58 protein-coding genes, 1 tRNA gene and 1 pseudogene (1 of these 60 running past the window's edge) are annotated in these 57,671 nt (G+C 41.1%); 32 read left to right on the forward strand and 28 right to left on the reverse strand.

All coding sequences use genetic code 11. The features are described 5' to 3' along the window. The first annotated feature begins 142 nt into the window (after positions 1-142). Both UYI_RS0106065 and UYI_RS0106070 read left to right on the forward strand, forming a co-directional pair. Positions 143-225: transfer RNA gene (locus UYI_RS0106065), tRNA-Leu, on the forward strand. A gap of 69 nt (positions 226-294) precedes the next feature. After that, positions 295-1,074, forward strand: coding sequence for a TrmH family RNA methyltransferase (locus tag UYI_RS0106070; RefSeq protein WP_016865780.1), 780 nt, complete (start codon positions 295-297; stop codon positions 1,072-1,074). A 210-nt stretch (positions 1,075-1,284) separates the two neighbouring features. On the opposite strand, the gene UYI_RS0106075 is transcribed toward UYI_RS0106070, so the two are convergent. Together UYI_RS0106075 and UYI_RS0106080 are read right to left on the reverse strand one after the other, a co-directional pair. After that, the gene (locus UYI_RS0106075) at positions 1,285-1,524 is read right to left on the reverse strand and encodes a hypothetical protein (protein ID WP_016865781.1); all 240 of its coding nucleotides are present in this window, start codon (positions 1,522-1,524) and stop codon (positions 1,285-1,287) included. A 26-nt stretch (positions 1,525-1,550) separates the two neighbouring features. Beyond that, positions 1,551-2,192: a ThiF family adenylyltransferase gene (locus UYI_RS0106080; protein WP_016865782.1), complete on the reverse strand. Its 642-nt coding sequence runs from the start codon at positions 2,190-2,192 to the stop codon at positions 1,551-1,553. A 285-nt stretch (positions 2,193-2,477) separates the two neighbouring features. Between UYI_RS0106080 and UYI_RS0106085 the strand changes: the two genes are divergently transcribed. Next, positions 2,478-3,824: a Mur ligase family protein gene (locus UYI_RS0106085; protein WP_016865783.1), complete on the forward strand. Its 1,347-nt coding sequence runs from the start codon at positions 2,478-2,480 to the stop codon at positions 3,822-3,824. Between the two features lie 72 nt (positions 3,825-3,896). On the opposite strand, the gene UYI_RS0106090 is transcribed toward UYI_RS0106085, so the two are convergent. Further along, a complete protein-coding gene (locus UYI_RS0106090; RefSeq protein WP_016865785.1) occupies positions 3,897-4,298 on the reverse strand; it encodes a hypothetical protein in 402 nt (133 codons plus the stop codon). A gap of 13 nt (positions 4,299-4,311) precedes the next feature. Here UYI_RS0106090 and UYI_RS39550 point away from each other — a divergent pair, with 13 nt between their 5' ends. After that, positions 4,312-4,443 carry a hypothetical protein gene (locus UYI_RS39550; protein WP_258003479.1) on the forward strand — a complete coding sequence of 44 codons (132 nt, stop codon included), beginning with the start codon at positions 4,312-4,314 and terminating at the stop codon, positions 4,441-4,443. Between the two features lie 278 nt (positions 4,444-4,721). On the opposite strand, the gene cysE is transcribed toward UYI_RS39550, so the two are convergent. The 7 genes from cysE to glcD all read right to left on the reverse strand — a co-directional run bounded on the left by cysE (position 4,722) and on the right by glcD (position 14,425). Next, positions 4,722-5,435: a serine O-acetyltransferase gene (gene cysE, locus UYI_RS0106100; protein ID WP_016865787.1), complete on the reverse strand. Its 714-nt coding sequence runs from the start codon at positions 5,433-5,435 to the stop codon at positions 4,722-4,724. Between the two features lie 404 nt (positions 5,436-5,839). Continuing rightward, positions 5,840-7,054, reverse strand: coding sequence for a DUF790 family protein (locus UYI_RS0106105; protein ID WP_016865788.1), 1,215 nt, complete (start codon positions 7,052-7,054; stop codon positions 5,840-5,842). Between the two features lie 204 nt (positions 7,055-7,258). After that, entirely contained in the window at positions 7,259-8,131 is an 873-nt protein-coding gene (locus tag UYI_RS0106110; protein WP_016865789.1) for an S-methyl-5'-thioadenosine phosphorylase, read from the reverse strand. A 271-nt stretch (positions 8,132-8,402) separates the two neighbouring features. After that, positions 8,403-8,972, reverse strand: a complete 570-nt coding sequence (locus UYI_RS0106115; RefSeq protein WP_016865790.1) for a DUF1349 domain-containing protein — start codon at positions 8,970-8,972, stop codon at positions 8,403-8,405. Positions 8,973-9,111: 139 nt separating this feature from the next. Beyond that, a complete protein-coding gene (locus UYI_RS0106120) occupies positions 9,112-10,392 on the reverse strand; it encodes a peptidoglycan-binding domain-containing protein (RefSeq protein ID WP_051035547.1) in 1,281 nt (426 codons plus the stop codon). 262 nt (positions 10,393-10,654) lie between these two features. Next, positions 10,655-12,484: a sensor histidine kinase gene (locus UYI_RS0106125; protein ID WP_016865792.1), complete on the reverse strand. Its 1,830-nt coding sequence runs from the start codon at positions 12,482-12,484 to the stop codon at positions 10,655-10,657. Between the two features lie 453 nt (positions 12,485-12,937). Then, the gene (gene glcD / locus UYI_RS0106130; protein ID WP_016865793.1) at positions 12,938-14,425 is read right to left on the reverse strand and encodes a glycolate oxidase subunit GlcD; all 1,488 of its coding nucleotides are present in this window, start codon (positions 14,423-14,425) and stop codon (positions 12,938-12,940) included. A gap of 119 nt (positions 14,426-14,544) precedes the next feature. Here glcD and UYI_RS0106135 point away from each other — a divergent pair, with 119 nt between their 5' ends. From UYI_RS0106135 to UYI_RS0106170, 8 genes are all read left to right on the forward strand, one after another. Then, positions 14,545-15,252: a Uma2 family endonuclease gene (locus UYI_RS0106135; protein WP_016865794.1), complete on the forward strand. Its 708-nt coding sequence runs from the start codon at positions 14,545-14,547 to the stop codon at positions 15,250-15,252. Between the two features lie 93 nt (positions 15,253-15,345). Then, the gene (locus tag UYI_RS0106140; protein ID WP_016865795.1) at positions 15,346-15,924 is read left to right on the forward strand and encodes a TetR/AcrR family transcriptional regulator; all 579 of its coding nucleotides are present in this window, start codon (positions 15,346-15,348) and stop codon (positions 15,922-15,924) included. Positions 15,925-15,958: 34 nt separating this feature from the next. Further along, positions 15,959-17,245, forward strand: coding sequence for an ABC exporter membrane fusion protein (locus UYI_RS0106145; RefSeq protein WP_016865796.1), 1,287 nt, complete (start codon positions 15,959-15,961; stop codon positions 17,243-17,245). Positions 17,246-17,313: 68 nt separating this feature from the next. Continuing rightward, the gene (locus UYI_RS0106150) at positions 17,314-17,661 is read left to right on the forward strand and encodes a DUF2834 domain-containing protein (protein WP_016865797.1); all 348 of its coding nucleotides are present in this window, start codon (positions 17,314-17,316) and stop codon (positions 17,659-17,661) included. A 34-nt stretch (positions 17,662-17,695) separates the two neighbouring features. Then, complete coding sequence (locus UYI_RS0106155) at positions 17,696-18,109, forward strand: DUF6463 family protein (RefSeq protein WP_016865798.1); 414 nt, start codon at positions 17,696-17,698, stop codon at positions 18,107-18,109. 194 nt (positions 18,110-18,303) lie between these two features. Beyond that, positions 18,304-18,477, forward strand: coding sequence for a hypothetical protein (locus UYI_RS37550; protein ID WP_162140385.1), 174 nt, complete (start codon positions 18,304-18,306; stop codon positions 18,475-18,477). 108 nt (positions 18,478-18,585) lie between these two features. Further along, positions 18,586-19,749, forward strand: a complete 1,164-nt coding sequence (gene devC, locus UYI_RS0106165; protein WP_016865800.1) for an ABC transporter permease DevC — start codon at positions 18,586-18,588, stop codon at positions 19,747-19,749. A gap of 64 nt (positions 19,750-19,813) precedes the next feature. Then, positions 19,814-20,515 (forward strand): DevA family ABC transporter ATP-binding protein, encoded by a 702-nt coding sequence (locus UYI_RS0106170; RefSeq protein WP_016865801.1) that lies wholly within the window; start codon positions 19,814-19,816, stop codon positions 20,513-20,515. Positions 20,516-20,550: 35 nt separating this feature from the next. Here the strand turns inward: UYI_RS0106170 and UYI_RS32035 are convergent, their stop codons facing one another. Both UYI_RS32035 and miaA read right to left on the reverse strand, forming a co-directional pair. Beyond that, positions 20,551-21,156 (reverse strand): GDSL-type esterase/lipase family protein, encoded by a 606-nt coding sequence (locus UYI_RS32035; protein WP_016865802.1) that lies wholly within the window; start codon positions 21,154-21,156, stop codon positions 20,551-20,553. Between the two features lie 148 nt (positions 21,157-21,304). Further along, positions 21,305-22,297 carry a tRNA (adenosine(37)-N6)-dimethylallyltransferase MiaA gene (miaA, locus tag UYI_RS0106180; RefSeq protein ID WP_016865803.1) on the reverse strand — a complete coding sequence of 331 codons (993 nt, stop codon included), beginning with the start codon at positions 22,295-22,297 and terminating at the stop codon, positions 21,305-21,307. Between the two features lie 321 nt (positions 22,298-22,618). Here miaA and gyrB point away from each other — a divergent pair, with 321 nt between their 5' ends. From gyrB to rpoD, 3 genes are all read left to right on the forward strand, one after another. Beyond that, positions 22,619-24,556, forward strand: coding sequence for a DNA topoisomerase (ATP-hydrolyzing) subunit B (gene gyrB / locus UYI_RS0106185; protein ID WP_016865804.1), 1,938 nt, complete (start codon positions 22,619-22,621; stop codon positions 24,554-24,556). 274 nt (positions 24,557-24,830) lie between these two features. Then, positions 24,831-25,073 carry a hypothetical protein gene (locus UYI_RS0106190; protein ID WP_157226299.1) on the forward strand — a complete coding sequence of 81 codons (243 nt, stop codon included), beginning with the start codon at positions 24,831-24,833 and terminating at the stop codon, positions 25,071-25,073. A gap of 1,715 nt (positions 25,074-26,788) precedes the next feature. Beyond that, on the forward strand, positions 26,789-27,967 hold the full coding sequence (rpoD, locus tag UYI_RS0106200) for an RNA polymerase sigma factor RpoD (RefSeq protein WP_016865807.1): 1,179 nt from the start codon (positions 26,789-26,791) through the stop codon (positions 27,965-27,967). Positions 27,968-28,106: 139 nt separating this feature from the next. Here the strand turns inward: rpoD and UYI_RS0106205 are convergent, their stop codons facing one another. Continuing rightward, positions 28,107-28,286: a chlorophyll a/b-binding protein gene (locus tag UYI_RS0106205; RefSeq protein ID WP_016865808.1), complete on the reverse strand. Its 180-nt coding sequence runs from the start codon at positions 28,284-28,286 to the stop codon at positions 28,107-28,109. 892 nt (positions 28,287-29,178) lie between these two features. Continuing rightward, positions 29,179-31,698 carry a DNA gyrase subunit A gene (gene gyrA, locus UYI_RS0106215; protein ID WP_016865810.1) on the reverse strand — a complete coding sequence of 840 codons (2,520 nt, stop codon included), beginning with the start codon at positions 31,696-31,698 and terminating at the stop codon, positions 29,179-29,181. A 223-nt stretch (positions 31,699-31,921) separates the two neighbouring features. Here gyrA and UYI_RS0106220 point away from each other — a divergent pair, with 223 nt between their 5' ends. Further along, entirely contained in the window at positions 31,922-32,323 is a 402-nt protein-coding gene (locus tag UYI_RS0106220; RefSeq protein ID WP_016871553.1) for a response regulator, read from the forward strand. Between the two features lie 201 nt (positions 32,324-32,524). Here UYI_RS0106220 and UYI_RS0106225 read toward each other — a convergent pair whose 3' ends face one another. After that, a complete protein-coding gene (locus UYI_RS0106225) occupies positions 32,525-33,412 on the reverse strand; it encodes a tetratricopeptide repeat protein (protein ID WP_016865812.1) in 888 nt (295 codons plus the stop codon). 258 nt (positions 33,413-33,670) lie between these two features. Continuing rightward, a complete protein-coding gene (locus tag UYI_RS37555; RefSeq protein WP_016865813.1) occupies positions 33,671-33,820 on the reverse strand; it encodes a hypothetical protein in 150 nt (49 codons plus the stop codon). Positions 33,821-34,069: 249 nt separating this feature from the next. Here UYI_RS37555 and UYI_RS0106235 point away from each other — a divergent pair, with 249 nt between their 5' ends. Beyond that, positions 34,070-35,605, forward strand: a complete 1,536-nt coding sequence (locus tag UYI_RS0106235) for an efflux RND transporter periplasmic adaptor subunit (RefSeq protein ID WP_016865814.1) — start codon at positions 34,070-34,072, stop codon at positions 35,603-35,605. Between the two features lie 236 nt (positions 35,606-35,841). Beyond that, positions 35,842-37,050: an ABC transporter permease gene (locus UYI_RS0106240; RefSeq protein WP_016865815.1), complete on the forward strand. Its 1,209-nt coding sequence runs from the start codon at positions 35,842-35,844 to the stop codon at positions 37,048-37,050. Positions 37,051-37,147: 97 nt separating this feature from the next. On the opposite strand, the gene UYI_RS36530 is transcribed toward UYI_RS0106240, so the two are convergent. Then, a complete protein-coding gene (locus UYI_RS36530) occupies positions 37,148-37,492 on the reverse strand; it encodes a hypothetical protein (RefSeq protein WP_016865816.1) in 345 nt (114 codons plus the stop codon). 133 nt (positions 37,493-37,625) lie between these two features. On the opposite strand from UYI_RS36530, the pseudogene UYI_RS32040 reads away from it, so the two are divergent. The 4 genes and pseudogenes from UYI_RS32040 to UYI_RS0106275 form a co-directional block, all read left to right on the forward strand. Continuing rightward, a pseudogene (locus tag UYI_RS32040) lies at positions 37,626-38,051 on the forward strand (ABC transporter ATP-binding protein); the annotation flags it as partial. Positions 38,052-38,468: 417 nt separating this feature from the next. Further along, entirely contained in the window at positions 38,469-39,938 is a 1,470-nt protein-coding gene (locus tag UYI_RS0106265) for an efflux RND transporter periplasmic adaptor subunit (protein ID WP_016865820.1), read from the forward strand. Further along, complete coding sequence (locus UYI_RS0106270; protein ID WP_016865821.1) at positions 39,935-41,152, forward strand: ABC transporter permease; 1,218 nt, start codon at positions 39,935-39,937, stop codon at positions 41,150-41,152. Before UYI_RS0106265 ends, UYI_RS0106270 begins: the two co-directional genes overlap by 4 nt. Before the next feature lie 336 nt (positions 41,153-41,488). After that, positions 41,489-41,788 (forward strand): hypothetical protein, encoded by a 300-nt coding sequence (locus tag UYI_RS0106275; protein ID WP_016865822.1) that lies wholly within the window; start codon positions 41,489-41,491, stop codon positions 41,786-41,788. 497 nt (positions 41,789-42,285) lie between these two features. On the opposite strand, the gene UYI_RS34545 is transcribed toward UYI_RS0106275, so the two are convergent. After that, a complete protein-coding gene (locus UYI_RS34545; protein ID WP_146007549.1) occupies positions 42,286-42,402 on the reverse strand; it encodes a tetratricopeptide repeat protein in 117 nt (38 codons plus the stop codon). Next, positions 42,384-42,452, reverse strand: coding sequence for a hypothetical protein (locus UYI_RS40130; RefSeq protein ID WP_373278962.1), 69 nt, complete (start codon positions 42,450-42,452; stop codon positions 42,384-42,386). Before UYI_RS40130 ends, UYI_RS34545 begins: the two co-directional genes overlap by 19 nt. 416 nt (positions 42,453-42,868) lie before the next feature. Here UYI_RS40130 and UYI_RS0106285 point away from each other — a divergent pair, with 416 nt between their 5' ends. After that, the gene (locus tag UYI_RS0106285) at positions 42,869-43,603 is read left to right on the forward strand and encodes an ABC transporter ATP-binding protein (protein ID WP_016865825.1); all 735 of its coding nucleotides are present in this window, start codon (positions 42,869-42,871) and stop codon (positions 43,601-43,603) included. An 86-nt stretch (positions 43,604-43,689) separates the two neighbouring features. On the opposite strand, the gene UYI_RS0106290 is transcribed toward UYI_RS0106285, so the two are convergent. Continuing rightward, on the reverse strand, positions 43,690-44,220 hold the full coding sequence (locus UYI_RS0106290; RefSeq protein WP_016865826.1) for an orange carotenoid protein N-terminal domain-containing protein: 531 nt from the start codon (positions 44,218-44,220) through the stop codon (positions 43,690-43,692). 216 nt (positions 44,221-44,436) lie between these two features. Here UYI_RS0106290 and UYI_RS0106295 point away from each other — a divergent pair, with 216 nt between their 5' ends. Beyond that, positions 44,437-44,805 carry a hypothetical protein gene (locus tag UYI_RS0106295; RefSeq protein WP_016865827.1) on the forward strand — a complete coding sequence of 123 codons (369 nt, stop codon included), beginning with the start codon at positions 44,437-44,439 and terminating at the stop codon, positions 44,803-44,805. Between the two features lie 69 nt (positions 44,806-44,874). Here the strand turns inward: UYI_RS0106295 and UYI_RS0106300 are convergent, their stop codons facing one another. Further along, on the reverse strand, positions 44,875-45,510 hold the full coding sequence (locus UYI_RS0106300; protein WP_016865828.1) for an HAD-IA family hydrolase: 636 nt from the start codon (positions 45,508-45,510) through the stop codon (positions 44,875-44,877). After that, positions 45,507-46,460 (reverse strand): tRNA epoxyqueuosine(34) reductase QueG, encoded by a 954-nt coding sequence (queG, locus tag UYI_RS0106305; RefSeq protein WP_016865829.1) that lies wholly within the window; start codon positions 46,458-46,460, stop codon positions 45,507-45,509. Before queG ends, UYI_RS0106300 begins: the two co-directional genes overlap by 4 nt. Before the next feature lie 200 nt (positions 46,461-46,660). Here queG and UYI_RS0106310 point away from each other — a divergent pair, with 200 nt between their 5' ends. Both UYI_RS0106310 and UYI_RS0106315 read left to right on the forward strand, forming a co-directional pair. Then, positions 46,661-47,182: an orange carotenoid protein N-terminal domain-containing protein gene (locus UYI_RS0106310; RefSeq protein ID WP_026085775.1), complete on the forward strand. Its 522-nt coding sequence runs from the start codon at positions 46,661-46,663 to the stop codon at positions 47,180-47,182. Positions 47,183-47,664: 482 nt separating this feature from the next. Then, entirely contained in the window at positions 47,665-48,087 is a 423-nt protein-coding gene (locus tag UYI_RS0106315) for a nuclear transport factor 2 family protein (protein ID WP_016865831.1), read from the forward strand. Between the two features lie 76 nt (positions 48,088-48,163). Here UYI_RS0106315 and UYI_RS0106320 read toward each other — a convergent pair whose 3' ends face one another. Continuing rightward, complete coding sequence (locus tag UYI_RS0106320) at positions 48,164-48,604, reverse strand: hypothetical protein (protein WP_016865832.1); 441 nt, start codon at positions 48,602-48,604, stop codon at positions 48,164-48,166. A 10-nt stretch (positions 48,605-48,614) separates the two neighbouring features. On the opposite strand from UYI_RS0106320, the gene UYI_RS37565 reads away from it, so the two are divergent. Then, positions 48,615-48,827, forward strand: a complete 213-nt coding sequence (locus UYI_RS37565; protein ID WP_162140386.1) for a hypothetical protein — start codon at positions 48,615-48,617, stop codon at positions 48,825-48,827. Positions 48,828-48,992: 165 nt separating this feature from the next. Here the strand turns inward: UYI_RS37565 and UYI_RS0106325 are convergent, their stop codons facing one another. From UYI_RS0106325 to UYI_RS0106335, 3 genes are all read right to left on the reverse strand, one after another. Beyond that, the gene (locus UYI_RS0106325; RefSeq protein WP_016865833.1) at positions 48,993-49,415 is read right to left on the reverse strand and encodes an ATP-binding protein; all 423 of its coding nucleotides are present in this window, start codon (positions 49,413-49,415) and stop codon (positions 48,993-48,995) included. Positions 49,416-49,418: 3 nt separating this feature from the next. Further along, the gene (locus tag UYI_RS0106330) at positions 49,419-51,089 is read right to left on the reverse strand and encodes a SpoIIE family protein phosphatase (protein ID WP_016865834.1); all 1,671 of its coding nucleotides are present in this window, start codon (positions 51,087-51,089) and stop codon (positions 49,419-49,421) included. A 201-nt stretch (positions 51,090-51,290) separates the two neighbouring features. After that, positions 51,291-52,007, reverse strand: coding sequence for a response regulator transcription factor (locus UYI_RS0106335; RefSeq protein WP_016865835.1), 717 nt, complete (start codon positions 52,005-52,007; stop codon positions 51,291-51,293). Between the two features lie 494 nt (positions 52,008-52,501). On the opposite strand from UYI_RS0106335, the gene UYI_RS0106340 reads away from it, so the two are divergent. After that, positions 52,502-53,260 (forward strand): WecB/TagA/CpsF family glycosyltransferase, encoded by a 759-nt coding sequence (locus UYI_RS0106340; RefSeq protein ID WP_026085776.1) that lies wholly within the window; start codon positions 52,502-52,504, stop codon positions 53,258-53,260. Between the two features lie 415 nt (positions 53,261-53,675). Continuing rightward, a complete protein-coding gene (gene ftsE / locus UYI_RS0106350; RefSeq protein ID WP_026085777.1) occupies positions 53,676-54,425 on the forward strand; it encodes a cell division ATP-binding protein FtsE in 750 nt (249 codons plus the stop codon). Positions 54,426-54,463: 38 nt separating this feature from the next. Here the strand turns inward: ftsE and UYI_RS0106355 are convergent, their stop codons facing one another. Both UYI_RS0106355 and UYI_RS0106360 read right to left on the reverse strand, forming a co-directional pair. Next, on the reverse strand, positions 54,464-55,231 hold the full coding sequence (locus tag UYI_RS0106355; protein ID WP_016865839.1) for a hypothetical protein: 768 nt from the start codon (positions 55,229-55,231) through the stop codon (positions 54,464-54,466). Positions 55,232-55,410: 179 nt separating this feature from the next. Next, positions 55,411-56,028 (reverse strand): hypothetical protein, encoded by a 618-nt coding sequence (locus tag UYI_RS0106360; RefSeq protein ID WP_016865840.1) that lies wholly within the window; start codon positions 56,026-56,028, stop codon positions 55,411-55,413. 381 nt (positions 56,029-56,409) lie between these two features. Here UYI_RS0106360 and UYI_RS37570 point away from each other — a divergent pair, with 381 nt between their 5' ends. From UYI_RS37570 to UYI_RS0106370, 3 genes are all read left to right on the forward strand, one after another. Beyond that, positions 56,410-56,577 carry a hypothetical protein gene (locus tag UYI_RS37570; protein ID WP_016865841.1) on the forward strand — a complete coding sequence of 56 codons (168 nt, stop codon included), beginning with the start codon at positions 56,410-56,412 and terminating at the stop codon, positions 56,575-56,577. 38 nt (positions 56,578-56,615) lie between these two features. Next, a complete protein-coding gene (locus UYI_RS37575) occupies positions 56,616-56,810 on the forward strand; it encodes a hypothetical protein (RefSeq protein WP_162140387.1) in 195 nt (64 codons plus the stop codon). A 156-nt stretch (positions 56,811-56,966) separates the two neighbouring features. Next, on the forward strand, positions 56,967-57,671 hold the 5' portion of the coding sequence (locus UYI_RS0106370; protein ID WP_016865842.1) for an alpha/beta fold hydrolase. 216 nt of this gene lie beyond the right edge of the window; only the first 705 of its 921 coding nucleotides appear in the window; the start codon lies at positions 56,967-56,969; its stop codon lies off the right edge, out of view.

The raw sequence follows: 57,671 nt of genomic DNA on the forward strand, positions 1-57,671 counted from the left end.
TCAACCACTAACCAATGTACCAGACGTGCCATGGCACGTCTGGTACAACCATTAACCACCAACAACCAACCACTCAAATTCTTAGTTGACACCTATGAAAAATGTAGTAATAATAGAAAACGGTCATTAAACAACTTCGCAAGCGGAACTGGCGGAATTGGCAGACGCGCTAGATTCAGGTTCTAGTGCCCACAAGGCTTCCGGGTTCAAGTCCCGGGTTCCGCATCTGAAATTTTAGATTTTAGATTTGCGATTTTGGATTAATCTAAAATCTAAAATCCCAAATCTAAAATTGTGTTGACGAGTTTACAGAATTCTTTAGTTAAACAAATTAGAAAACTCCATGCTGCCAAGGAACGGCACAAGCAGCAATTGTTCCTACTGGAGGGAACACACTTGTTGGAGGAAGCTTGTGCAGTAAATTATCCGCTTGCAGTGGTGTGTTGTACCCAACAGTGGCAAATATCCCATCCAATGTTGTGGGAAGAGGCTTGTCAAAAGAGCGATCGCACAGAAATTGTCAGTGAAGAAGTGATGGCGGCGATCGCTACTACGGTACAACCAGATGGAGTTGTGGCGCTGGCGAAACGGGATGTTTCTCCAACTCCCATACCATTTACTGGTGTGGTACTAGCTTTGGAAACAGTACAAGATCCTGGTAACTTGGGTACAATTATTCGCACTGCGGCAGCAGCTGGGGCGAGTGGATTGTGGCTGAGTGGAGATAGTGTAGATTTAGATAATCCCAAGGTATTACGAGCCACCGCCGGACAATGGTTTCGTCTGCCTATGACAGTGAGTCCAGATTTAAAAGCGACAGTCATGCAAGCTAAACAGGCGGGAATGCAAGTGATCGCAACCCTGCCGAGTGCAACTTTAACTTACTGGCAAGTAGACTGGCGTCAGCCAAGTTTAATTTTATTGGGTAACGAAGGTGCTGGTTTGTCGCCAGAATTAGCAGCAATGGCAGATACAAGCGTAAAAATTCCTCTCAATCCTGGGGTAGAGTCACTGAATGTGGCGATCGCAGCTGCGTTGATGTTATACGAAGCGCGAAGACAGAGAAGGGGGTAGGGAGATGGGGAGGTGGGGAGGTGGGGAGGAGTGGGGGAGTGTGTAGACGCGCTCATAGGCTTCCCGTAGGGTGGAGTGTGAGGAGTATTAAGGAATAACCAACTACTAACCACTAACCACTAACCACTAACTACTAACTACTAACTACTAACTACTAACTACTAACTACTAACCACTAACCACTAACTACTAACCAATGACAATTGACAATCAACTTTTTCCTTTTTGCTGCAAATATTGCTCGATATCAGCAACTGCGTCTTCCCACACATCTAAATCAATGATTGAGGAAGTTTCGGCTATTTGGCGATCGCCTTCATAATCACTGGGGGATTGGGGTGTCTCTTCTGTTTGTGTAGAATCATCTTGTAAAATTTGTTGCAGTTGGTCTAGGGATTTTTGAAACTCCTGATCAGCGGCGCGGCGCTGTTCATGCTGATTTTGCTCCATAATTTAATTCCCAATCTGTACTAACTTTATACGTTAAAAGGCTGAACGGCAAAATCAGCTAAGGTAACAGTAAAACTCTCCTGCTTCCCTGTAGCTACAAAATTAACGATAACTTCACAAGCAACTGCAACTGCGAGGATAACCAAGTTGCGTGCTAGGGGGTAGTCGCAGATATCATCATTAGCAGGTGAAGGTACACGATAAATTTGGTTCCAGATAATTTCTGCATAATCTGAAGCTAAACCTACGTGTAGACAAGGTATTTGAGAATTAGTAGAGTAATCAAACACAGCTTGTCGGCTGCTGCTGTTATCAAAGGTGTCAATAATCAAAGCACTATCTGCTAACAATTGTCCTGCATTGGCTGATGTTAATTCTTTGGGACGTCCATCGACTGTGACACCCAAAGCACGGTAAAGATTATTGGTGAGGATTTTGGCTTTGTATGCACCAACATCGGAACGGTAGTAAGGTTGAGTAGAAAGGTTACGTTCCTCAACTCTGTCTCTGTCTATTACCCGTAACTTGCCAAAACCGGAACGAGCTAGATTTTCAGTGATATTTGCACCCAAAGCCCCAGCACCACAAATGATAATGGAAAAGTCCCGCAGTTTATGCATTAGTGCTGGTGTGCGTTGCAATTGTTCGTGAAAAAAGGCATTAGTCATTTGCTAACAGGATTTTAGATTTTGGGTATAACTCACCACCATCTACTATAAGGGCGCAAAGCTTTACATCCCTACTAAATTCTCAATTGATATCATGTCCGGCTAATTGCTTACAATATAAAGCTTGGGCATTGGGTATTGGAAAATCATCAGTATCTTAATTACCCATTACCCATTACCGACAAGGACGGATAATATAAGTGTTCCAGCGGACATGATATGAATTGTCTGGTATTTTTACCAAGGATTCGCTAAACTCACGCATATTAAATTGCCGATTAGGATATGGTTGTGGGAAACAAAATTCAATTCATAGATAAACTGCGGCTGGGTTTGGCTGTCTCCATAGCTAAAAGCGTAACTTTTATGGTGCGATCGCTACGTTTAGGTGCGGCGTCTGTTTTACCTGGTGCGATCGCACGTCGTATTGAACCCCGTTTGTTACCATTGTTGAGTCAGCAGGTGAAAAATGGGGTGATTCTTGTTGCTGGTACGAATGGCAAAACTACCACATCGCTGTTTTTACGGGAGATTCTGGAACGTCAAGGTTTTCGTGTTGCTCACAATTCCACGGGTGCAAATTTAGAAAATGGCTTGATGACAGCGTTAATGGAAAGCACCAATTTGGTAGGTTCGTTGGATGTAGATTACGCCATTTTAGAAGTGGATGAAAATATCCTACCCAGGGTTTTAGCTCCAATTCAACCAAAACTGATTCTCTGTTTAAACTTGTTCCGCGATCAACTGGATAGATACGGAGAAGTAGACACAATTAGTAAACGCTGGGGAAGTGCGATCACCACTTTACCCCCTGAAACTATTATTGTTGCCAATGCTGACGACCCGACAATTTGCTATCTTGGTCAGCAGTTATCTCAACAACGAGTTGCATTTTTTGGTTTAAACGAACCAGAAAATTATTTAGAAGCTATTCCCCATGCTGTTGATTCTATCTATTGTCCTAGTTGCGGACACGCTTTAGACTATAAAGGCGTTTATTTGTCTCATATGGGCGAATATACTTGTCCCAGTTGTGGTTTTACTAGAAGCAAACCAACTATTGATAGTAGCCAATGGCCCCAAATTCTCATTGGTTTGTACAACAAATACAATACTTTAGCAGCTGCTACCACCGCCATTGAATTGGGGATTGATGAAGCTACTATTCGCGATGCTATACCTAACTTCCAACCTGCTTTTGGTCGTGCAGAAGAATTAAATATTAATGGGAAACAAGTACGAATTTTATTATCAAAAAATCCTGTAGGGACGAATGAAACTATTCGAGTTGTGACTCAAAGTCATCACAAAACCACACTATTAGTATTGAACGATCGCATTCAAGATGGCGAGGATGTATCCTGGATTTGGGATGTAGATACAGAAAAACTAGTCCAACGGGGAGGAACTCTAATAGTGAGTGGCGATCGCGCCTACGATATGGCTCTCCGTCTCCGCTACAGCGATCCCGAACCTCAAAATACTTGTAAGTTGATTGTCGAAGAAAATTTGCAACAAGCTATCAACACAGCTTTGGAACATACCCCAGATCACGAAACATTGAACATCTTACCTACCTACACAGCCATGCTTGATGTGCGGGAAGTACTAACTGGTAGGAAAATTCGCTAAATTTCGTTCTTTGTTGCTGGTTGATGGTTCGTTGTTCCAAACAACAACCAACCAACAACCAACAACTAACATTTATTGTAACTTCACTGCTGCCCGCTGTAGAGGTAAAACTTCTTCTAAAGTTAATTCATGGTCAGAAGTAAGATGACTGTTACAACAAATAGTACTAAAAAATACTGGCTGACCAACTACTTCTGAAAAATGTTTTTCTAGCAGTAATCTTGAGGTAATATCTCCTAATAAATCAGAAAGGTCTTTTGTGAGTTGGTCTCTGTCGTCACGGTGAACCATTCTAAATTGGAAAGGTGTTTCGCCAACTATTTCTTTGACAGCTGCATCGAATTTATCTGGCTTTTTCTGAACGTAGGCAAAAGATACTTCTTCTAAAAAATTCCAAGCTTCTGGAAAAATTTCCTGGATTTTTTCGAGATGATTTTCACTTTGGTAAACTAAAGTTGCAGTTTTGCAATCCATAGGTCAAACAATTTTGGATTTTAGATTTTGCAAAAAGTTTGATCGCCGCAAGCCGGCGCTCAAAGCTTTTCAAGACGGATTTTGGATTGACCCCACAGATTTTGTGGGGGCTTGTACCATCACAGATAAATCAGTTTACTGCTAAACTAAGTGTCTTATTTATATTGACATTTTTTAGCTAAGTACAATCTCTAATATTATGAATTCTTTATTTTTAACAAAGTAGGGGCGTACAGTTGTACGCCCCTACTCATTCTTTTATTGAGTCATCTTTAGATGAGTTCTGCTATCAACCAAAGATTTCAATCCTTTGCTTTAAGTAGGTGAGTGGAAATAAACCTAACTATGTTAAGAAAAGTAGATAGGTCTGAAACCCTTACCAATGACCAATGACAAATGACAAATGACAACTCTAACTAAACTTTAAATTCCAGATCCGTCTAGAAAATCTTCAATCACAGAATCCCGACTACATCTAATTTCCTGATTTACTTGAGTAACAGACATGTGTAAATTCACTTCCAACTGTTCGACTTGTTGTTCTAGTTCCTTCACACGTTCAAATAAAGCTCGAATTGCTTCAGCTTCTACATCCCGCAGTTGATTGTGAGCCAAAACATCTACTTTTGTGTTTTCGCAACGAGTGATGCGTCCAGGAATACCAACTACAGTTGTATTGCTGGGTACATCGCGCAGTACTACTGAACCTGCACCAATACGGACATTATCTCCTATTTGGATATTGCCTAATACCTTCGCACCTGCACCCACAACAACGTTGTTACCTAAAGTAGGATGGCGCTTACCAGTTTCTTTACCAGTACCGCCAAGGGTAACACCTTGATAAATCAGGGCATAATCACCTACAATAGCCGTCTCGCCAATCACCACTCCCATTCCGTGATCAATAAATACACCCCGGCCAATTTTTGCTCCTGGGTGAATTTCAATCCCAGTGATAAACCTACTGATTTGAGAGATGAAGCGGGGAATAAATGGAATATTTTTCTTGTACAGCCAGTGGGCGATGCGATGGAACAGCAAAGCTTGCAGTCCAGGATAGCAAAATAATACTTCTAGCCAGTTACGGGCTGCGGGATCACGTTCATAAATTGTTCGTAAATCTGTTAGTAGCATACTTATATTTTGATGATGATTGCTTGGCTACGAACAGGATTCCCCACTGTTAAAGGCGGTAATTGAGATTATGGAAAGACTCGTTATATTCGCCTTAAAAATATTATTTTAGCAAATATTACTAAAACATTTTCTTTTATTGGAGTTCATCGCAAACCGCTAGATATTTTAAAAACGAACACAGTGCAAGGCGATGCACACAGATGGATTATTGGTATCGCTTCTCTAGAAATAATGATTAATTCACACCAGACGTCAAATTATAAAATACACACCAATAATCTATCGGTGTTCATCGGTGTCCATCGGTGTTCGATTATCAAAAAACGATTTTGGACATTGCTTTAATTTACATCAGTTAATGTTTTCGCAAGCACTAAAGTGCTTACTACGAACTGTGGATTTTACTCAATAACAGCTAATATGGATTTTGGCAACAATTTATCTTTAAACCAAACTATTATAGCCGGAACATCGTTTAATTTGACACCGACTTTATCCAAATTCAAACGTTCAGAAATTGCCAAAATTAAATTATCACATTGAGCGCGTCGGACTTGGGCAAACTTTTTTTGTAAATATTCTGGTCGCCAATAACCGATAATTTCTAAGAGAAAACTGCGTCCATCGGGATGCACTAACCGAAAATCGGGAATCATCACACTACCAGGAATAGGAATTAAATCAACTTCTCGCTCTAATGCCCAACAACTTTTCAGTGCATCCCATTTATCAGCAAAGGATGCTTCAATCATACTATCGTAAGGTTTCCCAGGTGGGTAATGAGTCACTAACCCACACTCAGAATTAAGGGTGAAACGTCCGGTTTTCCAGGTTTCTGTATAAAAATCGCGGACTTGGAGTGTCGCAGAAAGACTCCATTTGGTGACATGCAATAAAGCTGGAATAAGTTTAGCGATCGCTAAACCATATCTCGTACTAGGATTAAATAAACTCGTCGGCCCATCAATCGTGATTGTAAATCCGTAGTCGGCATCACCTTCGATATATGCCATCAATTGAAATAATTTTAAATAGCGAAATAAAAGCTTGTATTCACCAGGAACATTCCGATGAGCATTTAATACTAATTGACTGGCTTTATAAAATACACCCTGCACTTGCGATAAATTATATCTGTGCAATAATTCTTCTGGTTTTGGTGCATCAAAAGTAGTGAGAATTTTATTCTCTGACAAGTCAGCATACAATCCATCACGGACTTGTTCTGGTAAAACTTCTCGTTCGAGTTCTTGAGTTAAATTATCAGCTATATTTTTTAATGTCACTTGTGTTAATTCTGGACTAGGAACAGATTTAGCTGCTAAAGCAAATACCCTTTCTCTTAACATTTGTGGTTCTAGGGGACTGATGACTTCAAATGTACAAAATCCACTTTTGAGTAGATAAGCCAAACCCCGCTTCACTTTATAGTCGGTTGTGTCACCTTCTAATTCTAATAATTGACGTTCTAGCGTACCTTGAGTCTTTCCTACTGCTTCTTGAAAAGAATTAATTAATTCGTTGGCTAACTCTATATGTTTAGCATCAAGTTTTAATCTTTTGGGAATAATTTCTTCCCCATTTTGGTGATGATGGAGTAAATCTGTTGGTAACATTTAGGCTTTTAAACTAACTTGAATTCGATTAATATTATCAGACTAAGTAATTGACCCGCCCGCAAGTAAACTGCGGGCTAATAGCCCAAGTCTACTAAAAGCAGACTGAATAAGGTCAAGCTGTTCACTAAAAACCATTTCAACCCACTTGAGTGGGTTTTAGTTGTTAGCCCATACTTCAGTTATGGGCAGTATTAGGGCGAATTAAATATACTTTTTCAACAACAATCCTAATTTTTCTTTTGTTGCCGTTGACACTTTATCCAATGGTGTCAAAATTGCATATTTTAATGCTGAATGAGCAACACTAGCTGGTGGATTATCACTCAAGCGTCGCACTGTTTCTTGAATTACTTTTTGTGCATTGACAGCATTGCGTTGTAAATTATTCACTACCATTTCTACTGTGACGCTATCATGGTCTGGATGCCAACAGTCATAATCAGTTACTAGTGCTAAAGTTGCATAGGCAATTTCAGCTTCCCGTGCTAACTTCGCCTCTGGTAAATTTGTCATTCCAATTACTGTTGCACCCCAACTGCGGTAGAGATTTGATTCTGCTTTGGTAGAAAATGCTGGCCCTTCCATACATACGTAAGTACCACCACGATGCAGGGTAACATCTGGTAGGTTCAAAGAAGCGATCGCATCTGCTAATACTCCAGCTAAATTATGACAAACTGGATCACCAAAGGCAATGTGAGCAACAATTCCTTCTCCGAAAAACGTAGAAACCCGATTTTTAGTTCTATCAATAAATTGATCGGGAACTACCATATCTAATGGCTTTGCTTCTTCTTTCAAAGAACCCACAGCACTTGCTGAAATTAAATACTCCACACCCAACTGCTTCATCGCATAGATGTTCGCGCGGAATGGCAACTCTGAAGGTAGAAACGTGTGATTACGACCATGACGAGCTAAAAATGCTACGCGTGTACCATCTAAAGTTCCTAAGATTACAGCATCAGAAGGTGAGCCAAAGGGCGTATCAACTTTCACTTCTTCTACATCTTTGAGGGCATCCATTTTGTATAAACCGCTGCCACCAATAATTCCAATTCGAGCTTCTGTCATTATTCTTAGCCTCTAGCTTTTTGCTGTGCCAAGTTATTTTAATGGCAAATGTGTCTATGGGAATCTGGTTTGATTTATGAGCTTAATAAAAATAATTTTTTATTAGTCGAACACCGATGGACACCGATGGACACAGATAGATTTTCCGTTGGTGGCTGGGTGGTTATTGATAATTTTTGTTTTTTTCCCACTACTTATTACTCACATTCAAAGTGAGTTCTCAGTTACAAGTTGATGGTAGAACACTCTGATTAGAGATCATTCCCTATTCTTAATTTAGGAATCCGATTTCCGAGTTGGGTTGACTACTGTGAGTGTGAATTTGAAAATCCTCAAATGTTACCTGAAAACCATCGCTTTGGGGACAGGCACATACTAATCCTACTTGTACTGTTGGTTGCTGAGTTAGGTATGCTACCTCAAGTGGAATGTAATCTTTACCATCAAGCGAATACAGTACTTCTACGGTGTCACCTCGGCGCTGCAAACGTAACCATAAGCAATCAGGATTCTGTGCTAGTGGTACAATTGACCATTTGGAGTCGTTGTGAGTGACAATGGCACTGACGTAGTGTAAATCGTTGACAAATTCAATGCTGGATTTGAGCCAGGTTTTTTCATCTATGCGAATCATTAATCCTGCGTGATCGCATGAGTTTTGATAATTGCCGATAATTTTGACTTGAGCAGTGAAGTCGCCTGTAACTTCTTGATAATAAAAATTGCCGTTGTCACGGATACAATACTGAGTTCTACGCCAAAAATCTGTTTTTGCACCAGCAGTAACAGTTATCACGCTCTCTTGTTGCTCCCACACTGGTGGTTCATTATACCATTTCATTAGCATAAGCAGAGCTTAAGTAATATTTTGTAGGTTTGAATACTATTCTTTTATTAATAGTAGCAGTGATTAAACTTCATCCAAGTGGATGATTTTGTTATGTTCATCCATGTATGGAAGTGTATGTTTATCTCAAGCCTTAAAAATATTCTACCCGTGCATCAAAACCACGATCGCGTAACTGACTAGAACGTCTTTCGGCTTCGGGGCGATCGCGAAATGCGCCAGCATTGACATAATCTCCCAGTTTTGATTTGACTGCAAAAGCTTGGGGTACAAACTGACGAACTTGCTCAAGAGTATTGGCATCACGAATTGGTACAATTACCACATAGCGGTTTTCAATATTGGGGTTTTCTCCTCCTGTAGAGTTGTTATTAGTTAATCCCAATGCTTGCCAGGTTTGAAAATCTACAAATCCAGTGGGATTGAGTCCAGCAGTTTGCTGAAATTGGGCAACAGCATCTCTAGTTTCTGTACCGTAGTAACCAGTAATCTCGCGATTAAAGAATCCCTGTTGACGTAAACTTTGTTGCACGGCGACAACGCGTGGACTGTTTTCACCCAAACAGATAAAACCGCTTGTTGGTGAACAACCAGAATTGTTGTTATTGGCATAGTTTGCATTGGTGGAGATTGCTGTCCAAGTTTGTCCATCGACAATACCATTAGCTGTGAGTCCGTAATCACGTTGAAAACGTACTACAGCATCTTTGGTGACAGAGCCAAAATTACCAGTAGGATTTGCTTGAAAATAACGCAACTGCGCCAAATTTCTTTGTAATTGTAATACTTGTGGCCCGGCATCACCTTCGTTCAAGGCATTGGGATATTTATCAATTCCACCACCGACACTATTATTATTATTATTTGGTCTTGATGCCAAACTAGTACGTATTACTTGCAAAGTGTTTGCACCCGCAACACCATCAGCTTGCAATCTTTTAGATTGCTGGAATCGAATCACAGCTTGCTCTGTTTCTTGACCAAAATAACCTGTTACCGGGCCTTTATAGTAACCCAATGTTCGCAAAGATTGTTGTAGTTGTGTGACTGCTGCTCCCCTACTACCTACTTTGAGAACATTACTACTGCTACTTTTAGATTGCCGAGGTTGACATGCAGCTTGCAATGCACGTTGAGTTTGTGGACCCACCTGGCCAATTGCAGGAATCCTCTTTGCTTGCTGGAATTTTTTAACAGCATTTTCTGTCAAGGGACCAAAATTGCCATTGATTGGGCCATTGTAGTACCCTAACCTTTGCAAACATCTCTGAATACTTGTGACTTGGGGGCCGCTATTTCCTCTTTCTAGTGCTAATGCTTGCCCTGCTATATTGAGAAATGCCAAAGTCAATGCTACAGATAAAAGCCGCATTGTCGCACTATTAGATAACTTCTGCCTATTCCAGTCACTCATAATTATTTAAATAGCAAATATTAGAGTTTTCGTCACGGATGACTCCGTGTATATTTATTACCCAAATATTTTTAATTAGCCTCCAGTAGTATTAGTACTGATATATTTTTAAGTTGTATTTACGAAAAAATATACCATCTTCTATGGAGTTTCCATGAAAAATTAGTCTGCCTTAGTACAAATATTTAAAGTTTTTTATACAAGATTCATACAGTTACAGTTATTGGATTTTTTTAAGTATGAATACTTAATTTACCCTTTCTTAGGCAGCGATCGCTCTGGGTAAAACTAAGATAAAGGTAGTAGAGGCTGCTGTACTTTCGACACGGATTGAGCCTTTTAAATGTTTGACCAGCTTCTGCACTAGTGCTAATCCAAGTCCAGTGCCACCATATTGCCAAGGATTATGTTGAGGAAGGCGGTAAAATGGGTCGAAAATACGTACCAGATCATCAGTAGCAATTTTAACACCAGAATTGCTAATGCTAATCTCTACAGTTTTCTCTGTTGCAGATGCAGCAACGGTAATCGATTCTCCCGCAGGTGTATATTTACAGGCATTGCTGAGTAATTCTGTAACAATCCGTTCTAAATGAGTGATATCTGTTTCCAAAAGCGGCACTTCCGCAGCTAGATGCAAGAATAACTGTTGTTGCTGACAAATAGTCACTTCTCGAAAAGATTCCACAATCGGAGGAAGCCAACTGTTGAGATCAATCATGATTATAGTTAAAACATCAGCTTCTGCTTCTAAATATGTAAGTGAAAGCAAATCGTTAATCAGTTTGCTTTCTCGCTGACACTCGTTCTGTAAAATCTGCAATAATTGTGACACGATGTCTGTATCTAATACTGTTTCTTGCTTGATAATTGCTTCTAGAGTTTGTACGGCTAGGCTAATACTGGTGATTGGTGTTCGCAATTCATGAGACAGGGATCTGAGAAATTCGTGTTTGAGGTTTTCAAGTTTTTCGAGTTGGTTTACTTGTGTCTGGGCTAGCTGATAAAGTCTGGCTTGACGAATCGCGATCGCACATTGATTGGCTACTTGCTGTACCAGTTTAATTTCCCATTCTGCAAACAGTTCTGGAGTGACTTTTGTCAGCCAAATATTTCCCATCACTGTTTCGGCGTCAAAAATGGGACAAGCTAGCTGTCTCACTACAACTAACTGCGGATTCCAATCTCGTAAAACTTCACTAAATTGCAATGACTGTTTTTGTAATAGTGACTGATACAGTTCGGGAAAGTCTCTAACCCATCGTTTCATCCCTTGGTACACAGGAGGGATGGTAGTGTACTCGTGGGCAATAGTAGTGAAAGTCTGGTTGGTATCATATAATTCGATGTGGCAACGCTCGACCTGCAACACTTTTGCTAATTCAGTAATAGCAGTTTCTAAAACCTTGTCTGCATCTATACAATCACGGATTTGTTCAGTTAGATTTTGCATCAAGAATTGATGCTGCTGCAACTTCATTTTGGTTTGCAGATCCTGCACCTGTTGACGGAGTTCTGTTTGTTGAATGGCAATATTGATTTGGATTGCTAATTGCTTGAGTAAATCAATTTCTACTTGTTGCCATTGCCGTGGTTCAGAACAATGCTGGGCGATTAGCAATCCCCAAAGATCCTGCTGGCATAAAATCGGTACTACCAGATTAGCTCTAATCTGCAAGGAGGATAGAAAATCTATTTGACAAGGATGCAAGCCAGCGGCGTAAATATCTTCTACAATCTGGATACAACCCCGCTTGTAACGTTCTGCGTGTTTTTCGTGAAAGCAAGTGTCTGTGATCTTCATTCCCAACAATGGCTTACCCGGAACAATAGTAGATTCTGCAACTATAGTCCCGCCACCATGAGAATTAAGACGGTAGATGAGTACGCGATCGCTTAATAAGAACCTGCGTGATTCTGTAACTGTGAAATTCACAATCGTATTTAAATCAAAAGATTGGCAAATTTGTTGAGCGATCGCGCTCAATATTTGATTAGGATTACTCCCATCTTCTAAATCTGTACCTATTTGGAATTTCTGACACGCTGCTTGTGTCAACTCTGCGGTGGATTCCGATGGATTAATATTCATGCGAGAGTCCCTGGTTGTGTTTACTGACTCTACTAGGCTTTATCTCCGTAACATAATATGTAATGTAATAGATGCCTTAAACTGCTTTAAACAAAAGCATTTCAGTCTGTGTTGACCGAAATTTTATAGTATGCACTGCTGATGAAAAAGTTAGTAAAGCTTATACTTGATCAACCTAGATAAGTCCTGCTTGTTAAAATCCAAGATATATTTGCAGGTAAATGGCAAAATAATTTAAGTTATTTACTTAATATTTTTTTAGCATTTTTGCATACATTCACTGTACTAAAATTTTCCATTTACTAAAATTTATAAATCTTAATATCTATATACTGATATTATGTGCGCTTAAAACTTATATTGTCGTGTAGGCTGGTAATTGGTAATTGGGTTATTACCTATAGCCTTGGAATTCATTCCAAGGCGGATGATGTTACTGATAACTGATAACTGTTAAAAACGTTCCACCCCTTCTATTGCCTCAAACTTCTTACCACTCTCACCCATAGCCTTTGCAGCTTCTCCACAGGTGCGCGGCGTCGGGAAAATCTTCTCTGGATTCGCCAAACCTTGAGGATTAAAAACTTGTCGTACCCATTGCATAGTTTCTAAATCCGCTTCCGTAAACATCTGTGGCATATAACATTTTTTATCTGCACCAATGCCATGTTCACCAGAAATACTACCGCCAACTCTTACACATAACTTCAGAATTTCTCCCCCCACTTCTTCCACTATTTCTAATGCACCAGGAACAGAATTATCAAATAGAATTAAGGGGTGAAGATTGCCATCACCAGCGTGAAATACATTCGCAATTTTATAACCATATTTTTGACTCAATGCCTCAATTTCTTGTAAGACATAAGCCAACTGAGTCCGGGGAATTACCCCATCCTGTACATAATAATCTGGACTTAAATGCCCGGCAGCAGCAAACGCGGCTTTACGTCCTTTCCATAATTTGAGGCGCTGTTCTGGATCACTAGCAGAAGTAACATTACGCGCACCATTTTGTTTACAAATTTCGGCAACTTTTTGTTTATTTGCTGCCACTTCTACTGCCAAACCATCAATTTCTACTAACAAAATTGCCGTTGCATCACGGGGATAACAATTTGTTTTTACTACATCTTCCACTGTATTAATGCTGAGGTTATCCATAATTTCCATCCCACCAGGAATAATCCCCGCACTGATAATATCAGAAACACTTGCTCCAGCCGCTTCAATACTCGTAAAATCTGCTAGTAAAACACAGATTGATTCTGCACTTTTGAGGATTCGCAGGGTAATTTCTGTGGCAATACCTAAGGTTCCTTCTGAACCGACAAATATACCCGTTAAATCATAACCAGGCATTTCGGGGATTTCTCCACCTAAGTCTAAAATTTCGCCTTCAGGAGTGACTATTTTTAACCCCAAAACGTGGTTTGTTGTCACACCATACTTGAGACAATGTACACCCCCAGAGTTTTCTGCAACATTACCACCAATAGAGCAGATAATTTGACTGGAGGGATCAGGGGCATAGTAAAAACCAGCACCACTTACTGTTTGCGTCACCCAATTATTAATCACCCCTGGTTGCACCACAACACGCTGATTTTCTAAATCTACATTCAGTATTTGCCGCATCAAAGCTGTAACAATCAAAACGCTATTTTCAACAGGCAAAGCCCCACCTGATAAACCAGTACCAGAACCACGGGCAATAAAGGGGACAGCATATTTATTGCATATCTTGACTACCGCCGCCACCTGTTGTGTAGTTCTCGGTAGCACTACCACCGCCGGACGTTGGCGATAGCTGGTGAGTCCATCGCATTCATAGGTGATCAGTTCTTCTCGGCGTTGTACTACACCATTTTTGCCAACTGCTGCTTCAAATTCTTTGATGATGGGTTGCCAGTTGCGTTGTTGTTTGTCTTGGGTGAGCATAGGTTTTGTGGAAAGATGCGATGCGATCGCTTGTGTGAGTTGGTCTAATTAATATTTTTACAGGTGTTTTATACAATCAACTAACCTAGAAATATCGCTCTCAAGTGGTGGGTAAACTCATGGTTGAGCAACTTTTAATCAATAATGATGATTACTACGTGCCAGATGCTAGCCAGCTAGTTACTGAAGATGATACGCCTGTGGATAATTTTGCTTCCGAAAAACAACAACGCTTGTTAGTTAGTACCCTTTATAGTTCACTACAAAACCAAACTTTCTTAGCCGCAGCCAATGTCGGCATCTATCATACTGACGGACAGCCGCCAATTGTACCTGATGTTTTCCTCAGCCTTGATGTGCAAGTGCCACAAAACTGGTGGGAAAAGCAAAACCGTTGCTACATGCTTTGGAAGTTTGGCAAACCCCCGGAAGTAGTGATTGAAATAGTCTCCAATAAAGAAGGTGATGAACTAGGCACTAAACTCAAAACTTATGAACACATGCGAGCGAGTTACTATGTAGTATATGACCCCACCCAGCAATTATCAGAACAGGCGTTGCGTATTTATGAAATTCGCGGTAGGCGCTATTTTGAAACTACAGAAACTTGGTTAGAACAAGTCGGTTTGGGTTTAACTCTCTGGCAAGGTGAATTTGAAGGTAGACAAGATGTGTGGTTACGCTGGTGCTACCAAGATGGTACGCTACTAGCAACTGGAGATGAACGTGCAAAAGTTGCTGAACAACGCGCCTCTGTTGCCGAACAACGCGCTGCACAATTAGCGGAAAGACTGCGATCGCTCGGCATAGATCCAGATACTCTGTAGATCATCGAATAAATAAAATTTCATTCAACTATCTTGCCAAATGTTTCTTGTCGCTTTATATATATAACTAACGTTCGATATAAAATAATGTAAATGCCGAAGATAGTTGATCATGAACAATACCGCAAACAGTTGTTGATGAAATCATTTGATTTATTTGCCCAAAAAGGTTACGCCGCAATTACCATGCGCGAGATAGCCAAAGAATTAGGAGTTTCTACGGGAACTTTATATCATTACTTTCCTAACAAAGAAGCATTATTTTTACAGTTAGTAGAAGAGCAAACACGACAAGACATTCTAAACTTTTTGGCTGAGGCAGGAGATGCCAAAAATTTAGCAGAACGCATCAAAGCTTTGATGAATTTTGTTGCAAAGAACGAAGATTATTTCTCGAAACAAGCCCTTTTAGGGTTTGATTTCTATCAGCAGCAAGGGCGAGATGAAATTTTAAATAACCCAACTATAAAAAAAGCTTGGGAAGATACTAAACAAGCACTTGCAGATTATCTAGAAATCAAAGACCAAGCAATAATCAACTTTATTTATTGCTTCTTGAACGGCTTAATTTCGTCACGAATGTTTGAGGGTGATACATTTTCTTACACCGAACAAAGCGAACTACTCGCAAACATGTTGACTGCTTATTTGCAAGCCCAACCAACTCATTAAAACTCCGCGTTCCTTTGCGTTAAAAAAAGAAAACATGACTCAACAATTTCTCTCAAAACCTTCAACTCAAAAACTAATCGGATTAGTCATAACAGCCACCGCTTTGACTGGTGCGATCGCTTTCTATGGTATCTCCCAAGCTGGCTTACTCAGCAAATCCGAACCTCCACCCGTAGAAACCCCTCCTGCTGTCAAAAAAGTCACCGCCCTCGGACGCCTGCAACCAGAAGGAGAAGTAATTAGCTTATCTGCACCTTTAGCACTGGATGGCGATCGCTTAGATAAATGGCTTGTCAAAGAAGGCGATCGCGTCACAACAGGACAAATTCTGGCAATTTTAGATTCTCAAAAACCCTTGCAAGATGCTGTCACACAAGCAAAAGAACAAGTGAAAATCGCTCAAGCTAAACTAGCACAGGTGAAAGCAGGGGCAAAAACTGGAGAAATTCAAGCACAGCAAGCAAACATCAGCCGACTTCAAGCAGAACAAGCTACAGAAATTCAGGCACAAACAGCAACCATAGCCCGTTTGAAGGCACAACAACAGACAGAAACCCAAGCCCAGAAAGCCAATATCGGGCGTTTCACAGCAGAATTGGCGAATGCCAAATTGGAATTCCAACGCCATCAAACACTATATCAACACGGGGCAATCTCTGCATCTTTACTAGATAGCAAACGCTTGGCATTCCAAACCGCACAACAGCAACTAGTCGAAGCCCAAGCCAACCTCAAACGCATCCAAACATCCCGACAACAAGAACTAGCCGAAGCCCAAGCCAACCTCAAACGTATTCAAACATCCCGACAAGAAGAATTAAAATCAGCAAAAGCAACTCTCAACCAAATTGCCGAAGTTCGTCCCGTTGATGTACAAACAGCACAAGCAGAAGTAGACAATGCGATCGCCACACTCAAACAAGCACAAACTAACCTAGAACAAGCTTATATCCGCGCCCCATTTCCAGGACAAATTCTCAAGATTCACACCTACGTCGGCGAAAAAATTGCTGATGCTGGGATTGCTGAACTCGGACAAACTAACCAAATGCTAGTAGTAGCAGAAGTATATCAAACTGATATTGGCAAAATTCAACTTGGGCAGCAAGCAGTAATTACCGGACAGGCTTTTTCTGGAGAGTTGCGAGGAAAAGTTTCACACATCGGCTTGCAAGTGAACAAACAAAACGTCTTTAGCAACCAACCAGGAGAAAATTTAGATCGCCGCGTAGTTGAAGTCAAAATTCACCTCAACCCAGAAGATAGTACACGAGTAGGTAGTTTGACTAACTTACAAGTGCAGACAGCAATTGAGTTGTAGAGTTTTGTCATAATTTATAACGAATGTTTGATATAGATGCAATCAACAAACTTAGGAGATTCGTGAATATGCTGCAAGGAACTTACTTGTTATTTTGTATTCTTGGCTTAGCTTTACCTTACTCTCATTTCATAGTATTTCTGTTAAAACACGGTTTCAACATTCAGCTACTTTTGGAACAGCTTTTTACTAATCATATTTCCGCTGCCTTTGGCATGGATGTAATTGTCTCAGCAGTAGTTCTTTTAGTCTTTATCTTTTGGGAAGGAACACGCTTAAAAATGCGTTTTCTTTGGGTTTATGTTCTCAGTACTCTGACGATTGGTGTTTCATTTGCCCTTCCCTTATTTTTACTCATGCAACAACACCAGTTAGAAAAACGAAAAGATTTTTCTAATTCAATTATCCAGTCATAAAATGATTTGTTATTTCCAACAAAGGAGACTTAGTATGTTTCGAGTTACCGGATATATTTTGATTGCTATTAGCATCATTCATGTTGTAGTTGGCGTCTGGATTTTTGCTGATCCGCTTACAGACATAATTCAGAATGGAATATTTAATACAGTTGCTCCTAATCCATTTGCTCCTTACTTTGATCGAGAAGATGCCTTCTGGTTTATGATAGCTGCCCCACTACTTTTGACTTTAGGACAACTATGTTGCTGGGCGGAAACTCAGAGAATCACCCTACCAGCTTTTCTCGGTTGGAATCTTCTGGCAATTTCTCTAGTTGGTGTATTTATTGAGCCGACATCAGGTTTCTGGCTGTTGATATTACCAGCTTTTCTTATACTCATAGCATCACAAAGAACTACCACCAAACTCACTAAATCTACAGAATATGAAGATTCAGTCTTGTAGAACTTTCCGAGTTCGGTTTCGACTGTTCCGCAGAAAAATTCATCCTTGGTTCACTTTAGTTACAGTTGGTTGCAAAATCATTTACTCCTGTGGAATTAAACAGGATCAAGAGAAAGTCCGCTTCTTGCTAGCAATAACAAAAATCGACTTCGTAGGTGTTTATCAACTTTTAAATGATCTACTCTGGTGAAACCATGATGACTACCGAGTTTAACCTACTGCAAGTATCACAAATTGACGAAGCAAGCGCAATTTTAGCAAATACATTTAACGACGATCCTATTTTTGATTACTTCATTTCTAAAAGCGATCGCTCAAGAATCAACATCCTAAAAACATTATGCAAAATAGCATACCTTCAAAGATAACGAAAATCGAATCACCCATCTGTGTGCATCTGTGTGCATCGGTGTTCGTTTCTTAAAAAAATTTGTCACACCCTTAACTCACCTCAAACAAAAACTTAAACTATCACCATGCTTCCTAAATTCCTTCGCCGCATTCCCTTGGCATGGCTGCAATTAAAAAAAGAAAAAACACGCTTAGCAGTAGCCCTTGCAGGCATAGCCTTTGCCGATATGCTGATGTTTGTACAACTAGGACTATTAGATGCCCTCTTTGATAGTGCCACAAAGCCTCACCAAAATTTACAGGCAGACCTAGTTTTAATAAATCCCCAATTTCAAACATTGTTCTACGTCAAAAGCTTTCCCAGAGAGAGATTGCAGCAAACCTTAGCCTATGACGGAGTAAAATCTGTTCGTCCCTTATATGCTGATATTGCCCAATGGCGTAACCCACAAAATCGCCTGAGTCGGGGAATTTTGGTGTGGGGAATTGATCCGGCCAACCCACCCTTTGATCTACCTGAGGTGAACCAGCATCTAGATCAACTGAAACTACTAGATCGGGTATTATTTGATCGCGCTTCTCGCCCAGAATACGGCCCCATCCCAGACTTAGTAAAACAGCATGGTAGTGTGGAAGCAGAGGTGAATCGGCAAACAGTACAAACAGTAAGTTTATTTCAGCTAGGTGCTTCTTTTGGTGCTGACGGTAACATAGTAGCCAGTGATTCTACGTTTCTCAAACTTTTTCCCAACTACCAGCCCAATCAAATAGCAGTTGGACTAATTAACCTCAAACCAGATGCTAATGTACAAAAAGTGCGATCGCAACTACAAGCAAGTTTACCAAACGATATCAAAGTACTGACTCCCCAAGAATTTGCCCAGATAGAAATTAATTATTGGGGCAATCAAGGAATTGGATTTATTTTTGGTATGGGAGTAGCAGTAGGGTTCATCGTCGGGATTGTAATTGTTTACCAAATTCTCTACTCTGATGTTTCCGATCACCTGCCAGAATACGCCACCCTCAAAGCAATGGGATATAGCGATCGCTATCTCATGATCATGTTAATGCAAGAAGCTTTATTGTTAGCAGCATTAGGATTTATACCCGGATTAGCACTTTCGATAGGACTGTATCAGATCACCTACGCTGCAACTTTACTTCCCATTGCCATGAAAATCAACCGCGCCATATTTGTACTGTCCCTAACAATAATTATGTGCAGTGTTTCCGGCGCAATTGCTATGCGAAAACTCCGCGCCGCCGATCCCGCAGATATGTTTTAAATAATTGTTGTTTGTTGTTTGTTGGTTGTTGTTTGGAATAAGAACTAATCACTAATCATAAATTATGCAACCTGTAATTTCAATTCAAAACCTCAATCATTACTTTGGAGAAGGTAATCTACGCAAGCAAGTATTATTTGACATCAACTTAGATATATATGCAGGAGAAATCGTGATTATGACTGGCCCATCTGGTTCAGGTAAAACCACATTATTAACTTTAATGGGTGGCTTACGTTCTGCACAAGAAGGAAGCTTAAAAATATTAGGTCAAGAAATGTGCGGAAGCAGTAAAAAACAGCTAACACAAATTCGTCGTCAAATTGGTTATATTTTTCAAGCCCATAATCTCATGACATTTTTAACAGCAAAACAAAATGTCCGCATTTCCCTAGAATTACATGAAGAGATGCTGAATCAAGATTTAGACGCCAAAGCAACTGCGATTTTAGAACAAGTTGGTTTAGGAAATCGCGTTGATTATTATCCCGAAAACTTATCAGGTGGACAACGACAAAGAGTGGCGATCGCTCGGGCATTAGTCAGTCACCCTAAAATAGTTTTAGCAGACGAACCTACGGCAGCCCTTGATAAAAAATCCGGTCGAGATGTAGTAGAATTAATGCACAAATTAGCCAAAGAACAGGGTTGCACGATTTTACTTGTTACCCACGATAACCGGATTTTAGATATAGGCGATCGCATCATTTATATGGAAGATGGTTATCTCAAAAATGATGGTGTAAGTACACTTGTTTCAAGTTAAGTACAAAATGAGTAATTTTTATATTAACTCTGTAGTCAAAGATATTTTTCAATCACTGATTTCCAAACTAGGTATGCTTCACCATTCAAATGTAAACCATCTTTTGTATACCTAGTATCTAATTGATTTTCTAAATCTAATAAATGAGAGAACAAATCTATATATTGATAATTAAATTTGGTTGCTAGTTTTCTCAATCCTGTATTTAAATTTAAAATTCTGTTATTATCTTGCCAATAAATATCAACCTTATTATTAACAGGTAAAACAGTTTGAATAAAAATTTCTGTATTTGGTGTTTTCTCCTGAAACTCATGTAAAATCTTTTCATATGATTCTAAAGTTTGCGCGACTGATTTAGGAGTATTGATTAAATCATTGATACCGAGCATTAAAAAAATTTGTTTTGGCTTTCCTGCCAATATTGGATCTAAACGATACAATACTCTCTCCGTCGTGTCTCCAGAGATACCTCTATTTTTCACATTAATATTTGACAATAGCTCTATCCATTCCCCTTCATCAGTGATACTATCACCCAGCATGATAATATCAGATTCTGATTGCGGTAATTTTGTAAATTGATTTAACTTATGCCAATAATAGGGAGGGTAATTATTTAGATCACTAGATTGTTTCATATTCAAAATCTTCTTTACTTTGGTCAGTATACTAAATATTACATTAATCATAAATCATACCCACAACCTTCAATTTTTATCTCATTTTCCTCTGCGTTCTCAGCGTTCTCTGCGGTTCATAAAAAACATCATATTTATATTCAATTGCTTATTCAGAAGTACCTATAAAACTCTTAACTCGCTGCCATACTTTTTCCAGCAAATCTGGGCTTTCTGCATCAAACCACTCAATTTCAGGGTAGGCACGAAACCAAGTGCGTTGACGCTTAGCGAATTGTCGAGTGTGTAAAATAGTTAATTCTTTTGCCTTGTCTAAAGAAATATCCCCAGCCAAATATTGCTTGATTTCTTGATACCCCAGAGTATTTAATAAAGGCAAATCCGCACCATATTTATGACAAAGATAATCCACTTCTGCGACCAAACCATCCACAATCATTTTCTCAGTACGTCGTGCAATGCGATCGCCCAAATGAGCAGCATCACAATCTAAACCGATTTGCAAAATCGGATAACTTGGGGGATTTTCTCCCTGTTGTTCAGAAATAGGACGACCAGTAACGTAAAATACCTCTAATCCTCTTAAAGTCCTTACAGAATCATTGGGGTGAATCTTGGCTGCGGCAACGGGATCAACTTGTTGTAGCATAGCGTAGAGTTGTATTTGACCAAGAGATTCCAGCTGCGATCGCAACTCCTGTTGTGGTGCTACTCTAGGAAACTTCATCCCTTGGGTAATAGAACGAATGTACAAGCCAGTACCACCCACGAGGAGGGGATGGGGGGATGGGGTGATGGGGTGGTGGGGTGGTGGGGTGATGGGGAGAAAAATTGCTTCCTTGTCTGCTTTGTCCTCCCTGTCCTCCCTGTCCTCCCTGTCTCCTCCCAAGATTAAGGCTTGCGCTTGGGCCTGGTAATCTGCTACAGTCATCACTTCTGTAGGATTGCATATATCTATCAAATAGTGCGGTACTAATTTCTGTTCATCCAAGGTTGGTTTTGCTGTACCAATATCAAATTCCCGGTATACTTGACGGGAGTCTGCACTCAGAATTACAGTATCTAATCGCATAGCTAAAGTTAATGCTAAACCTGACTTACCTGTTGCCGTCGCGCCACAAATCACAATTAATTTAGTCATTTGTCATTTGTCAATGAATGGTCAATTGTAAAAAGTTGGTAGTTAGTTGTTGTAGAGACGTGCCATGGCACGTCTGTACAGTAGTTAGTAGTTAGTGGTTAGTGGTTTACTACTCCTCCTTGTCTCCCTTGTCCTCCCTGTCTCCCTTATCCCCTTCCCCCCACTCATCACACTCCCTTTAGCATAGGGTTGGAACCCCTATTTGAATTTATCAGCAAATAGCCCTACAGTCGCCTATAAGGCTTTTGTGTTAGAATTTTGGAGTGTTTTTTAATTTTTCGCCTTTTGGCGATTTCACCCCCACATATCAGGAGAACTTTCATGACGAGCAGTTACAGTGCCGAACAGATTCAAGTTCTGGAAGGTCTGGAAGCCGTCCGCAAGCGACCGGGGATGTACATCGGTTCCACTGGTCCGCGAGGACTTCACCATTTAGTTTACGAGGTGGTGGACAACTCGATTGATGAGGCTTTAGCAGGCTACTGCACCCATGTGGAGGTGGATCTCAACGCTGATGGTTCTGTTACTGTAACAGATGATGGTCGCGGTATTCCTACTGGAATTGTTGCCAAAACAGGAAAATCGGGTTTGGAAACTGTGTTGACGGTACTGCACGCCGGGGGAAAATTTGGCGGCGGCGGTTACAAAGTTTCAGGAGGATTGCACGGAGTAGGTATTTCTGTTGTTAATGCCTTATCTGAATGGGTAGAAGTGACGGTTTGGCGAGATAAAAAGGTTCATACCCAGCGTTATGAACGGGGTATTCCCGTCACTGAACTAATTGTCAAGCCTTACAAAGATAATCGCACCGGAACCTCCGTCAGCTTTTTGCCAGATTCGCAAATCTTCACTACAGGTACAGAGTTTGACTACACTACTTTAGCAAGTCGCCTGCGGGAGTTAGCGTATCTCAATGCGGGTGTCAAAATTACTTTTACTGACCACCGTCTGCAATTACTAAAAAGTGATCAGCCTAAGGTAGAAACTTATGAGTACAAGGGCGGTATTCGTGAATATATTACCTACATAAATGCTGATAAGCAGCCACTACACGAAGAGGTAATCTACGTACAGGGAGAACGAAATAATGTGCAAGTAGAGGTAGCCTTGCAATGGTGTACTGATGCCTATACGGATAATGTCTTGGGCTTTGCCAACAATATTCGTACTGTTGATGGCGGTACACATTTAGAAGGCTTAAAGGCAGTTCTCACTAGGACATTAAATGCGATCGCCCGCAAGCGTAATAAACTCAAAGACAGCGAACCCAACCTCAGCGGCGAACATGTCCGTGAAGGTTTGACAGGCATAATTTCTGTTAAAGTTCCAGATCCAGAATTTGAAGGACAAACAAAAACCAAACTTGGGAACACAGAAGTTCGAGGAATAGTTGATTCTTTGGTGGGCGAAACTCTCACCGAATACCTAGAATTTCACCCCAGCGTCGCTGATGCAATTTTAGATAAAGCTATCCAAGCTTTTAAAGCTGCCGAAGCAGCCCGTCATGCGCGGGAGTTGGTACGCCGCAAGTCGGTGTTGGAATCTTCGCCTCTACCTGGTAAACTAGCAGACTGTTCTTCTCGTGATCCTAGAGAGTCGGAAATATACTTGGTAGAAGGAGACTCCGCAGGTGGTTCAGCCAAACAAGGACGCGATCGCCGCTTCCAAGCAATTCTGCCCTTACGTGGTAAAATCCTCAACATTGAAAAAACCGACGACGCTAAAATCTATAAAAATAATGAAATTCAATCGTTAATTACTGCCCTGGGTTTGGGTGTCAAAGGTGAGGAATTCGATGCTTCCCAACTGCGGTATCATCGCATTGTCATTATGACCGACGCTGATGTCGATGGCGCACACATCCGGACACTGCTATTAACTTTCTTCTATCGTTATCAACGGGCATTAATTGAACAGGGTTATGTCTACATTGCTTGTCCTCCACTATATAAAATAGAGCGGGGAAAAAATTACAAGTATTGCTACAGCGATCGCGAAAAAGACCAATACATCAGTCAGCTGCCAGAAAACGCCAACTACACCATCCAACGCTTCAAAGGTTTGGGTGAAATGATGCCCGAACAACTTTGGGCAACCACCATGAACCCAGAAACTCGCACCCTCAAGCAAGTGGAAATAGAAGATGCGGCTGAAGCCGATCGCATTTTCACAATTTTAATGGGCGATCGTGTTGCACCCCGTCGTGAATTTATTGAAACCTATGGTTCTAAACTTAACCTCACGGATTTAGATATCTGAAACATTACCTCTTGTCAAAGCGCCCCTTGCTGCGCTAGATAGTCAGGGGAAAATACAAGCCCCCTCTAACCACTAACTTTCTCTAACTTTGAAATATACTTAGATCCCCCCAACTTTACCTTATTTAAAGATTAGGGGGGATCATTTGTATCAAACATATGATCTTTCACCAAGGATTGGGGGACGTGGAAGCGTGTTTTTTAAAAGACATGTCCGACAACGCCACGCCCCCGGTAATAGGTAGTGGGTAATTGGTAAGAACTTGTTGGAGTCTTTGCAATTACCAATTGACGATTACCAGTTACCGGGCAATCCCTGCAATCATATCTTGGGCGAATCTCCGTATATTTATGTCGGGGAGTGTCCTCAATTTCCTTTGCTGCGGCGGCAGGCAGAAATCAAAAGGCAATCCGATGAAACAAGTTTCACCACCAAGCATGAAAATTTAAGTCCCCGCGTCCGATGCGTCTATCTTCAAGACAGTCAATTACAGAAAAATCCTACAAAGACTGCATGAAAATATTAATCTTCCTACACCCCTACATCCTTACAGCCTCACACCCTCTGACATCTGCCCTCTGCCTACCCCATTCCCTTCAAAATTGCTATATATTAGAAAAATTCAACATTGTTTAACAATTGTGTCCAAGAAAAAATAAACATTGTTTTTTGAAAAGTGGTTACAATATCAAATTTTTAAATAATGCATCTCGTTATCTTGTTATAAATTTTTAGCTTGATGACTAGTTGATTAAGATTCACCTAGATTGTTAACACAGAAGTTATACAAGCTTTTAGTTCACCTCATCTCCGTAACTTTATGACAAATCATTAATGCGATCGCACAAAATATCAAAAAATTTTTAAAATTTGCCAAAATCTGGATAGTCAAAACTTACCTTCTAAGCTACAACTTTGGATAGAGTAACAACGTAGGCGCTGCTCAGAACGTTTGCCAGTGAGTTAAGACTTTTCAAGCTTTAGCAGTCTTGGGCAAACTCAAGGATCTGGAATGCTACGTAGTTTTCGATACCTGAACTCAAACAATACGGTTTTGCTTTGGGCGACTCACTGAACTTTATTTTCCTAACAGATGACGTAACATCATGCTAACAGACAGTTACTCCCTTTATACTCATAATTCAGACAGTCTATGAGTGTAAAATACGCATTCATACTATGCAATTTTGTTCTCAGTAAGCTAATATCGATAGTCTTAGCTGTCAAATCTTTTCTGAATTGATTAAAATATCGGTGTGTACAATAAGAAGAGTTTGTCAAGTTGCAAAGGGTTGAATTTTTACTAATGCGCTAACCTGTGATTAAGATTGAATTAGTCATATCTAAAAATTTTCGGTCTTTCGGCTGATTCTGCCAAAGCCTCAACTCCTCAGTTAGGGTGATTGGCTCTTTTACAGGTCGAGTGCTTTCATCAAAGCGCAACGACTCTAAATTGGGGAACTAAGTCTGTAGTCTCACACTGACTCTAACAAATATGAGAGTGGCTGTTACCAAAAGACAAATGTAAATCCTAAATCAGTAACTTATTAAGGAAGTGTAAAAATGAATGCGCTTTAGCGTTTCAATAGAGTTAAACTCAAAGCTACTGTTCCTGTTAATGTTGTCAATCACACATGGGATCTGATACAAGTAGGTTTACCTAAATTTTAAGGTAATGATGATGCTACAAAAATTCCAAAAAGTTTTGGAGAAAATTCAAGTATATGGGTGTCATTTTCAACGTCTTTTTGGTACAACAGGCTTTACATTACCTCGCTTTACCTTACTTAATTAGTTCATGGATGCCACACAAAGAGAGTGCAATTTCTGTGAAACAGGCTACAATCGGAACAGTCTTTACAAAAAAAATCTTCCAAGAGTCATAATTATTTTGTATGGAGTGGTAAATTTTTTTAGCAACATGAGTCTTTTTTAGACCAGTCAGTAAACACTTGTGTTGCCCGGCGACACATATCTAAAGTTTACTAAGAACGAGGAAATTTACCTTTGGGAGTACTGCTGTGGTAGAAACAAATACAGAGTTTAGAACTTCCAACTTGAGCTGGAGATCTATAATAGTGTCCTCTCAACAGAAGGTAAAACTTCCGAAATTATCTTTCAGCCAAATTAGCTAACAACCCTCTTAATCACAAGGCAATATAGCTTATTAAATTTAAGAGTGGTAAAAAGATCTTGAGTAATTGATTCTGCAAGGAGCATGAGGAACGCGGCATGAACCAGGCTAACAACGTACTCGATACCATTGATTATCAGCCTGACCTAGAAATTGAGATAAATCAGCCTGAGCTGGAGTTAGAAGAACTCTTGTTGGAAGATGAAGAGGACTTGCTGATCGAAGAAGGCGAACTCGATGAAGAATTTTTAGAGCCTCAGTCTGATGAGGACGACGCAAAGTCTGGGAAAGCCGCAAAATCGCGTCGTCGGTCACAAAGCAAGAAAAAGCACTACACCGAGGATTCGATTCGCCTTTACTTACAAGAAATAGGTCGAATTCGTTTGCTTCGGGCTGACGAAGAAATTGAACTAGCACGTAAGATTGCAGATTTGCTGGAACTAGAGCGAGTGCGTGATAGACTGCAACAGCAGTTAGAACGCGAACCTCAATACAGCGAATGGGCAGAAGCAGTACAACTGCCCTTGCCACAATTCCGTCATCGCCTGCATGTTGGTCGTCGGGCAAAAGACAAAATGGTGCAATCTAACCTGCGTCTTGTAGTTTCAATTGCCAAGAAGTACATGAATCGTGGTTTGTCTTTCCAAGATTTGATTCAGGAAGGCAGTCTCGGTTTGATTCGTGCTGCTGAAAAGTTTGACCACGAAAAAGGTTACAAGTTTTCTACATACGCTACATGGTGGATTCGTCAGGCGATCACCAGAGCGATCGCTGATCAATCGCGGACAATTCGTTTACCTGTCCACCTCTACGAAACTATCTCTCGCATCAAGAAAACTACCAAGCTACTTTCTCAAGAAATGGGCCGTAAACCCACTGAAGAAGAAATTGCTACAAGAATGGAGATGACGATTGAGAAGCTGAGGTTTATTGCCAAGTCTGCCCAGTTGCCAATCTCTTTAGAAACCCCCATCGGGAAAGAAGAAGATTCCCGACTAGGTGATTTTATTGAATCTGATGGCGAAACTCCAGAAGATCAAGTTTCTAAGAACCTCCTGCGCGAAGACTTAGAAAAAGTCCTCGACAGCCTCAGTCCCCGTGAACGCGATGTTCTGCGACTGCGCTATGGTTTAGACGATGGTCGGATGAAGACTTTGGAAGAAATTGGCCAAATTTTCAATGTCACTCGCGAACGCATTCGGCAAATAGAGGCGAAAGCACTCCGGAAGTTACGCCACCCCAACCGTAACAGCGTCCTCAAAGAGTACATTAGGTAGTCAGGATTCATTTGTCATCAGTTATTTAACAAATGACAAATAATGAAAAATAAAAAACCTGGGAGTGTTAATTCACCCCAGGTTTTAATTTATCTATCTAGTGATGTCCTATAAAAACTTCTGGTTCTAATATTTACATTTAGAGAATGCCCCAGAAGTGTAGAAAGCCTTGTCCAGAAAATAATTCAATCAGAGCAGCAGCTAAAAAGCCGATCATCGCCAAGCGACCGTTCCAAATTTCTGCTTGAGGAGTAAAGCCCCAACGCCAAGAGTTGCGATCTTCTATTACAGGAGCAGTGATTTTTGTTGTATCTTGCATGATTGGCACTCCAAACTGAATTTATTAAGGTTTATTAGCCTTTGTTAACTAATATAACAACTATTTCAAGAAATGCAACGTTTATAAATGTTTCTCCTATTACATTGACTTATGGTACACATAGTTGTAATAACTTATCTCAAACATTTAATCTCTAGTAAGGCATTGTGGCAATATGTGCCGATAGAAGATTAATAACTTAATTTTTCGATTTTTTCGATATTTACTAACAGTAGATAGTATTTGAACCAAAGCCCCGCTGAACAGATAAAAACTGAAAGGAGCATTACCAAGGGCGGCGGTTCCAACGGGCTTCTAAGCCGTCTTGTTGTGAAGCTAAATGCGCCTCACTTCTAGTATATCTAGTTTTTGAGAATCATTAGCAATTATTTTGAGAGATATTTGATTTTAAGTATTCTTTATTACTTTTAAATAAAGTAAGTATACTCCGTACGTAGAATTCTAATCGTGTGTAGTAGTAGTTCACCAAATTGATTTTGACAGTTTGACTAGATCCCCGACTTTTTAAAAAAGTCGGGGATCTGACGTCTTGCAAGCTGTCAAAACTTGTGTGGTAGAGTAGTAGGGCTTAATTCAGAGTTGAAATCTCCTATTGGAAAGTTACCGTAGTTATAAGTAGAAGGCAGATGACCGCAGAGAAAAAGCCCTGTGAATTAAAAAATAGATGCCGGGACGTGGGAATGCGAGGACACAGGGGACAAGGAAGACAAGAGGGAAGATTTGTATCAAGAATTTTGTGAAATGGTATTTAGATAGTGCGATCGCTTCTTTGAAGAAGAGCAATACTAGACTTAAAAAACTTGAGCGAATCGAGGCGCAGTTGGATTAGCGCCTCTAAATCACATAGCGTAGCTCATCTGAAGTTTAAACATTAGCTGCTTTCTGTTGCGACTTCGGCAACTGCGATAATTTTTTCATCTCGGCTAAGCTGGAAGACGCTCTCACCAGTGGTATCTTTAGTCAAGTTTGTTACTGTATCTATTTGGAGACGCACCACTCGTTGATGATTAGTCACTAAAGCTACTTCAGATCCTGGCTTAGCCAATACCATACCTGCTAAGTAATCAATTTTACTAGCAAACTTGAAAGTTTGAGTACCAATATCACCCCGATTAGCTAATCGCACAACACTAGTTGGCAGACGTTTGGCATATCCTAGTTGGGTTACTAACAAAATGTTTTCTTCAGTATCAAAGGTTGCACCACCAACCATAGTTTCTTGTTGACGCAGGCGCATAGCCTGTAGACCCATCGCAGTACGACCCATAATAGGTAGTTGTTCGTCGTTTACTTTAAACCGCAACAATCGCCCACCAGAACTAGCGAGAATGATTTGTTGATTGGTGGTGACGAACTGAGTTAATAATAATTCGTCATCGTCTTTGAGTTTCAAAATAGTAATGCCGCGACGCGTCAAATTAGTAAATTCTGTCAAGGATAGACGCTTGATCCTTCCCTGTTTAGTCAACAGAATCATCTCGCCTTTTTCTGGCTTTTCTGGGAGCAAAAAGCGGCTGACAACAGCTTCAGAAGCTTCTTGAGCAGTATTAGTCAGCAAGGTGATTAATGGTGTTCCCCGTGGCGATCGCCCAGTAGTCGGAGGAATGTCGCCCACTTTCACTGGGTAAACCTTGCCACCGCTAGTTAGTACCAGCAAATCTTTATCTGTATCAGTCAAGGCTGTTTGCATGACAAAGTCATTATCAGCCATACCGTTATCAACCTTCGGCTTTTTGCCATTCAGTTGAAGACGACGCACATATCCCCTTTGTGTCAATTCTAAAATCACTTCTTCTGGAGGGGACTCTGGTTTAAAATGAGTAGATGAAGATTTGGAATTGTCCTCTGTACCTCCTCGCGTTAGAGACTCTTTGCGCTGTTTCTCCTCACTCACAGTCACTAGTTTGGTACGACGTTCATCACCATATTTGCGCTTGAGGGTACGTAGGTCTTTTTTCAAGCTTTTAAGTAATTCCCGGCGATCACCCAGTAATTTTCGTAACGTTGTAATTTCCTCTTGTAACTGCTCGTGTTCTTTCTGTAAATTCTGTTGTTCCAAACTTGTCAGGCGTCTAAGTGGCATTGCCAAAATTGCATCTGCTTGTACATCACTCAATTGCAAGCGACTTTGCAAGTTGATTTTTGCAGTACTGCCATCAGCAGCCCGTCGCAAAATCTCAATCACCTCATCCAGACGAGACAGGGCTTTCAACAAGCCTTCTAGCAAATGCAAACGATTTTCCGCTTTACTTAACTCGTAGGTGTAGCGGCTAGAAAGCGTCTGTTCCCGGAAATGTAAAAATTCCTGCAATAGTTGGCGTAAAGATAGCTGGCGCGGTTGTCCATCTACCAAAGCTAACAAAATCGCCCCAAAATTCGTTTGCAAAGCGGTTTGGTGATAGAGTTGCTGGAGAATATCTTGGGGATTGATATCGCGTTTGAGTTCTATGACTACGCGCATCCCCTGGCGATCGCTTTCATCTCGGATATCAGCAATTCCCTGCAAGCGGCCTTGATTTACCAGTTCAGCAACTTTTTCAATCCAACCTGCCTTATTGACCTGAAAAGGTAATTCTGTCACCACAACTGCTGTCCGCCGTTTGCTTGTGCGCCCACCGACCACTTCCTCGATCTGGGCAACACCCCGCAGCACAATACCACCTTTGCCTGTGGTGTAAGCTTCGCGGATTCCTGCATCACCAACAATCTCCCCACCTGTAGGAAAATCCGGCCCAGGAATTAACTCAAATAACTTGTCATCCGGTAAATCAGGGTTATCAATTAAAGCAATTAACCCATCTACTACTTCCCCTAAATTGTGCGGTGGAATATTTGTTGCCATACCCACAGCAATACCAGCACAACCATTGAGCAACAAAAATGGTAACTGTGCTGGTAAGACAGTAGGCTCTTGCTGAGAATTATCGAAGTTTCCGATAAATTCTACTGTTTCTTCGCCAATTTCAGCTAGCATCCCCTCGTGGCTAATCGGTGCGAGGCGCGTTTCTGTGTAACGCATCGCCGCTGCTGGGTCATTATCTACACTGCCGAAGTTACCATGTCCTGCCAATAAGGGATAGCGGCTAGTAAATTCCTGTACTAACCTCACCAAAGCATCGTAAACAGCTTGGTCTCCGTGGGGGTGGTATTTACCCAATACGTCCCCAACAACACGGGCACACTTTCGATAAGGGCGATCAGGTGTCAAACCAAGTTCATGCATCGCATATAAAATCCGTCGATGCACTGGCTTTAAACCATCACGCACGTCTGGTAATGCCCGTCCGACTATCACACTCATGGCATATTCAAGGTAAGACCGTTGCATTTCGGTATGCAAGGCTGTGGTGATGACCTGTCCCGTAGAGAGAAGGTTTAACTGTTTTGCCATGAGTTTGTCCCTAAGTTTTCACTACACAAAATATGCCGTTACTGAACATTACAGCAACCACAGCATAGCGGATGTAATGCTCATCATTACAAAATCTTGATAGTTATACGATAAAAAGCAGTAGTATTATCCTTGATGTCGGGGATACACATTGATTACTCAGAAGGAGACACATACAATTTTGGATTACTGTTATCCCCTCACCCCTAAAAGTCAAATTCTCATGAAAACCGTTTTGATTGTCGAAGACGATCTGATTAATGCTCGCGTTTTTTCTAAAATTTTGACCAAACGCGGCGGACTGCAAGTAAAACATACTGAAAATGTAGAAGAGGTAATGAAAATTGCCCAAGCGGGAGAGGCAGACATTATTTTAATGGATGTTTCTCTCTCAAGAAGTGTTTACCAAGGTAAGTCCGTTGATGGTATCAAGATTACACAACTGCTCAAATCCGATCCGCAAACTGCTGCTTTACCGATTATTCTCGTGACAGCACATGCAATGGAAGGCGATCGCGAGAATTTTCTCAAGCAAAGTGGTGCTGATGGCTACATCTCTAAGCCTGTTGTTGATCATCAACTTTTCGTTGACCAGATCATGGCACTGCTGCCTAAAGATGATTAGTGATGATACACCCCCTCAACTAAGACGGTTGCCCATTCAGTCTATTGGGCTACCGTTTCTTTGACTGATTAATATATATGTACTATTAAATAGCACTGATAGCACTTTTGAGCAAGTAGTAACAGAAGTAGTTGGTTGTTGGTTGTTGGTTGATGGTTGGTTGTTCCCAACAACAAACAACCATCAACTACCAACATTCATTTACTGCGTCGGCTGTGGCGTGGGAGCTGCTGTATTCTCCCCTCTCTGCTGTAAAGCTGCTTGAATGCGGGGCAATTCTAGGAATTTTTTGGTGTCTGCCAGTAAGCGATCGCCCCAGAGATTTTCTTTGAGAAAATCTATGTCAGCATAACGGTCATCAATGCGGAGTGCTGTTTCACCCATCGCTAGACCTTTTTGCCGTTCGCCTTTATTGTATAGTGCCACAGCTAAAGCCAATAAAGGTTCTGCGGCTTGCTTTTCAATTGTGACAGCAGATTGCCATTGTTGGATAGCTCCTGCAACATCACCTTGTTCGTACTTAATTAAACCAATGTTGTTAATTGCGGGCCAGAATTTTTTATCTTGGGAGACTGCTTGATTGTAGTGAGCGATCGCATCTGAGTATCGACGCTGCATATAGTAGGCATTGCCCAAATCAAATAACCCTTCTGGGTCATTGGGTTTTAACTTTAGACCCTGTTGGAAATAGTTAACAGCAACATCGTACTTTTGTTGCTGAAAGCTGGCTGAACCCAAAGCAAAAAGAACATCACCATTTTTAGGATTCAGAGACTGGGCTTTTTTTAAAGCAGCGATCGCAGAATCTAATTCTTTGGTTTGCAAATACAAACCGCCCAAGAGAAACCAAACTTTATCACTTTTTGGAGCTAATTGAGATGCTAGCCTAGCTCTGGGCATAGCCATTTCGTACTGTTGAAACTGTGCTAGTTGTGCTGCTTCTTGTGCCAGGCTCAAACCCTGCTGCTCTAACTTGGCAGCATCAAGTTGTAATGTATGGGGTATTAATGCCTGTGCATGAGCAGCTTTAGGCAGACTCCACAAACTACAGACAACAATTAGAGAAATTAAACCAATTCGTTTAGGCACACTACCGCCTCTCTGCCACAAATGAAGGAATCTTTCAGATAGCTTAAACGATCTCCGCTAGTGTGTGAAAGAAAAAACAGTGGTTAGTGGTTGGTTGTTGTTTGTTAGTGGTTAGTTGTTAGTGGTTAGTTGTTAGTTGTTAGTGGTTAGGGGTTAGTTGTTAGTGGTTAGTGGTTAGTTGTTAGTGGTTAGGGGTTAGTGGTTAGGGGTTAGTGGTTAGGGGTTAGTGGTTAGGGGTTAGTGGTTAGGGGTTAGTGGTTAGGGGTTAGTTGTTAGTTGTTTGCTCCTCACACCCCTCACACTCCCCACCACCCCATTGCCCCTAATCCCCACTCCCTTGGGGGAGTGGGGGCCGGTGAGTTCCCCATCTCCCCATCGCCCCCAATCAGCATCCATGACTAAAGTCATGTACTAGTTTGTGACCTTTGCATCATGTAATTGCTCAGCGCAATTTCTACGATAAGTTTATAATCCTTCTTGCAGAAGTCGGATCAAGGGAAAACAAGGAGGAAAGTTAACCTTTTCTCTTCTTGATTTACCCTTGAACCTTTTCCCAACCCATTGTGAATGACAGTACCTTATTAAGCGATCGCTAATCCTGGTAGAAACAGAAGTATCCGTTGGTAACAGTTATTTTTACACAAAAAAATTATAGAAATGGCTTCTAATACAGAGAACGCTGTAGATTCCTTACCTTCGCTGCCAAATATCAAAAAAAAAGTCAAAATTACTTGGTTTCCTTGGCTACTCATTCTTTTACTGATAGGTGGAGTTAGTTTTGTAGTTTATCGCCAATTAGTTGTTGTTCCTACTCAGGAAGCAAGACGCAAAATATTAACACTTCCTGTAGAAAGGCAGACTCTACCAATCACGGTTTCTGCCAATGGAACGGTGAAACCGGAACGGTCTATCAACATCAGTCCGAAAAATTCAGGCATCCTAAAAAAACTTTTAGTCAAGGAAGGAGATACGGTCAAACAAGGGCAAATACTTGCTTACATGGATGACTCCAATCTCCAAGGGCAACTCATCCAAGCCCAAGGACAACTGGCACAAGCTCAAGCAAATTTACAAAAGGCAGAAGCAGGTAATCGTCCCCAGGACATTGCCCAATCACAGGCCCAGCTAGAGGAAGCATTAGCAAATTTACGTAAAGCCGAAGCAGGTAATCGCACTCAAGATATTGCCCAGGCAGAGGCACGTTTAAAACAGGCTCAAGCTACTTTGAGTAAAGCAGACGATGACCTACGCCGCAACCAGGAACTCTACAATGCCGGGGCTATTTCTCTGCAAACTGTAAATCAAAAACGGGCAGATCGTGATAGCGCCCAAGCCCAAGTTACCGAAGCCCAGCAGGCGCTAGCACTGCAAAAAGCAGGATCGCGCCCGGAAGACATTCAGCAATTACAAGCTGTTGTGAAGCAAAGACAAGAGGCTTTAGCACTCTTAAAAGCAGGGTCACGCCAAGAAGATATTAACGCCGCCCGTGCCGAAGTTACTTCTGCTCGCGGTTCGCTGCAAAATATCCAAGCTCAAATTAATGACACGATTATCAAAGCACCTTTCGATGCTGTTGTTACTAAAAAGTATGCTGACCCTGGTGCTTTTGTCACTCCTACAACCTCAGCTAGTTCTGTTTCCTCGGCAGTATCTTCTTCAATTTTGTCCTTGGCTTCTACAAATCAGGTTGTCGCGAATATTGCTGAGACTAATATTGCTAAAATTCGCCTTGGTCAGAAAGTCACAATTACAGCAGATGCGTATCCAGGCAAAACCTTTGAGGGTCAAGTCAGTCAAATTGCTGCTCAAGCCACAGTAGAGCAAAATGTTACTAGTTTTGAAGTGAAAATAACTATTACTTCTGACTCGCAAGACCTCTTGCGGTCTGGGATGAATGTAGAAACAGAGTTTCAAGTTGGTCAATTAAAAGACGCGATCGTTGTACCTACTGCTGCTGTAGTGCGCCAACAAAATGCTACAGGTGTGTTTGTGGCTGGGGCAGATGAGCAACCTAAGTTTACTCCCATTCAAACTGGTGTCACTGTCAATAATTTTACAGAGGTTAAATCTGGCTTGCAGGGTAATGAGAGGGTGTTACTGAGTTTCCCACCTGGTTCACGACCGCAATCAACGCCTAGAGGCATGTTTCCGGGTATGCCTGGAGGCGGTGGCGGTGGTCGTCGCTCTATGTAGAGAAGTAAAATTTCGTATTTTTACAAACTAAGTAAGTTTTTTCTCTGAATAAAAATTCTGGCGTTGCACGATATAGGGATAAAGTAATGAACCGCATTAGACGCAAAGCGTCTTCCCGCAGGGTAGAGGCGAAGTACGCAAAGAAGGAATTTTTTGATGAACAGAAAAAAGAAGATTATCGCGTAAATATACAACGCCAAAATTCTTATACATTGCCAATATCGGAAATATTGTCAATGGCGACGGAAGCACTGTGGAGTAACAAATTACGCACCGGATTAACTATGTTGGGCGTGATTATTGGGATTTCCTCAGTAATTTCTATTACTTCTGTTGGTCAAGGTGTACAAAAGGCTACTGAACAACAGATTCAGGCGTTAGGTACAGATATTCTGCAAGTTTTTGCTGGTTCTGCCAGAAGTGGGAATGTTCGACAAGGACTTGGTTCTAGCAGTACTCTAACTTGGGAAGATGCAAAAGCGATCGCTCAACAAGCGCCATCTGCTCAAATTGTCTCTGCTTACTTGCAACGAAATGCACAAGTTGTCTACGGAGGACAGAATACATCCACAACAATTTATGGCACAGATTTGAATTATCCAGAAGTGAGAAATACTTACCCGCAATCAGGAAGATTTTTTAACGAAGAGGAACTAAACACTGCCAAGCAAGTTGCTGTTTTAGGCCCCACAGTCCAGAGGACGCTGTTTGGTGAAGGTGCTAATCCCATCGGTGAAAGAATCCGCATTCAGGGAGAAGCTTATGAAGTGATTGGAGTCATGGAACCAAAAGGTTCCCAAGGACCAATAGACCGGGATGACCAAATTTTTATTCCTCTTACGAGCATGTCAGCAAGACTTGTTGGCAACAATGCCCTAAATGGTGTGTCTGTAAATGGCATTTTGCTGAAAGCTAGTAATCAGGAGCAGCTAGAAGCAGCTCAGTTTCAAGTTACTAATATTTTGCGTCTGCGCCACAACATTTTTCCACCACAAGCAGATGATTTCAGGATTACTAACCAAGCTGATATTGCTAACACTTTTACTAACGTTGTGGGTTTATTCACTGTCATGGTAGTAGCGATCGCTGGAATTTCTTTGTTAGTTGGGGGGATTGGGATTGCAAATATCATGCTCGTTTCGGTAGTCGAACGAACACGGGAAATTGGGATTCGTAAAGCACTAGGGGCAACTAATTCTGCTATCCTCAACCAATTTTTGACAGAAGCGATCGTTATATCTGCTTTGGGAGGAGGTATTGGAATCGTAGGAGGTGTGATGATTGCGGCGACAGCGGCGGCTATTTTCAAATTTCCTTTTGTTGTCTCTCCTTTATCAATCATTGCTGGTTTTGGACTCTCGTTCAGTGTTGGGTTATTAGCCGGAGTCATACCAGCACGCAACGCCGCTAAGTTAGATCCGATTACTGCTTTGCGGAGTGATTAGGTGAGGGATTAGGGAGTGTGGGGAGATGGGGAGATGGGGAAGGCGGGGGTCCCCTCTGGGGAACTCACCGGCCCCCACTCCCCCAAGGGAGTGGGGATTAGGGGCGAAGGGGCAGTGGGGAGATGGGGAGTGTGAGGAGTGTGAGGAGTGTGGGGAGTGTGAGGAGTGGAAATTGGAGTTCTAAACATAAATGTTCTAGTTTCAAGCTTGAAGTTCCAAGTTCTAAACATAAATGTTTTAGTTCTAAACCTAAATGTTCTAGTTTCAAGCCTGAAGTTTTCAGTTCTAAATCTAAATTTTCTAGTTCAAAGGCTGAAGTTTCGAGTTCTAAATCTAAATTTTTTAGTTTCAAGCCTGAAGTTTCGAGTTCTAAATCTAAATTTTTTAGTTTCAAGCCTGAAGTTTCGAGTTCTAAATCTAAATTTTCTAGTTTCAAGCTCACCGTTCGCGTAATTGAGTCAGGAAATAAAAAATTAAGTCAAATGGCTAAAAGCTTTGTCATACATGAATAAAACACATTAACCATTGGGATATCTAGCCTTTGGAGACTTGGACAATCAATACTGCGATCGCTTATTCGCAATCAACGCATTGGCTTTGTCTTTCAACAATTTAATTTATTGCCAAGGGCGACGGCGTTAGAAAATGTCATGCTGCCAATGGTTTACGCTAACATACCGAAATCAAAGCGTCGTCAAAAAGCGATCGCAGCTTTAACGAGAGTCGGTTTACAAGACCGCATCTTCAACCGTCCGAGTCAACTTTCTGGAGGACAACAGCAACGGGTAGCGATCGCTCGCGCTTTGGTGAATCGACCAGCTTTGGTTTTGGCTGATGAGCCAACAGGCGCTTTAGACACAAAGACTTCTGAAGAAGTAATGGAATTACTGACAGAATTAAACAACCAAGGAATCACGATTGTGATTGTCACCCATGAGCCAGATATTGCAGCACAAACAAAAAGAATTATTCGAGTTCAGGATGGGTTGGTTGTAGGTTGATTTGGGGAGATTGGGGAGATTGGGGAGATGGGGAGGTGGGGAGGTGGGGAACTCGGGGCCCCCTCTGGGGATTAGGGGCAGTGGGGAGATGGGGAGATGGGGAGATGGGGAGACAAGGAAGAAAAGTGACTGATGTCCGCTTTCCGATCCCTGATCCCCGATCCCTTTTACCTAAAGTCACCCATTCAGGTGAAGTCAAAAATACTTGGCAAAGGATACCATCAAATCAAGTTAAGAAACTATAAGTTAATTATTTATACTCTCACTCTCTCCTATGCAAGATGAATCCTAACAGAACTTAAGTTCAATAGGAAACTAATGATCTTGGCTACGGATAGAAAATTTTTCATCTATATTTTCTGCTTTACTTTCCGCTTTACCATCCTGAAATCCAAGTTGTTTTCCAAGGCTGCTGTGATGAATACTCATATAGAAATTCCCGTTATAGGCAAAGTGAAGTACCCCCAACGCTGGCTAATTGGGCTAATGGCAGCTGGTATTTTGGTTGTTGGCGGCACGACAACTTATACTCTGGTAAATCGGGGGGCAAGTAGAGAAGATATTGCGGCACTTACTATTCCTGTAGAAGCAAAAGATGTCACGTTACGAATTACTGCCAGTGGTAAGGTAGTACCAGATCAAAGCGTGAATATTAGCCCGAAACAACCAGGAATTGTAGCAGAACTAAGAGTTGAACAAGGCGATCGCGTCCAGAAAGGACAAGTTCTTGCTGTAATGGATAGTGCAGATGTCAATGCCCAAATTCTGCAATATCAAGCCAGTCTAGATCAAGCCAAAGCACAGCTAGCTGAAGCCCAAGCCGGGAGCCGCCCCCAAGAAATTGCCCAAGCCAGAGCGCGTTTAGCACAAGCCCAAGCACAACTAGAACAAGCCCGTGCTGGTAATCGTACCCAGGAGATCCAAGAAGCCCAAGCTCAGGTAGATGATGCTAAAGCACAGGTAAACTTGACACAGGCACGAGTCAGGCGATATCGAGAATTGGCACGACAAGGGGCCATTTCTCAAGACCAATTAGATCAGTACGTGAGTGAAGATAGAAGGGCAAAAGCCGCTCTTCAACAAGCTCAACGCCGATTATCACTATTAGAAAGTGGCTCTCGTTCCGAAGAAATCGCCCGCCAAGAAGCTGCTGTTGCGGAAGCCCAAGCAGCATTACGCTTGTTAGAAAATGGTACTCGCCCGGAAATCATTGCCCAACGTAAAGCAGCCGTAGGTGTTGCAGAAGCACAGTTAAAGACGGCTCAGGTGAAGTTACAAGACACAATTATCCGCGCTCCTTTCGCAGGAATTGTGACTCAGAAATATGCTAACGATGGCGCGTATGTAGCACCCACTACTTCTGCTTCTTCGAGTGCCTCGGCTACTTCCAGTTCTATCGTTGCTCTAGCTAAGGGTTTAGAGGTGTTAGCACAAGTCCCTGAAGCCGATATTGGCAGAATTAAAGAAGGACAACAGGTAGAAATTATTACCGATGCTTACCCAGACCAAGTATTTAAAGGTCGTGTCCGCCTGATTGCTCCCGAAGCCGTGAAGGAAGAAGGTGTGACATTATTCCAAGTACGAGTAGCTATTACTACGGGACAAGAAGTACTACGTTCTGGCTTAAATGTCGATTTGACGTTTTTAGGTGATCAAGTAGACAATGCCCTCTTAGTACCAACTGTGGCAATTGTTACTGAAAAGGGCGAAACTGGAGTACTTGTCCCGGATGCTCAAAATAAACCTCTGTTCCGTCCAGTGACAGTGGGAGCGCAGGTAAAAGATCAAACTCAGATTGTGTCTGGTGTAAAAGAAGGCGATCGCGTATTTCTCAACCCACCCAAAGACTATAAACGCGAACAGCAAGCAAAAGAACAACAACAATGAACTTAGTAGAAAGTATCAAAATGGCAGGGAAAACCCTGCTGTCAAATAAATTACGTAGTACTCTCACCATGTTGGGTATCGTCATCGGCAATGCTTCGGTAATTGCCATGATTGGGATTGGTGAAGCTGGACAAAAGTATGTAAACAAGCAATTAGAATCTTTGGGGCCAAATGTGCTGTTTGTCCTTCCTGGAAATCAGGAAACTCAGCGCATTTCTTTTGAAGTACCAAAAAATCTTGTCTTGGCTGATGCAGATGCGATCGCAACTCAAGTACCAACAGTAGCAGGAGTTGCCCCAGAGTTGAACAGAAGACAAGTAGTAACTTACCGCAACCGCAACACCAACGTCAACATTATTGGTACAACTCCCACTTTCCCAGAGGTACGGGATTTTGACACCTCTCAAGGACGGTTTTTCACCGAAGTAGATACCAAGCGCAATAATCAAGTAACAGTGCTGGGTGCTAAATTGGCAGAAAGACTTTTTGGTAGTAGTAATCCTGTCGGCGCACAGTTGCGAATCAAAGATTCCAGCTTTCAAGTCATTGGTGTGTTGGAAGCTAAAGGCTCAAGCTTGGGTGCAGATTATGACGAAGCAGCCTTGATACCAATCACCACATCTGCAAACCGATTAGTGGGACGAAATTCTCCCTATGGTATTGGTTTAGATTACATTGTTGTCTCGGCTCGTGATGCTAATAGTGTTGATGGAGCAGAGTTTCAAATTACAAATTTGCTGCGTCAACGACACAAAATTACTGGTGAAGATGATTTTACAATTCGCACGCAAAAAGATGCAATGCAGACTATCGGCCAGATCACAGGTGCATTGACAGTTATGCTAGCAGCGATCGCAGCTATTTCCTTAATTGTCGGTGGTATTGGCATCATGAATATCATGCTTGTCTCCGTCACCGAACGCACCCAAGAAATCGGACTGCGCAAAGCAATTGGTGCAACCCAGCAAGACATCCTATTACAGTTCATGATTGAAGCTGTGATTCTCTCTGCCGCAGGTGGTTTAATCGGGACTGCGATCGGTGTGAGTGGTATTTTGTTAGTGGGAGCCTTAACACCCTTAGATGCAGGAATTTCTGTGGTCGCAATTACTCTCTCTGTTGGTGTTTCCGGTGGTATTGGTTTATTCTTTGGTGTTGTTCCTGCGCGTCGTGCTGCGAAACTCGACCCAATTGTAGCTTTAAGAAGCGCTTAGTTTTGTGAAAGGTTTGTAGTCAGCGCTTCAGCGTTGAAGCGTTACTAATTATCAGTTATCAATTAAATCCCTGGCGAAACACCACATCAATTGGTGGTAGGCGTTGGTGGCGAATTTAAATCCGCCACTATACGCCTTCCTTTTTAAGTGTTGTAGAGACGTGCCATGGTACGTCTCTACAGGATTGACATGTATCGTGATTAACGTGACATGGTATCAGATAGAATTAAGCAACATTGTTGAATGCGAGTGATGCTCTGAGCAAGCGGCTAAGCGATCGCATTGTAGATTGAGAGCAGGCTATGCAAAAATGTAATTTTTGCAGCAACGGCAAAAGTGAAAACAGACAGTATTTTTTACCAATTAAAATTTCCCCAATTAAGCCGCCAAGAGGTGGAAGATATGCTGAAATTGAGCGAACTAAAACAAACTAGAGTTTACCAAGAAGCATTGGAAGAAGGACGCGAAGAAGGACGCGAAGAGGGACTACAACAAGGGCTACAACAAGGGCTACAACAAGGTAAGTTAGCTGCTGTTCCGCTATTGTTGAAAGCGGGAGTGAGTGTAGAAGAAATAGCTCAACAATTAGAAGTTGAGATTGAGGCGGTTAGACAAATAGCACAACAGCAGTCTTGAGTGCAAGCGATCGCATTTTACATTCAAGTAATACCAATTCAATTTGCCAAAAGAATGCAACAGATAGGCCATCTTGTAGAGACGCGATTTATCGCGTCTTTATCCAAGGATGTGTTGCAATCATTAATTGAATTGATATAAAAACAGTGCGATCGCATTGTATGTTGAATTTGAATCACGCGATCGTCTTTATTACACCATCATCCAACCTCAAAAGTTCACTTTTCAAACTTTGAAGTTCATTATTCAAGTTCAGAACATAAAAGTTCTCACTTGGAATAAGAACGTTCTTACTTGAAACAAGAATTTTCTCATTTGAAACGAGAATTTTCTCACTTGGAACGAGAAACTTTGAGTTCAAAGCTTCAACATCCGAGTTTAAAACTTCAATGATCAAGCTGAGAACTAGAAACTTATATTAAATTTGTTTACTCTTGTCCTATCCAAAGAATAGCTAAACGTCAGTTTTAGTCACAGATATTCCATCTGACACGATATCACTGCTCTGAATTCAACTCAGCGCGAAGAATTGCCAGATTTTCACGAACAGTGACAGTATCGGGATGATTCTCTCCTAACTGACGCTCACAAATTTCTAATGCTTGTTTGTACAAAGGTTCGGCTTAAAATGCCAGTCCTCCGAACCTCGCTGATGTTCGCGCAAGTCTTCCAGAATTTCTAAAAAATCTTATAGTCGTTTTAGCGTTTCCCGGATTTGTTCTTTAGTTACCCTGCGGGAAGCTAGCTACGCGTCTCTACCGGAAATAGTACACTAGATCTCTTGCAAAAGTCGATTTTTCAAACAAATTGACCACTGAAGAAAATCTACATTTAGTCAGTGTTCATCTGTGTTCATCTGTGTCCATCTGTGTTCGTTTGATCTAAAGCCTGATTTTTTGCAAAAAGTCTATTGTAGCAATCCCATATTCTTTGTAAGAATCGCAAAGCTTAGATCCCCGACTTCTGTTGAAAAGTTGGAGATCTTATCTCTCACGAATGATTTAGGAATGCTATAGAAATAGGAAGTAGTCGAATGAGGGAATGAGTGGAGATAATAAAGAATAGGGGGACAAATGACAAATGACAAATAACCAATCATCAATCATTCGATTAGAAAATATCTTTAAAATCTACGGCAGTGGTGAAACTGAAGTCAAAGCACTTAACGATGTAAATTTAGTAATCCACGAAGGCGAATACTGTGCGATTATGGGTCCATCTGGTTCTGGTAAATCCACAGCGATGAATATTATTGGCTGTTTAGATCGTCCCACATCAGGACATTATTATTTAGATAACCTCGATGTGGCACAAATGGATGATACTGAACTTGCCCACATTCGTAACAAAAAAATTGGCTTTGTCTTTCAACAATTCCACCTTTTGCCCCAGCTAACAGCACTAGAAAATGTGATGTTACCGATGGTGTATGCTAGTGTCGACTCTGGGGAAAGACGCGATCGCGCTGCGGAAGCACTCAAGCGCGTTGGTTTGGAAAAACGTATCAATAACAAACCAAATCAGCTTTCTGGAGGACAACAACAAAGAGTAGCGATCGCTCGTGCGATTGTCAATCGTCCGGTGTTGCTGCTAGCAGACGAACCCACAGGCGCGCTTGATTCCCGTACCACCCAAGAAGTATTGGATATTTTTACTGAACTAAATACCACTGGGATTACAGTTGTCATGGTAACTCACGAACCAGATGTTGCCCGTCAAACTCAACGTATTGTTTGGTTTCGTGATGGAGAAGTAGTACACTCAGACCTAACCCCGGCTGATTTGAATCGTATAGGGACGTTAACTGAAGTGTGAAGGGTGAAGTTCTACTTTTAGTGAATTTTAGTTAGCAGTTAGTGACTTAGTATAGTAGGGACTAACCACTAACTACTAACCACTAACTAAAGACTTGGCGTTTTCCCAGTTTCTGCCTGTGTTTCAATCGGCTGCACATCGCTGTAGCCCATTGCACCAGCAATTGTCCTTAAAATAGACATTTGTTCTTCAAATTCCAGTTTTTCTACTTCTGAGAGCAAATTATTAATGTCGTTAGAAGCTTGGTAGTCATCTGGCATATCAACGACTTGATCACCCATCGCTTCTGCCCAAGCGTACCAAACTAGCAATTGGTTGTTTTCTTTGATCGAACCATAGGCACGGGAGTATTCTGTATCTTCACAATTAACAATTTCCCGCATAATTGCCAGTTGCTGTTCATTAGATAATTTGTAATAGTCTCCTAGCAACTTGGGCGCTAATTCTGGTTCCGCTGCCATAGGTGCTGCGGGAGTAATAGAATCTCCCATTTTTTCATACACTAAATACAGCCAAGCTAGCTTAGCATCAGTATCTAGTTTATTAAAAGCTTCTACATGCTTTTGAGTCTCTGCACTTAAGGCTTGAGGCATAGATTTATTGTAACTGGTAGTCATAATTTATCTCAAAGAGAATTTTTAGGTACAAACTAACAGTTACAAAGTTCCATAATCTGAAGCGCCTTCCTCTAGAAATAGTTTTTTAATTGAAAAATACGTACATTTATCTACCTTTCAATAGAGGAGAAATATCTATCTACAGATATCGAGGTTCGATTGGTTCGCTCTGATAGAATCTCGGCATAAACAAAAAAAATATCACAGGGGATTGTTATGCCTGAAGAAATTAAACCAAATGTTACTGAAGCTTCTACCGAAGATGCAAAACTAGCTGCTGAAGAAATTGCTAGTGGCGAAGCAAAAGCGCCCAGCGTTGATATGGAAGCAGATTATCAAGCAGCACAGCAATTTAGCGTGAGTGAAGTTGATCGCACTGGCGAAGGTGCAAAAGCAGCCCAAGATGCAACTGCACCAGAGTATCAAATGCCTGAACCAGAAGAGAAGAAAACAGAAGCACAGCCAACAGGCGATCCTGCTGATTTTCAAGCAATGGCACAGGAAATTGGCTCTAGCAATCAAGCTGTAACTAACGTCAGTGATGATTTAGTACAAGAAGCTTTGAAAAAAGGTCAATCAAAATAATATTTAGGTGTCATTAGTCAATTGTCAATGGTGGAATTATTTTGACATTTGGCATTTGACTTTTGACATTTAACTATTATTCACCACATCTAACAGTTCACTTGGATGATGGATTAAATAATTTGGATTTTGTTTAGCTAAAACTTCTGGAGAATTAAACCCCCAAGTGACTGCTACTACTTTGATATTAGCTTTTTTAGAAGCTTCGATATCCCTAGTTTCATCTCCCACATAAATTACTTCTTCTGGTTTAAGTTGTTTTTGTTTAAGCACGTTATTAATAATTGTTGTTTTACCAAAAATTGTTATCCCGGAATAAATAAATTCAAATAGATTATCTAATTCATTAATTCTCAAGAATTCCGTCACATTGTCTTTAGAATTAGACGTGATAATTCCTAGATGATGATCTGCATTTTTCAAGTCTATTAAGGCTTCTTTCATTCCTGGAATTGGTTTTAGCTCTGGTATTTTACTTTTTAATTCTCCTTTGACTTTTTTTACTAAAAAAGGTATTTTAAATACAGAAATACCTGAATAATTAATAATTTCTCTAGAAGTTAAATTTCTCAGCAAAGCTAGTTCTTCTGGAGTAATTTGTACATAACCAAACTCTTTGGCTAAACGGTTAGCAATACTTACAAGTGCGTCTACTGTATCAGCGATTGTGCCATCAAAATCAAAAATAATTACTTTCTGGGTCATTCTTGTGCCTGCTGGAATGCGTCTAGGTTAGCACGGGCATTCCGTCGTAACATTTCTGGCTTAATTCGCCGCAACGCCGATGCCGGAAACTGTTGATCCCAGTCCTGATCTGAGATTTGGGCTAATTCTATCAGTTTAGGGTCAATATTCCCAGGATATGGCTGAAATTCTTCCACATCAGTTGGATTGGCAAAACGCTGATTCCAAGGACAAACATCTTGGCAAATATCACAACCTGCAATCCAACCGTGTAAGTTAGATGCAATTGTGTGTGGTAGTTTTTCCTGACGATTTTCGATTGTGTGATATGCAATACAGCGATTAGCATCTACTACAAATGGACTAGTTATTGCATCTGTAGGACAAGCCTCTAGGCAGCGAGTACAATTACCACAATGTTGTGTATGGGGTTTGTCTGGAGTTAACTCCAAGTTGGTTAGCACTTCTCCCAAAAATACCCAAGAACCATATTCCCGGGTAATCACATTCCCATTTTTGGCAATCCAACCGATTCCAGCTTTTTGTGCCCAGACTTTATCTTGCACCGGGCCTGTATCTGCATAATAGCGTGCCTGAATGTTTTCACCTAATCCCTGCAACCAAATCGAGAGTGCTTTCAATTTTTTGTGCATGACTTTGTGATAATCCCGCCCCCAAGCATAACGAGAGATTTTACCGTACTCCTCGCCTTCAGGGCGTTGATGTGGCGTATAGTAGTTGAGGGCTACACAGATTAGCGATCGCACATCACTCATCACTAACCGAATATCCTGACGCTTAGGAGAAGTCATCCATTCCATGTCGGCGTGATAACCAAGCTTAATCCATGCTTGCAACCGCTTTATCTCTGTATCGTCCCCATATACAGCAGCTATACCGACTTTGTGAAATCCTAACTCCAGAGCTTTTTGTTTAACTTCAGCACTGCTTGTTCCTGGCAATTGATTCATTTATCTTATCTGAAATTTGCCGTAACTACGGCGTTACAATTCTACACTACCTAGTCAATACATACATTTGCCATTTCTTAGGCATGGTATTTGTAAATTTTATTTGCAATTTGTAAATAAATGATGCAAGATGTATATCGAAAGCAAAAATAATGCTTTCAGTAATTCCCAGCGTACAAACTATCGACTTTGGTGCGATCATGACATTTACTACTGATTCTGCACAAAACCGCTTTTCCAACACTTTCAACTACAGCACCCAAGCAGTTGATGCAGTTGCATCCACTGTGGCTGTATTTACAAGCTTGAGTGTAGACGATCAGCTGGCAGTACTTTGGTATGCTTACACTGAAATGGGGCGTTCAATTACGCCAGCTGCTACAGGCGCTGCTCGTTTGCAATTAGCCGAAGGTCTGCTGAATCAAATTAAGCAGATGACTCATGAAGAGCAGTTACAGGTAATGCGTGATCTGGCTGCCAAGAAAAATACCCAGTTCTGCCGTTCCTATGGTATCCTGAGCGCTAACACCAAGCTAGCTTTTTGGTACGAACTGTCTGAATTGATGGTTAAAGGTTTTGTTGTTCCCATGCCATCTAATTATCAACTGTCTCGTGATGGTGTGCGGGTATTGGAAACACTAAAAGAACTCGATTTTGGTCAACAAATTACTGTTCTCCGTAAGGTCGTAACTGACATGGGTGTTGATCCTCTCGCTGACTAAGTATTATGAAGGCAGGAGTCAGGAAAGAGCAAGTCAGATTTTTTGCACGCTTTCTGATGTATACACTTCATTGTAACCATTTAAGATATTCTGGCATCCTGCTTAGATTCTGTAAGTATCTTTCCCTATCTCCCCTTATTTCCAGCTACCAAGTTGCTCTTTATATTCCCATCTGGGTAATATAAAGAGTCTTTTTTATACTCAGGAAGTACAAAGTTGTAATTTTTTGAAACGCAGAGGATCGCGGAGTTAGCGCAGAGGGACGCAGAGTATCGGTAAATTTAATCCGCTACGAATTAATGGAATGCTGTACTCGGCTATATTAAGCTATCACCTACTAACTAATGTACAGACGTGCCATGGCACGTCTGTACAACAACTAACAACTAACCACTAACCAATATAAAAAATACATCTCCAGCAACAGGATTAAATTGATTGTTATTTGTAAATTAATGGAAATATAATCTGGAGTTAATTTTATGGTTTTATCACAATCATCTGGAAATACTACACAAGAATTAACTATTGAGGGAATTACAGAACCAACTATCCTGTGTTACTTTCAATCGTTGAATGCAGGAGACTTTGATGCTACTGCTAATTTATTTGCTGATGATGGTGTAATGCATCCGCCTTTTGAATCTGGAATCGTAGGACCAGAGGCGATCGCTAATTATTTAAAGAAAGAAGCTGTGGATATTAAAGTTTATCCCCGCGAAGGAATATCTGAGACTTTGGAAGAAGGTGTAATTCAATTTCAGGTGACAGGAAAAGCGCAAACTTCTTGGTGTGGAGTTAACGTTTTATGGCAGTTTGTCCTCAATCAGCAACGAGAAATTCTTTACACCAAAATTAAACTGTTAGCTTCTCCTCAAGAATTGCTGAAAATGCGAAAACAGTAGTTAGGTGTTAGTTGTTTGTTGTTTGTTGTTTGGAGGATGTCACAATCAACAATCAACAACCAACAACCAACAATCTTTAATTTTTTATTGCTGCCATTTGTTCAAAAGAGCGCAGTAACAATCTTCTTCCTAACTCTATATCTTTGGGCGCACACTGCCAATCAGGATGCGCTGTCATGAGCAAACTATCCAAAGTTTCTTGATCGAATAAATGCCAGACAGGAAAGCCATTGATTTCTGCTTCTATGGCATAGCAATTAGAACTAACACAGTGAATCTTACAAGTATCAGCAATTCTGGCCAAGGTCATTTGTTCTCCTGGTTGTAGCGAACGAAATTGCTGCATGACTTGCTTTAGTTCGCTTTTGGCAGACACAATCAGCCCAGGAAGCGCTACTGTTAAATTTTTGTCTCCATTTACCATAATCCAGTAGTGACGACTGGGGTCAATTCCTTCTAACCAAGGTAATTCATCATCAAGACGATAGCGTGGTGACAAACAAAACAAGGCTTCCATAGGTAAAACAGTGACTTTGTTGTGCAATATTTTGAGTGAGATTTATCACCGGACACGTGCAAAGTCGATTGTTGAACTTGCGATCGCACCCGTTCTATGCATAATTAATGCCTTACCGAGTCAAGCACACCCCCTAAAAATACTTTTGGAGTTACGCTTGTGCAAAATAGACGGCAAGGTCATCTTAGCGATATTTTTATTTTTTGATAAATATCACCTATAAATCAAATAAATTTAGCAAAAGTTATTAAACTAATTAACACTTCTTAATATCAAGGCTGCTCAAAAATACACTTAGTATAAGCAAATTCTCTATAGTAAACACTCTGCTACCTGGTGCGCTCATCTTTGCGAGACTGTGCGTTTAAACTCGCTAATAATGTACTAATTAAGCAGAATCTGGCAAAGTCACTTCTAGCTTGAGACAGTTATAACCATCAACCTGTAACTTGTACTCAACTTTATCCATGAGACGATTCATAATTAACCAACCATAACCACCTTCTTGTTTATCCGTGGGGCTAGGAGGTAAATAGTTGGATAGGTCAAAGCCATCACCACGATCCCAAATTTCCAAGGCTATATCTCGGTCTTTAAATTCTAAACGGATTAAAACTGGTAAAGAGGGCTGATCTCTATGGGCATGACGCACGACGTTAGAATAAGCTTCTACCAAAGCAAGTCGTAGACGACTTGATTGTCGTGACCAATCAATCGATTCTTTGAACTGAATTTCCAAGCATCCCAACAACCAATTTTCGACGATGCTTAAAAACTTCAGGTCGCTTGGTACATGAAGCTCACTTTTCATCACTTAAAACACCTCCAGTGAGAGTATAGTCTGGTCATCTTCTTGAATGTTGTTGTCAGCCTGAATACGAGCTAACAAATGATTGAGAGATAGCGGTTGAGTTTCTTGTTGCAAGAGTTGCCAAAGACCATCAAGATGTAGCATGGTACGGTGATTTGGCTGAAATCCATTCACTGAGTTTTCTACTGCATAGCTCTTTTTTGTCACCATCGCCTCAGTAATCCCATCACTGGTAAACAGTAGGATATCTTGAGGAGCAAGAAACAATTGCCCAAAATCTGCTTGCCATTTAGATAAAATACCCAAGGGAATACTACGTATTTTTAGGTAATTGGGATTTTCTGTATCATTCTCGCGAGACCACAACAGAGGATATATGTGACCTGCATTGGCATAAACAAGTTCTCTGGTGGTGGGAGTATATCGGGCTAAGATGAGAGTGATAAAGCAATTGCTACTAATTAAGTCATCACCCAAAGCTTTATTGAGATTTTGAATCACCATGTTGGGCATGGCTGGTGTTTCTTGAGATAATTCCCGGCGTAACACCGAGATTGCACTAGCCATAAACAATGCAGCAGGGACGCCTTTACCGGAAACATCACCCACTGCTAACCATAAATCTCCTTTGGGATGGACAAACACTTCAAAAAAATCTCCCCCGACTTCACGGGCGGGGTAACAACGAGCTTGTACCTTTGCACCTTTGATATCAGGTAAGCTTTGACGTAGCAAGTTGTTTTGAATTTGGCGAGCAATTTCTAATTCTGCCCGAATCTGTTGTTGTTTTTCCTGAAGACGTTGGTAAAGTTTTGCCTGGGAAAGGGCTAAGGCTGCTTGTTCCGCAACACCTGTAATCAGCTGAATATCCTCATCTTGCCAAGGCTGATCTCGTCCTGTTTGATGGAGAGCAAGAACAGCAAGGAGATGTTGCTGATAAATCAGTGGTACTGCCAATTGGTAACAAAGATTATCATTATTATTATATAGACTATGCTGATAATGCTGAGTGTCGAGAACTTGTTTAATCAAAAAACTGGCATCGAAATACTCATATGAACAGGGAATTTTCGGGTCTAAGTAGGAGAATTCATCTGCTGTCAAGCAATTGCCTTCTACTGGTCTAAGCAAGCAATAACTAGTTTTAAAAGACTGACCTATTGTGGCAACAATTTTCTCCAACATGCTGGAGTAGTCTAAAGATTCACGTATTGCAGTAGTAACGGCATTAAATAATGATTCTCGTCGTAGGGCGCGGCGTAATTCTTGAGTACGCTTTTTGACTAGCTGATATGTGTCTGCTGCTTGCTCAACAATTTCTTTAAGTCGATCCGGTTTCCAAGGTTTAGTAATGTATTTGAAGACCTGACCAGAGTTAATGGCATCAACTAAATCTTCAACATCAGTAAAACCAGTCAGCAAGATGCGGATTGTATCAGGAAAGCGCTCTACTGTCAAACTCAAAAATTCCGTGCCATTCATCTCTGGCATTCTTTGGTCAGAGATAATCACAGCCATTTCACCTTCTTTATCCAAAATTTCAAGTGCTTTCATTGCATGATTTGCTTTGTACACTTGAAAGTCTCGCCGAAAAGTACGGTAGAGTAGTTCTAGGTTATCCGGCTCATCATCTACCACCATCAATTTGAGTTTTTCCACATCTGTCTCAGTCATATTCGACTTCACTATTCCAGATATTTCAATGGCGAAATGGCGTAATCATATCTGTTACACCTAAATCGTCATTTGAACATTAAGAAAGACTGCATTCAGGGTAATCCACTCATTTTTAACACATATTTATGATAAAAAAGTAGTAATTCTACTGATTAGCGAATAGTGAACTAAAATTATTTTTCTAGTAATTTATCTAGCCTATCCGACTAATCCAGAACGCAAAGCCCTAACCGCTGCTTGGGTGCGGTCGTCAGCACATAGTTTGTTTAAAATATTACGAACATGTGTTTTGACAGTACCAACTGTGATGTATAACCTCTCTGCAATGACAGCATTACTACAGCCTTCTACAATCAGTTGCAATACTTCTAATTCTCTTTCTGTGAGGATGTAGGGATCGATTATATCTTCAGTACCATTGTTTTCTGAACTTGGCACTGGGGCTTTAGTATCTGCTGTCCCGTCTACTTTCAATGGATTTTGTTGTGCTTGTTGTAATACGATACGAGCGATCGCTGGATCTATCCAAGCATTGCCATTGTAAGTAACGCGTACAGCTTCGGGTAAGTTATCGAATTTGATATCCTTCATACAATAGGAGTCAGCCCCAGCTGCAAAGGCTGCTAAAACGGCTTCTTTATTATCACGCAGAGTCAAAATTAATACTTTTACTCCGGAATCTTCTCCGTTGGCAAGTGTTTTCACCTCTCGTGTGAGTTCGATACCATCTTTATCTGGTAAACCAATATCTATAATTGCAATGTCTGGTTGTATTGTTTTTAACAATCTTATACCATCAGCAGCGTTAGCAGCTTCTCCCACCACTTCTATTTCTTCCTTTTGCTGTAGTGCTATTTTGATACCTACACGGGTGAGATCATGATCTTCTATTAATGCCACACGAATTTTATTCATAGTCAATTCTGCCTGTTGCACTCTTAACTGTGTATGATTGAGTTTACTAAAAAGTTTTAGAAGATGGAGTGTGAACTACTTGCAAATTGAGAACTGCGAATAGCGAATCCTGAATTAGTTTGAGTTTAGCTGCTTGATACTGCACTAAAAAAAACGACTCAAATCATGAGTTTGGATAATACTTTGATGTTAGGGGATGAAGATAAAGCCCTCTCTATTTTTACTTTTATGCCTAATGCTTTCTACCCTGATCTTGTGTTTTGAAATTTAATAGCACTGTATTATAAAACACTTTGTATTTAATAACACAAGATAAAATTAGACCTAAAGTAACTTGATCAGGCTTGCAATCTACTTTTAGAAAGAATGTAGCAAAAATTATTTAATCAAAATTTGTGATCTAAAATACGCATTTTTAGGGAATTCTCTATTTGCAAAAATTTGTTAGACTATCGTTCGATGGACATTGGTGTGAGGCTACTCAAAAATAGGCTATGTTTAAACCGCCTAAAGTATTTTCGGTGTTGGGGCTACCAGTTCATATCATGACTGATTATCCAAGCTGGTTGCTGGAAAGCCTGAAGCAAGGCATGGGAGCGCATGTAATCACGCTCAATGCCGAAATGACTATACAGGCAGAACAAAACAAATCTCTAGCTGAGGTGATTAAAACTGCCGAGCTAGTTATTCCTGATGGAGCGGGAGTAGTTCTGTTTTTGCGGTGGCTGCGGCGGCAAAAAGTGCAGCGAATACCAGGAATCGAGCTAGCAGAAACACTGTTGCGAGAACTTGGAGAAAAACAAACGGATGCAAAAGTCTTTTTCTATGGTGGTGCTACTGGAGTTGCTGCCAAAGCCGCAGATTTTTGGCAGAGGCAAATTCCGAGCTTGACAATAGCAGGTACACATTCGGGTTTCCATTCCCCAGCAGAAGAAGAACAATTACGACAAACTCTTGCTCAAGTGCAGCCACAAGTTATTTTTGTTGGTTTAGGTGTGCCACGTCAAGAGTTATGGATTGCCCAAAACCGCCATTTGTGTCCCCAAGCAATTTGGATCGGCGTCGGTGGCAGTTTTGATATTTGGTCTGGGACAAAAACTCGTGCTCCTGCTTGGTTAGGGAACAACCATTTAGAGTGGCTGTATCGCCTATACAAAGAACCTTGGCGTTGGCGACGTATGTTGGCTTTACCTAAATTTGCCTTGAAATCTTTGATTTATGGTTTGACAGTCAGAGAAGCTATAAGTCAGTAGATGCTTTGGGGAGAAGGGGAGGTGGGGAGATGGGGAACTCGGGGTCCCCTCTGGGGATTAGGGGCGGTGGGGAGATGGGGGAAGTGTGAGGAGTGTGTAGACGCGTAGCGGCTTAAGGTAAGCGTGGGGTGTGAGGAGTGTGAGGAGTAGTAGCCACTAACCACTAACCACTAACCACTAACCACTAACCACTAACCACTAACCACTAACCACTAACCACTAACCACTAACCACTAACCACTAACCACTAACCACTAACCACTAACCACTAACCACTAACCACTAACCACTAACCACTAACTAACAACAACCAACAACTAACTAAAAAATTTCAGTATGGATAATGAGATTCCTGGGTAATATCTGGGAATCTTTATTTTATGAATGTTTAGTTAGTGGGTGTGAAGAAATAGCAATGCCAACAGCAGTATCACCGAAAGTGGTGTCTGATAAATCTACTTATGCTCAAGACAGCGATACTCAACAGCCTAATAATAGGCTGATGGTGCAATTGCGCTCAACTGCAAAAACATATCTCAATGGTCATAATGCCCTGTTAGATGTGAATTTGGAGGTAAAACAGGGTGAATTTCTGTTTATTACAGGCCCTAGTGGTTCTGGTAAGTCTACGCTGTTGAAACTGCTGTATGGCGAAGAGTTATCAACACAAGGAGAGGTAATAGTTGATGGCTGTGATGTGGCTGGTTTACGGGGCGATCGCTTATCATTGTTTCGGCGGCGAATTGGCATTGTGTTTCAAGACTACAAACTCATCCCTCAAAGAACAGTGGCAGAAAATGTAACTGTTGTGCTGCAAGCACAAGGATATACCCGTAAGGAAATTCAACGGCGTTTAGAACCGACATTAAAATTAGTAGGTTTGTTAAATAAAGCTGACTGTTTTCCAGAAAAACTATCTGGGGGAGAACAACAACGGGTAAGTATTGCTCGAGCAATTATCGCAACCCCACCACTACTTTTAGCTGATGAACCAACTGGTAATCTTGATCCTGATAACTCTTGGCAAGTAATGCAGATTTTTCAGAAGTTAAATTCCTTTGGGGTAACAGTAATTATTACTACTCATGATGAGCAGCTAGTCCGACGATGTGGTCATCGTGTGGTACAAGTCCGTAACGGCAGACTACATCAAATTACAGAATAACAAGTGGTTGATTGTTGATTTTTCCAAACAACTAACAACTAACAACTAATCCGATTTTTAACTTTTGTTTTGGTAGGTATTTTAATTGCCATAGGATTTGATGAAAGTGTTTGCATTCGCTCCAATGCTTGCAAGCTATCAAAAGCTGCTTCTCGGATTGCTGGTTCTTCCTCATGACGAAGTAGGAGTCTCAAACATTCACCAATACTTTGTAACTCGGAAGTATTGATTCGATTGTTGGTGATTAATTTGGTGAGGAGACGTATAGCAATTAAACGCTTGAGAGGATCTTTTTCACTGAGATTACTTAACAAATTATCTAACTGATTTTCATCTCGATTTCCGTAAGAGTTGACTATTTGCCATGTCAGTAAAAATAAAGTCAATAGTGTGGCTAAACCTTGCAAAATCACACCAGCAGCAAGCCAATGACTATTGGAGTCTAACCAAATTGCAACTGCCATGTATGTACTGAAGCAGGCTATACCACCGCTCATTACAGCTACAGCCAATCGACGGTTAGGACTGTTTAAAAATTTTTTAATTTCAGACCATTGCAACTGCCAACGCCATGCTTGCATGGAATAAACAAACATCATTGTCCCAACACCCGCACTGCTGGCTAACAGCAGTTTCCAGTTCCACAACAGCATTGCAACCACTACAGTCAGGAACCCAAGAACGCCTCCTGGCCCTCGGAAACGCTCTAAAGCTAACTTTTTTGTGGCTCCTGACTTGAACTCTGGAAGCATCCAATCGAGGATCTGGTCAATCAATTGCTGCCAAGAAGACGAAGCCTGTGCCACGGTATCTACCTACTTGATTGTGAAAGTTTAATAAATAAGTAATAATACTAATTGGAAACATGATTGCGACAGATGGATAGCTAAAAAGCTTACCCAGTAAATATTTCACAATCTAAAATCCAATTTGCGGTATAACCTCTATCAGAATACCTGAATTAGAGGTCTTGGCACAGATTTTATCACCGAGTTTTTATAGATTCGCTCTGAAAACAGAAACAGAAGTTATCAATGGTGAATTGACCATCAAAACCGCAAAAAGTGACGCTGTGAATATCATTAGCCGTTACAGACAGTAAGGTATTGGGGGAAACGGCAGAATCGGAATTGGCTAAATTAGCCCCTGCTAGTACTGTTTGAGTTAACAGTTGGCGATCGCGATTATATGCGGAAAGTAGCAAACGCTGTGAACTTGTGACAAAAGCACTCACAAATTGAACTGGCTGCAAAAAAGTCGCTTCTAAATATCCGCCTTTTGGCGCACCCATCAGTACCATCAAACCAGAGTAAGTGGGAAATGCAGGATTCGAAGGCTGTATGGCGATACAATTGTCAAAAACTATACCCCATTTTTGATACTGATGCTTCACAACTTCAAAGCATTTTAAATCTTCTAAATTTAAATAAATACAGTTAGGTATAGCCACCTTTTCAGTGCCAAATGCTGTATGCATTTGACTATGGAAAGATGAATCTACCATTTGATTGTGAATATTTTGGATATCAAGGTTATCAAGCATTAATTTTTGGTCTTCAAGCTTTGGCTGTTGATCAGATTGAAGACAAGCTTGCTTTAACATGACACCCCACCTAACCATTTTCTATAAAATCATCAAATTACTAACTATAAAAACAAAAACCTTCCTTACCAGGCTGTACAAAGTCTGACTTTTAGAACTAATTGATTACACAGTCAAGTAAAAATCAAAGCTTAGTTATTTGCGATTTTGTTTACGAGTTTAACTGACACTCAAAATTATCAGTATTGTTTCTGATAGATTACCATATATAAAACCTGAGGGTCTCACCCTTCAGTAATACCTATTACTAGTACAATTATCGTAATTATGCTATTTTCAAGCAACAAAACCAGAAAACCGGAAAAAAATTACTGAATCTTCATAACTTAGCCAGTATTTTTACATCTACTTCACCAGAAGCGTTGATCAAGAAAATAATGATTGAATCTCTCTTTGGAGGTAGGTAGGGAGAGTGGGAGAGTGGGAGAGTGGGAGGTGGGGAGATGGGGAGATGGGGAACTCACCGGCCCCCACTCCCCCAAGGGAGTGGGGATTAGGGGCAGTGGGGAGATGGGGAGGTGGGGAGTGTGGGGAGTGTGGGGAGAATAAATAGTGACAAGTGACAAGTGACAAGTGACAAATGACAAATGACCACCGACCACCAACCCTACCCTTACCTTAAGCCACTTCGTGTCTACGGGTTCGCCAGTCCCCCTACCCTTACCTTAAGCCCTCCGGGTACTCTACCCTACGGGAACGCCTTACGGCGTACGAGAAGCCGGGCTTCGCCCGTCTACGGGGGTTCGCATACCCTTACGGGAAGCCGCTCCGCGTCTACGTGACGGAAACCGCCAAGACTGCGACCCCCTCACCGCTGTTGCGTCTACGTGACGGGAACCGCCTTTTTGGGGGGCTGGACTCACCACCAACCACCAACAATCAACAACCAACAATCGACAACCAACAACCAACAACTAATGACTCCTGAATAAAAATCTATGTTTATACCAGTAGGATTTGAACAACGCTCTGTGATTACCTCCTTAGGCAGGATGGTTTACTATACAGCCACTGGCTTACCTTGGCAGGAGAATAAAGTTGCTAGCGAGGAATTAGAGACTCTAGTGTTCTTGCATGGATTTGGTGGAGGTTCTTCTGCGTATGAGTGGTCAAAAGTTTATCCAGCATTTGCCAGTGAGTATCGTATTTTGGCCCCAGATTTAATCGGTTGGGGTCGATCTGAACACCCCGTACGGAATTTCACAATTGAAGACTACTTGACGACGATTCGAGAGTTTTTGCAGCAGACTTGCACTCTCCCTGTGAGAGTAATTGCTTCATCTTTGACAGCAGCGTTTACTATTCGAGTTGCGATCGCTCATCCAGAATTATTCAAGTCTTTAATTCTGACCATACCTTCTGGAATTTCTGACTTTGGACAAGATTACTCTCGCACTTTTTTTGCTCAACTCATCAGTATTCCTGTGATTGATAGAATACTTTACACTACTGGAGTAGCGACAGAAAATGGTATTCGTAGCTTTTTAGAGCAACGACAATTTGCTCACCCCAACCGGATATATGAAGAAATTGTCGAAGCTTATCTGGAATCAGCCAAGCAACCAAATGCTGAATACGCTGCTTTATCTTTCGTACGCGGTGACTTGAGTTTTGATTTGTCACTTTACATTCAACAACTAACT

This window comes from Fischerella muscicola PCC 7414 (assembly GCF_000317205.1).
In the GTDB taxonomy this organism is placed as follows: Bacteria; Cyanobacteriota; Cyanobacteriia; order Cyanobacteriales; family Nostocaceae; genus Fischerella; species Fischerella muscicola.

Excerpts from the sequence above, each read along its gene's own strand:
- UYI_RS37555 (WP_016865813.1), bottom strand. The coding sequence starts at position 33,820 with ATGACTTTAGTCATGGATGCTGATTGGGGGCGATGGGGAGATGGGGAA.
- queG (WP_016865829.1), bottom strand. The coding sequence starts at position 46,460 with ATGAATCAATTGCCAGGAACAAGCAGTGCTGAAGTTAAACAAAAAGCT.
- devC (WP_016865800.1), top strand. The coding sequence starts at position 18,586 with ATGCTTCCTAAATTCCTTCGCCGCATTCCCTTGGCATGGCTGCAATTA.
- UYI_RS0106320 (WP_016865832.1), bottom strand. The coding sequence starts at position 48,604 with ATGGAAGCCTTGTTTTGTTTGTCACCACGCTATCGTCTTGATGATGAA.
- UYI_RS0106090 (WP_016865785.1), bottom strand. The coding sequence starts at position 4,298 with ATGGATTGCAAAACTGCAACTTTAGTTTACCAAAGTGAAAATCATCTC.
- rpoD (WP_016865807.1), top strand. The coding sequence starts at position 26,789 with ATGAACCAGGCTAACAACGTACTCGATACCATTGATTATCAGCCTGAC.
- UYI_RS0106125 (WP_016865792.1), bottom strand. The coding sequence starts at position 12,484 with ATGAATATTAATCCATCGGAATCCACCGCAGAGTTGACACAAGCAGCG.
- UYI_RS0106310 (WP_026085775.1), top strand. The coding sequence starts at position 46,661 with ATGACATTTACTACTGATTCTGCACAAAACCGCTTTTCCAACACTTTC.
- UYI_RS0106315 (WP_016865831.1), top strand. The coding sequence starts at position 47,665 with ATGGTTTTATCACAATCATCTGGAAATACTACACAAGAATTAACTATT.
- gyrA (WP_016865810.1), bottom strand. The coding sequence starts at position 31,698 with ATGGCAAAACAGTTAAACCTTCTCTCTACGGGACAGGTCATCACCACA.
- UYI_RS0106360 (WP_016865840.1), bottom strand. The coding sequence starts at position 56,028 with ATGTTAAAGCAAGCTTGTCTTCAATCTGATCAACAGCCAAAGCTTGAA.
- UYI_RS0106145 (WP_016865796.1), top strand. The coding sequence starts at position 15,959 with ATGACTCAACAATTTCTCTCAAAACCTTCAACTCAAAAACTAATCGGA.
- UYI_RS0106105 (WP_016865788.1), bottom strand. The coding sequence starts at position 7,054 with ATGTTACCAACAGATTTACTCCATCATCACCAAAATGGGGAAGAAATT.
- UYI_RS0106325 (WP_016865833.1), bottom strand. The coding sequence starts at position 49,415 with ATGAAAAGTGAGCTTCATGTACCAAGCGACCTGAAGTTTTTAAGCATC.
- UYI_RS0106115 (WP_016865790.1), bottom strand. The coding sequence starts at position 8,972 with ATGAAATGGTATAATGAACCACCAGTGTGGGAGCAACAAGAGAGCGTG.
- UYI_RS0106170 (WP_016865801.1), top strand. The coding sequence starts at position 19,814 with ATGCAACCTGTAATTTCAATTCAAAACCTCAATCATTACTTTGGAGAA.
- UYI_RS0106155 (WP_016865798.1), top strand. The coding sequence starts at position 17,696 with ATGTTTCGAGTTACCGGATATATTTTGATTGCTATTAGCATCATTCAT.
- glcD (WP_016865793.1), bottom strand. The coding sequence starts at position 14,425 with ATGCTCACCCAAGACAAACAACAACGCAACTGGCAACCCATCATCAAA.
- UYI_RS0106140 (WP_016865795.1), top strand. The coding sequence starts at position 15,346 with ATGCCGAAGATAGTTGATCATGAACAATACCGCAAACAGTTGTTGATG.
- UYI_RS0106270 (WP_016865821.1), top strand. The coding sequence starts at position 39,935 with ATGAACTTAGTAGAAAGTATCAAAATGGCAGGGAAAACCCTGCTGTCA.
- UYI_RS0106240 (WP_016865815.1), top strand. The coding sequence starts at position 35,842 with ATGGCGACGGAAGCACTGTGGAGTAACAAATTACGCACCGGATTAACT.
- UYI_RS0106120 (WP_051035547.1), bottom strand. The coding sequence starts at position 10,392 with ATGAGTGACTGGAATAGGCAGAAGTTATCTAATAGTGCGACAATGCGG.
- cysE (WP_016865787.1), bottom strand. The coding sequence starts at position 5,435 with ATGCTACTAACAGATTTACGAACAATTTATGAACGTGATCCCGCAGCC.
- UYI_RS37575 (WP_162140387.1), top strand. The coding sequence starts at position 56,616 with ATGACCACCGACCACCAACCCTACCCTTACCTTAAGCCACTTCGTGTC.
- UYI_RS0106085 (WP_016865783.1), top strand. The coding sequence starts at position 2,478 with ATGGTTGTGGGAAACAAAATTCAATTCATAGATAAACTGCGGCTGGGT.
- UYI_RS0106235 (WP_016865814.1), top strand. The coding sequence starts at position 34,070 with ATGGCTTCTAATACAGAGAACGCTGTAGATTCCTTACCTTCGCTGCCA.
- UYI_RS0106075 (WP_016865781.1), bottom strand. The coding sequence starts at position 1,524 with ATGGAGCAAAATCAGCATGAACAGCGCCGCGCCGCTGATCAGGAGTTT.
- UYI_RS0106205 (WP_016865808.1), bottom strand. The coding sequence starts at position 28,286 with ATGCAAGATACAACAAAAATCACTGCTCCTGTAATAGAAGATCGCAAC.
- UYI_RS0106330 (WP_016865834.1), bottom strand. The coding sequence starts at position 51,089 with ATGACTGAGACAGATGTGGAAAAACTCAAATTGATGGTGGTAGATGAT.
- UYI_RS32035 (WP_016865802.1), bottom strand. The coding sequence starts at position 21,156 with ATGAAACAATCTAGTGATCTAAATAATTACCCTCCCTATTATTGGCAT.
- ftsE (WP_026085777.1), top strand. The coding sequence starts at position 53,676 with ATGCCAACAGCAGTATCACCGAAAGTGGTGTCTGATAAATCTACTTAT.
- UYI_RS0106340 (WP_026085776.1), top strand. The coding sequence starts at position 52,502 with ATGTTTAAACCGCCTAAAGTATTTTCGGTGTTGGGGCTACCAGTTCAT.
- miaA (WP_016865803.1), bottom strand. The coding sequence starts at position 22,297 with ATGACTAAATTAATTGTGATTTGTGGCGCGACGGCAACAGGTAAGTCA.
- gyrB (WP_016865804.1), top strand. The coding sequence starts at position 22,619 with ATGACGAGCAGTTACAGTGCCGAACAGATTCAAGTTCTGGAAGGTCTG.
- UYI_RS0106335 (WP_016865835.1), bottom strand. The coding sequence starts at position 52,007 with ATGAATAAAATTCGTGTGGCATTAATAGAAGATCATGATCTCACCCGT.
- UYI_RS0106080 (WP_016865782.1), bottom strand. The coding sequence starts at position 2,192 with ATGACTAATGCCTTTTTTCACGAACAATTGCAACGCACACCAGCACTA.
- UYI_RS0106265 (WP_016865820.1), top strand. The coding sequence starts at position 38,469 with ATGAATACTCATATAGAAATTCCCGTTATAGGCAAAGTGAAGTACCCC.
- UYI_RS37550 (WP_162140385.1), top strand. The coding sequence starts at position 18,304 with ATGATGACTACCGAGTTTAACCTACTGCAAGTATCACAAATTGACGAA.
- UYI_RS0106135 (WP_016865794.1), top strand. The coding sequence starts at position 14,545 with ATGGTTGAGCAACTTTTAATCAATAATGATGATTACTACGTGCCAGAT.
- UYI_RS0106150 (WP_016865797.1), top strand. The coding sequence starts at position 17,314 with ATGCTGCAAGGAACTTACTTGTTATTTTGTATTCTTGGCTTAGCTTTA.
- UYI_RS0106110 (WP_016865789.1), bottom strand. The coding sequence starts at position 8,131 with ATGACAGAAGCTCGAATTGGAATTATTGGTGGCAGCGGTTTATACAAA.
- UYI_RS0106290 (WP_016865826.1), bottom strand. The coding sequence starts at position 44,220 with ATGACTACCAGTTACAATAAATCTATGCCTCAAGCCTTAAGTGCAGAG.
- UYI_RS0106220 (WP_016871553.1), top strand. The coding sequence starts at position 31,922 with ATGAAAACCGTTTTGATTGTCGAAGACGATCTGATTAATGCTCGCGTT.
- UYI_RS0106295 (WP_016865827.1), top strand. The coding sequence starts at position 44,437 with ATGCCTGAAGAAATTAAACCAAATGTTACTGAAGCTTCTACCGAAGAT.
- UYI_RS0106300 (WP_016865828.1), bottom strand. The coding sequence starts at position 45,510 with ATGACCCAGAAAGTAATTATTTTTGATTTTGATGGCACAATCGCTGAT.
- UYI_RS0106285 (WP_016865825.1), top strand. The coding sequence starts at position 42,869 with ATGACAAATAACCAATCATCAATCATTCGATTAGAAAATATCTTTAAA.